This is a genomic window from Nitratidesulfovibrio sp. (genome assembly GCF_040373385.1).
Classification (GTDB): domain Bacteria; phylum Desulfobacterota; class Desulfovibrionia; order Desulfovibrionales; family Desulfovibrionaceae; genus Cupidesulfovibrio.
The window spans coordinates 1-57,671 of record NZ_JBDXXH010000003.1; the positions used below are offsets into that span (position 1 = coordinate 1).

At 67.5% G+C, this 57,671-nt stretch carries 41 protein-coding genes and 2 tRNA genes (1 of these 43 running past the window's edge); 21 read left to right on the forward strand and 22 right to left on the reverse strand.

Features of this window, described 5'->3' with window-relative positions; genetic code table 11:
* The first annotated feature begins 210 nt into the window (after nucleotides 1-210).
* The 6 genes from abc-f (at nucleotide 211) to ABWO17_RS06005 (ending at nucleotide 7,632) form a co-directional block, all read left to right on the forward strand.
* Complete coding sequence (abc-f, locus tag ABWO17_RS05980) at nucleotides 211-2,193, forward strand: ribosomal protection-like ABC-F family protein (RefSeq protein WP_353116659.1); 1,983 nt, start codon at nucleotides 211-213, stop codon at nucleotides 2,191-2,193.
* A 262-nt stretch (nucleotides 2,194-2,455) separates the two neighbouring features.
* Nucleotides 2,456-2,929, forward strand: a complete 474-nt coding sequence (locus ABWO17_RS05985; RefSeq protein ID WP_353116660.1) for a (deoxy)nucleoside triphosphate pyrophosphohydrolase — start codon at nucleotides 2,456-2,458, stop codon at nucleotides 2,927-2,929.
* 212 nt (nucleotides 2,930-3,141) lie between these two features.
* Nucleotides 3,142-3,582: a DMT family transporter gene (locus ABWO17_RS05990; RefSeq protein ID WP_353116661.1), complete on the forward strand. Its 441-nt coding sequence runs from the start codon at nucleotides 3,142-3,144 to the stop codon at nucleotides 3,580-3,582.
* Nucleotides 3,583-4,192: 610 nt separating this feature from the next.
* Nucleotides 4,193-5,242, forward strand: a complete 1,050-nt coding sequence (locus ABWO17_RS05995) for an aspartate-semialdehyde dehydrogenase (protein ID WP_353116662.1) — start codon at nucleotides 4,193-4,195, stop codon at nucleotides 5,240-5,242.
* 172 nt (nucleotides 5,243-5,414) lie between these two features.
* Nucleotides 5,415-6,356 (forward strand): aminotransferase class IV, encoded by a 942-nt coding sequence (locus ABWO17_RS06000; protein WP_353116663.1) that lies wholly within the window; start codon nucleotides 5,415-5,417, stop codon nucleotides 6,354-6,356.
* Nucleotides 6,357-6,507: 151 nt separating this feature from the next.
* A complete protein-coding gene (locus ABWO17_RS06005) occupies nucleotides 6,508-7,632 on the forward strand; it encodes a glycosyltransferase family 4 protein (RefSeq protein ID WP_353116664.1) in 1,125 nt (374 codons plus the stop codon).
* Nucleotides 7,633-8,496: 864 nt separating this feature from the next.
* Here the strand turns inward: ABWO17_RS06005 and ABWO17_RS06010 are convergent.
* Both ABWO17_RS06010 and ABWO17_RS06015 read right to left on the reverse strand, forming a co-directional pair.
* Entirely contained in the window at nucleotides 8,497-10,077 is a 1,581-nt protein-coding gene (locus tag ABWO17_RS06010; protein ID WP_353116665.1) for an ammonia-forming cytochrome c nitrite reductase subunit c552, read from the reverse strand.
* Nucleotides 10,070-10,546 carry a cytochrome c3 family protein gene (locus ABWO17_RS06015; RefSeq protein ID WP_353116666.1) on the reverse strand — a complete coding sequence of 159 codons (477 nt, stop codon included), beginning with the start codon at nucleotides 10,544-10,546 and terminating at the stop codon, nucleotides 10,070-10,072. Before ABWO17_RS06015 ends, ABWO17_RS06010 begins: the two co-directional genes overlap by 8 nt.
* Before the next feature lie 697 nt (nucleotides 10,547-11,243).
* Here ABWO17_RS06015 and ABWO17_RS06020 point away from each other — a divergent pair.
* The 3 genes from ABWO17_RS06020 (at nucleotide 11,244) to ABWO17_RS06030 (ending at nucleotide 16,645) form a co-directional block, all read left to right on the forward strand.
* Nucleotides 11,244-12,371 (forward strand): class II glutamine amidotransferase domain-containing protein, encoded by a 1,128-nt coding sequence (locus ABWO17_RS06020; protein WP_353116667.1) that lies wholly within the window; start codon nucleotides 11,244-11,246, stop codon nucleotides 12,369-12,371.
* Complete coding sequence (locus tag ABWO17_RS06025) at nucleotides 12,335-13,969, forward strand: glutamate synthase-related protein (RefSeq protein ID WP_353116668.1); 1,635 nt, start codon at nucleotides 12,335-12,337, stop codon at nucleotides 13,967-13,969. The genes ABWO17_RS06020 and ABWO17_RS06025 overlap by 37 nt, the downstream gene beginning before the upstream one ends.
* A 342-nt stretch (nucleotides 13,970-14,311) precedes the next feature.
* Nucleotides 14,312-16,645, forward strand: coding sequence for an FAD-dependent oxidoreductase (locus ABWO17_RS06030; protein ID WP_353116669.1), 2,334 nt, complete (start codon nucleotides 14,312-14,314; stop codon nucleotides 16,643-16,645).
* 223 nt (nucleotides 16,646-16,868) lie between these two features.
* Here ABWO17_RS06030 and ABWO17_RS06035 read toward each other — a convergent pair whose 3' ends face one another.
* Nucleotides 16,869-17,663, reverse strand: coding sequence for a hypothetical protein (locus tag ABWO17_RS06035; protein ID WP_353116670.1), 795 nt, complete (start codon nucleotides 17,661-17,663; stop codon nucleotides 16,869-16,871).
* Nucleotides 17,664-18,112: 449 nt separating this feature from the next.
* Between ABWO17_RS06035 and ABWO17_RS06040 the strand changes: the two genes are divergently transcribed.
* Complete coding sequence (locus ABWO17_RS06040) at nucleotides 18,113-18,454, forward strand: hypothetical protein (protein ID WP_353116671.1); 342 nt, start codon at nucleotides 18,113-18,115, stop codon at nucleotides 18,452-18,454.
* A 129-nt stretch (nucleotides 18,455-18,583) separates the two neighbouring features.
* Here ABWO17_RS06040 and ABWO17_RS06045 read toward each other — a convergent pair whose 3' ends face one another.
* Genes ABWO17_RS06045 through ABWO17_RS06060 form a run of 4 tightly spaced genes read right to left on the reverse strand, consistent with a single transcriptional unit; the run spans nucleotide 18,584 to nucleotide 21,087 of the window.
* Nucleotides 18,584-19,273: a GNA1162 family protein gene (locus ABWO17_RS06045; RefSeq protein ID WP_353116672.1), complete on the reverse strand. Its 690-nt coding sequence runs from the start codon at nucleotides 19,271-19,273 to the stop codon at nucleotides 18,584-18,586.
* Nucleotides 19,266-19,790, reverse strand: a complete 525-nt coding sequence (locus ABWO17_RS06050; protein WP_353116673.1) for a DUF4810 domain-containing protein — start codon at nucleotides 19,788-19,790, stop codon at nucleotides 19,266-19,268. Before ABWO17_RS06050 ends, ABWO17_RS06045 begins: the two co-directional genes overlap by 8 nt.
* On the reverse strand, nucleotides 19,787-20,146 hold the full coding sequence (locus tag ABWO17_RS06055; protein WP_353116674.1) for a hypothetical protein: 360 nt from the start codon (nucleotides 20,144-20,146) through the stop codon (nucleotides 19,787-19,789). Before ABWO17_RS06055 ends, ABWO17_RS06050 begins: the two co-directional genes overlap by 4 nt.
* Nucleotides 20,147-20,154: 8 nt before the next feature.
* Nucleotides 20,155-21,087, reverse strand: coding sequence for a CsgG/HfaB family protein (locus ABWO17_RS06060; protein ID WP_353116675.1), 933 nt, complete (start codon nucleotides 21,085-21,087; stop codon nucleotides 20,155-20,157).
* 339 nt (nucleotides 21,088-21,426) lie between these two features.
* On the opposite strand from ABWO17_RS06060, the gene ABWO17_RS06065 reads away from it, so the two are divergent.
* Nucleotides 21,427-23,115, forward strand: coding sequence for a glycosyltransferase (locus ABWO17_RS06065; protein ID WP_353116676.1), 1,689 nt, complete (start codon nucleotides 21,427-21,429; stop codon nucleotides 23,113-23,115).
* Nucleotides 23,116-23,217: 102 nt separating this feature from the next.
* Here ABWO17_RS06065 and ABWO17_RS06070 read toward each other — a convergent pair whose 3' ends face one another.
* From ABWO17_RS06070 to nikA, 6 genes are all read right to left on the reverse strand, one after another.
* On the reverse strand, nucleotides 23,218-24,120 hold the full coding sequence (locus ABWO17_RS06070) for a hypothetical protein (RefSeq protein WP_353116677.1): 903 nt from the start codon (nucleotides 24,118-24,120) through the stop codon (nucleotides 23,218-23,220).
* A 165-nt stretch (nucleotides 24,121-24,285) separates the two neighbouring features.
* Nucleotides 24,286-26,466: a cache domain-containing protein gene (locus ABWO17_RS06075; RefSeq protein ID WP_353116678.1), complete on the reverse strand. Its 2,181-nt coding sequence runs from the start codon at nucleotides 26,464-26,466 to the stop codon at nucleotides 24,286-24,288.
* Nucleotides 26,467-26,856: 390 nt separating this feature from the next.
* A complete protein-coding gene (locus tag ABWO17_RS06080) occupies nucleotides 26,857-27,753 on the reverse strand; it encodes an ABC transporter ATP-binding protein (protein ID WP_353116679.1) in 897 nt (298 codons plus the stop codon).
* A gap of 11 nt (nucleotides 27,754-27,764) precedes the next feature.
* Nucleotides 27,765-29,870 (reverse strand): nickel ABC transporter permease subunit NikC, encoded by a 2,106-nt coding sequence (nikC, locus tag ABWO17_RS06085; protein WP_353116680.1) that lies wholly within the window; start codon nucleotides 29,868-29,870, stop codon nucleotides 27,765-27,767.
* The gene (gene nikB / locus ABWO17_RS06090) at nucleotides 29,867-30,808 is read right to left on the reverse strand and encodes a nickel ABC transporter permease subunit NikB (protein WP_353116681.1); all 942 of its coding nucleotides are present in this window, start codon (nucleotides 30,806-30,808) and stop codon (nucleotides 29,867-29,869) included. The genes nikC and nikB overlap by 4 nt, the downstream gene beginning before the upstream one ends.
* 218 nt (nucleotides 30,809-31,026) lie before the next feature.
* Nucleotides 31,027-32,700, reverse strand: a complete 1,674-nt coding sequence (gene nikA, locus ABWO17_RS06095) for a nickel ABC transporter substrate-binding protein (RefSeq protein WP_353116682.1) — start codon at nucleotides 32,698-32,700, stop codon at nucleotides 31,027-31,029.
* Between the two features lie 568 nt (nucleotides 32,701-33,268).
* On the opposite strand from nikA, the gene ABWO17_RS06100 reads away from it, so the two are divergent.
* Complete coding sequence (locus tag ABWO17_RS06100; protein ID WP_035068085.1) at nucleotides 33,269-33,478, forward strand: TOBE domain-containing protein; 210 nt, start codon at nucleotides 33,269-33,271, stop codon at nucleotides 33,476-33,478.
* Nucleotides 33,479-33,761: 283 nt separating this feature from the next.
* Here ABWO17_RS06100 and ABWO17_RS06105 read toward each other — a convergent pair.
* The 4 genes from ABWO17_RS06105 to ABWO17_RS06120 form a co-directional block, all read right to left on the reverse strand.
* A tRNA-Phe gene (locus ABWO17_RS06105) sits at nucleotides 33,762-33,837 on the reverse strand.
* Between the two features lie 227 nt (nucleotides 33,838-34,064).
* Nucleotides 34,065-34,640, reverse strand: coding sequence for a hypothetical protein (locus ABWO17_RS06110; protein WP_353116683.1), 576 nt, complete (start codon nucleotides 34,638-34,640; stop codon nucleotides 34,065-34,067).
* Between the two features lie 6 nt (nucleotides 34,641-34,646).
* Nucleotides 34,647-35,537, reverse strand: a complete 891-nt coding sequence (locus ABWO17_RS06115; RefSeq protein WP_353116684.1) for an SDR family oxidoreductase — start codon at nucleotides 35,535-35,537, stop codon at nucleotides 34,647-34,649.
* Nucleotides 35,538-35,671: 134 nt separating this feature from the next.
* Complete coding sequence (locus ABWO17_RS06120) at nucleotides 35,672-36,280, reverse strand: HPP family protein (RefSeq protein WP_353117477.1); 609 nt, start codon at nucleotides 36,278-36,280, stop codon at nucleotides 35,672-35,674.
* A gap of 482 nt (nucleotides 36,281-36,762) precedes the next feature.
* Here ABWO17_RS06120 and ABWO17_RS06125 point away from each other — a divergent pair, with 482 nt between their 5' ends.
* The 4 genes from ABWO17_RS06125 to ABWO17_RS06140 all read left to right on the forward strand — a co-directional run bounded on the left by ABWO17_RS06125 (nucleotide 36,763) and on the right by ABWO17_RS06140 (nucleotide 41,804).
* A complete protein-coding gene (locus ABWO17_RS06125) occupies nucleotides 36,763-38,028 on the forward strand; it encodes a phenylacetate--CoA ligase family protein (protein ID WP_007526208.1) in 1,266 nt (421 codons plus the stop codon).
* Nucleotides 38,019-39,683, forward strand: coding sequence for a ChaN family lipoprotein (locus tag ABWO17_RS06130; RefSeq protein WP_353116685.1), 1,665 nt, complete (start codon nucleotides 38,019-38,021; stop codon nucleotides 39,681-39,683). Before ABWO17_RS06125 ends, ABWO17_RS06130 begins: the two co-directional genes overlap by 10 nt.
* A 251-nt stretch (nucleotides 39,684-39,934) precedes the next feature.
* Nucleotides 39,935-40,342, forward strand: a complete 408-nt coding sequence (locus ABWO17_RS06135; protein WP_353116686.1) for a type II toxin-antitoxin system HicB family antitoxin — start codon at nucleotides 39,935-39,937, stop codon at nucleotides 40,340-40,342.
* Nucleotides 40,343-40,778: 436 nt separating this feature from the next.
* Nucleotides 40,779-41,804: an Fpg/Nei family DNA glycosylase gene (locus ABWO17_RS06140; protein ID WP_353116687.1), complete on the forward strand. Its 1,026-nt coding sequence runs from the start codon at nucleotides 40,779-40,781 to the stop codon at nucleotides 41,802-41,804.
* Between the two features lie 175 nt (nucleotides 41,805-41,979).
* Here the strand turns inward: ABWO17_RS06140 and ABWO17_RS06145 are convergent, their stop codons facing one another.
* Both ABWO17_RS06145 and murA read right to left on the reverse strand, forming a co-directional pair.
* On the reverse strand, nucleotides 41,980-45,087 hold the full coding sequence (locus tag ABWO17_RS06145) for a ComEC/Rec2 family competence protein (RefSeq protein WP_353116688.1): 3,108 nt from the start codon (nucleotides 45,085-45,087) through the stop codon (nucleotides 41,980-41,982).
* 83 nt (nucleotides 45,088-45,170) lie between these two features.
* Nucleotides 45,171-46,424: a UDP-N-acetylglucosamine 1-carboxyvinyltransferase gene (murA, locus tag ABWO17_RS06150; RefSeq protein ID WP_353116689.1), complete on the reverse strand. Its 1,254-nt coding sequence runs from the start codon at nucleotides 46,422-46,424 to the stop codon at nucleotides 45,171-45,173.
* Nucleotides 46,425-46,618: 194 nt separating this feature from the next.
* Here murA and ABWO17_RS06155 point away from each other — a divergent pair.
* Nucleotides 46,619-46,694, forward strand: a tRNA-His gene (locus tag ABWO17_RS06155).
* A gap of 282 nt (nucleotides 46,695-46,976) precedes the next feature.
* On the opposite strand, the gene ABWO17_RS06160 is transcribed toward ABWO17_RS06155, so the two are convergent.
* Nucleotides 46,977-50,402 (reverse strand): ATP-binding protein, encoded by a 3,426-nt coding sequence (locus tag ABWO17_RS06160; protein ID WP_353116690.1) that lies wholly within the window; start codon nucleotides 50,400-50,402, stop codon nucleotides 46,977-46,979.
* A 143-nt stretch (nucleotides 50,403-50,545) separates the two neighbouring features.
* Nucleotides 50,546-52,291, reverse strand: coding sequence for a murein biosynthesis integral membrane protein MurJ (murJ, locus tag ABWO17_RS06165; protein WP_353116691.1), 1,746 nt, complete (start codon nucleotides 52,289-52,291; stop codon nucleotides 50,546-50,548).
* Between the two features lie 471 nt (nucleotides 52,292-52,762).
* Here murJ and ABWO17_RS06170 point away from each other — a divergent pair, with 471 nt between their 5' ends.
* The 3 genes from ABWO17_RS06170 to ABWO17_RS06180 all read left to right on the forward strand — a co-directional run bounded on the left by ABWO17_RS06170 (nucleotide 52,763) and on the right by ABWO17_RS06180 (nucleotide 56,307).
* Nucleotides 52,763-54,757 (forward strand): putative bifunctional diguanylate cyclase/phosphodiesterase, encoded by a 1,995-nt coding sequence (locus ABWO17_RS06170; protein WP_353116692.1) that lies wholly within the window; start codon nucleotides 52,763-52,765, stop codon nucleotides 54,755-54,757.
* Nucleotides 54,758-54,907: 150 nt separating this feature from the next.
* The gene (locus tag ABWO17_RS06175; protein WP_353116694.1) at nucleotides 54,908-55,384 is read left to right on the forward strand and encodes a bacteriohemerythrin; all 477 of its coding nucleotides are present in this window, start codon (nucleotides 54,908-54,910) and stop codon (nucleotides 55,382-55,384) included.
* 143 nt (nucleotides 55,385-55,527) lie between these two features.
* Nucleotides 55,528-56,307 carry an exodeoxyribonuclease III gene (locus ABWO17_RS06180; RefSeq protein ID WP_353116696.1) on the forward strand — a complete coding sequence of 260 codons (780 nt, stop codon included), beginning with the start codon at nucleotides 55,528-55,530 and terminating at the stop codon, nucleotides 56,305-56,307.
* A gap of 237 nt (nucleotides 56,308-56,544) precedes the next feature.
* Here ABWO17_RS06180 and ABWO17_RS06185 read toward each other — a convergent pair whose 3' ends face one another.
* Entirely contained in the window at nucleotides 56,545-56,736 is a 192-nt protein-coding gene (locus tag ABWO17_RS06185; protein ID WP_353116698.1) for a hypothetical protein, read from the reverse strand.
* 618 nt (nucleotides 56,737-57,354) lie between these two features.
* Between ABWO17_RS06185 and ABWO17_RS06190 the strand changes: the two genes are divergently transcribed.
* Nucleotides 57,355-57,671, forward strand: the start of a protein-coding gene (locus ABWO17_RS06190; protein WP_353116700.1) for a succinate dehydrogenase/fumarate reductase transmembrane subunit. Its footprint extends 337 nt past the window's final position; 317 of the gene's 654 nt are visible here — the first part of the coding sequence; its start codon is at nucleotides 57,355-57,357; the stop codon falls past the right edge of the window.

Sequence of the window (57,671 nt, forward strand, 5' to 3'; positions counted from 1 at the left end):
CCCGAACCCCCATCCCTCCCGCAAACTTTTTAATTGTCGAATATTTGCGAGGTTGCGGGGTTTGTTGCTATACGCCCTTGCATCTCCACTATCCTCATAATTGAAAAGCTTTGAAGGGGTGGAGGGGGTGTGGGGGAGGCGGGGAAACTTTCCCGAAAGTTTCCCCGCCTCCCCCACATTCTCTTCCTTCATGCCTTGATAGGTAGCGTCATGAACTTCACCATCCAGAGTCTCGGCAAGTCCTACAACGGGCAGGATATCCTGTCCGATTTCTCGCTCGAGGTGCAGTCGGGCGTGCGGCTGTGCGTGTGCGGCCCCAACGGCTGCGGCAAGTCCACGTTGCTGCGCATCATTGCGGGCGTGGAATCGGCGGACAGCGGCAAGGTGCTGCTGCCCAAGGGTTGCCGGCTCGGCTACGTGCAGCAGGAACTGGGCGACGACGTGCTGGACCGCCCCCTGCTGGACTGGGTGCTGGACGTGCTGCCTGCGTGGCATGACTTCTGGGCGGAGTGGGAGGCGGCGACCCATGCCGGGGACGAGGCAGCCATCCGACGGCTGGGCGCGAAGCAGGCCGAGCTTGAGCAGGTGTACGGGTACAACCCGGAACACCGGGCGCGGGCGGTGCTGTCGGGCCTTGGGTTTGCGGAACGCAAGTGGAGTCTGCCCATCCGCAAGCTGTCGGGCGGCTGGCGCGAGCGCGCCAAGCTGGCCCGCGTGCTGACGGCGGGCGCGGACGTGCTGCTGCTGGACGAACCCACCAACCACCTGGACCTGGAAGCCGTGGAATGGCTGGAAGCCTTTCTGATGGACTACAAGGGCGCGTTGGTATTCGTGGCGCACGACAGGGTGTTCATGGACAAGGTGGGCACGCACGTTTTGTACTTGGGGGCCAGCAAGCCCCTGTACCGGCGCGGCACGTTCAGCCAGTTCGTGGCCCTGCAGGATGAGGTGGAGGGCCAGCGCGAGCGCGAGGCCCAGCGGTTGCAGGAAGAGATAGCCCGCAAGATGGATTTCGTGCGGCGGTTCCGGGCCAAGGCCACCAAGGCGCGGCAGGCGGGCTCGCGCCAGAAGATGGCCAAGAAGCTGGAAAAGGAACTGGAAAACTACAGGCCGGAGCAGAAGCGGCGCGAGCTGGACTTTTCGTGGCCGGAACCGGCGCGGGCGGAAAAGACCATCCTCAGCGTGGTGGACCTGGAATACGCCTTTCCGGACGGCACGGGGCTGTGGCCCAGCCTGACCTTCAACATCTACCGGGGCCAGAAGATCGCGCTGGCCGGGCCCAACGGGTGCGGCAAGTCCACGCTGCTGAAGGTCATCGGCGGCAAGCTGGAAAAGAGCGGCGGCACGGTGGTCATGGGCACGCTGGTGCGCATGGGCTTTTTCAGCCAGCACCAGTTGGAGACGCTGAACCCCTCGGGCACGGTGCTGAGCGAAATCCGCCGCCTGTCCGACCCGCGCACCACGGAAGAAGAACTGATGAGCGTGCTCGGGCTGTTCCTGCTTGGGCAAAGCTATTTCGACCGGGTGGTGGGCGAGCTTTCCGGCGGTGAAAAAAGCCGCCTGATCCTGGCCACGCTGTTCCTGGCCCGCTGCAACTTCCTGGTACTGGACGAACCCACCAACCATCTGGACCTGGAAAGCCGCGAGGCGCTGGTGGAGGCGTTGCAGAGCTACGAGGGCACCATCCTGATGGTGGCCCACGACCGGCACCTGCTGTCCGCCGTGGCCGACGAGATATGGGCGTTGTCGCCGGGCGGCATCGCGGTGTACGAGGGCGGATTCGACGAATACGATGCGGCGCGCCGCCAGCAGGGTGATACCGGCAGTCTGGCGTCCGGCGCGGGCGAGGCCCGGCGCGATGCGCCGTCGCTTTCGCGCGACGACATGAAGCGCATCAAGCGTGAACAGGCCGAACAGCGCAACGCCCTGTACAAGGAACTGAAGCCCCGGCAGGACGCCTACGCCAAGCTGGAAAAGCAGCTCGAAATGTCGCTGGCCGAACAGGCCGAGGTGGAACAGACCCTGGCCGACCCGGCGGTGTACGCCGATGCCGCGCGGACCACGGAACTGCTGAAGCGCTTCGGCGAATTGCAGCGGCAGGGCGAGGAACTGTTCGAAAAGATGAGCGAGCTTGAGGCGGTGATTGCCGACCTGGAAACGCGGCGGGCGGCGCTTACCGTCGAGGGCACGTAAGATGAGCGCCGCAAGGTCCTTTCGCCCGTTGGCTTCCGACCCGGAGGGCGCGAAGCGTGTCCGTTGGGCGAGTTTGCGAGCCCTACGGACATCGTGCGCAGAGCGGTCAAACTTCGCTCGTCATAGCTCTGCTGTCCTTATCCGTAAGACTCGCGCTGCGCGCTCGCCTAACGGCTAAGGCTCGGTCGAATACAATAAGAGCGCGTTGCGGTCCTCATCCGTAAGGCTCGAAGACTCGCCAACGGCTAAGGCATACTCCCTCATGACAAGCTCGTTTTCCTCGCCAACGAACGAAAATCCTCTTGCGGCGGGCGGCGATCAGGACGCGACCGCGCCGTCCCCCGCCCAGCGCATCGCCGTGGTGGCGGGCATCCTGTGGGACAGCGGGCGGTTTCTGGCCGTGGAGCGTCCGGAAGGCAAGCCGCAGGCGGGCTTCTGGGAATTTCCCGGCGGCAAGATCGAGCCGGGCGAGACCCCGGCGGATGCCCTGACCCGCGAACTGCGCGAGGAACTGGGCGTGACCCCGGTGCAGGCCGCCTTCTGGCGCACCGTGCGGCACGACTACCCGCACCTGTCGGTGGAACTGCACTTCTTTCACGTGACGGGGTTCACCGGCACGGTCACCGCACTGGAGGGCCACCGCTTTGCGTGGCTGACCTGGGACGAGGCCATGCGCCTGCCGTTTCTGGAGGCGGACCTGCCGCTGGTGGCCGACCTGCGGGACGGGCCGGGGTAGGGCGGCGGGGCGGGGCAGTCCCGGAGGCAGGGCGTAAGAATCGATGTTTTTCGGGGGAGCGGGCGCACCGTTCCCCCGAAGTCCCTTTCACGGGGTTTTCTGGTAGAACATGGCCCGGCCCGGAAATGTTCGGGCGTGGCAGGACACATCGGGGGGTGGCGGCGTGCGGCGTCATCCGGATTGCTTCAGACGGGCACACGCCGGGAGGGCGTATGGGACAGATGGTGTGGATCGTGCTGGCCCTGCTGGCCGGGGCAACCCTGCCCACGCAGGCGGGCATCAACGCGGCATTGCAGGCAAGCTGGGCGCGGCATCCGGCCCTGGCCTCGCTGATTTCGTTCACCGTGGGCACGGCGGCGCTGGCGCTGTACGTGCTGGCGGCGCGCATTCCGTTTCCTTCGGTGTCCACGTCGTCGGCGTGGCAGTGGACGGGCGGTCTTTTGGGCGCGTTCTTCGTCACCGTGGTCACCTTTCTGGCCCCGCGCCTGGGGGCCACGGCCATGATCGCGCTGGTGCTGGCCGGGCAGATGGCGGCATCGGTGACCCTGGACCACTTCGGCCTGCTGGGCTACCCGGAGCGCCCGCTGGGGCTGTTGCGCTTTGCCGGGTTGGTGCTGGTGGCTGTGGGGGTGTTCTTGGTTCGCCGTTTCTAGGGGCTGTTCCAAATTGTCCTTTCGCCCGTTGGCTTCGTCAAACTTCATCTGCCATAGCTTTGCTGTCCTTATCCGTAAGACTCGCGCTGTGCGCTCGCCTAACGGCTAAGGCTCGGTCAAATACGATAAGAGCGCGATGCGGTCGCCATCCGTAATGCTCGAAGACTCGCATAACGGTTGCCGCATACTCCCTCATGGCAGGCTTGTTTTCCTTGCCAACGAACGAAAATCCTAATTTGGAACCAGCCCCCGAGCCTTGGTTGGCGCCGCGCCCGGCCCCGCGCGGTCAATTGCGTTCCGCCGCGCCTCGGCATATGGTGACCAATTCCGGCTGCGTGGCAAGTCTCGTCAGGGACATTTCCCGGCAAGAGCGGCGCGCGGCAGGTGCAAGCATTCCGGCAGGGTGATGGCAGGGGTTGCCGGGCCTTTTCCGAGGGGGAAGGCCCATGCGGCGGGTTGCTGCATCCGTTGCCGACATGGCGGGCGGTCGCCATGTACGGCGCCCCGGCGCGGGCCGCGCCAGGGTAGGGAATCCAGGGAAGTCGAGGGCCGGTGAGGGCCGGTGAGGGACGTCGGGCCGCTGCCCGACGCCAAGCGCAAGGAGTGCATCATGTCCAAGGAAAGACTTGTCGTCGCCGTGTGCGGGGCCACCGGGGCGGTGGGCCGCGAAATGCTGAACACGCTGGAACAGCGCGAATTTCCCGCGGCGGAGGTCATTCCCTTCGCCTCGGCCCGTTCCGCGGGCAACAAGGTGCCCTTCATGGGCGGCGAACTGACCGTGCGCGAACTGACCGAAGAATCCTTCCGGGGCGTGGACATCGCCCTGTTCTCGGCGGGTGGTTCCACCTCCGAGAAGTTTGCCCCCCATGCCGTGCAGGCCGGGTGCGTGGTGGTGGACAACTCCAGCGCGTGGCGTATGGACGAGCGCTGCCCGCTGGTGGTGCCCGAAGTGAACGCCCACGCCCTTGCCGCGCACAACGGCATCATCGCCAACCCCAACTGCTCGACCATCCAGATGGTGGTGGCGCTGAAGCCGCTGCACGACGCGGCCAGGATCACCCGCGTGGTGGTTTCCACCTACCAGGCCGTTTCCGGCACCGGGCAGAAGGCCATCGACGAGTTGGAAAAGCAGGTGCGGCAGATGTTCAACATGCAGGAGCCGGACGTTGCCGTGTACCCGCACCGCATCGCCTTCAACTGCCTGCCGCAGATCGACGTGTTCATGGACAACGACTACACCAAAGAAGAAATGAAGATGGTGCTGGAAACCGTGAAGATCATGGAGGACCCCTCCGTGAAGGTTACCGCCACCTGCGTGCGCGTGCCCGTCTTCTACGGCCATTCCGAGTCGGTGAACATCGAGACCGAGCGCAAGCTTTCGGCCAAGGAGGCCCGCGCCATCCTCGCGCAGGCCCCCGGCGTGCGGGTGTACGACAACCCCGCCCAGAAGATGTACCCCATGGCCATCGACGCGGCGGGCGAGGACGACACCTTCGTGGGCCGCATCCGCGAGGACGAGACCATCGCCAACGGCCTGAACATGTGGATCGTTTCCGACAACATCCGCAAGGGCGCGGCCCTGAACGCCGTGCAGATTGCCGAGGCGCTGGTGGAGCGGAACCTGTTGCAGGTTCGCGACCCGCAACTCTTCCTTCGTTAGGCCAACGTTCGACATCACGAATCCATCACGCGGCCATCCGAGCCCGGCATTGCAGGCCGGACGGATGGCCGCGCGTCCGCCCGGCGCAGAGGGTGCTTGCCCGCAGGCGCGCGTCCGCATCGCCATTCACCGCGACCTACCGCGTCCCACCGCAATAAGGAGTGATCACGCCGTGATCCCCGTGCTTGATACCGACGACTACGTTGCCCGCCTGCTGTCCCGCGAACGCCCCGGCGAAGCGGGCATCATCGCTTTCTACGAGCACCGCGTGGGCGCCATATGCCGCAACCCGCGCCTGATGCTCATGCCCCTCGACGACCATCTGGCCCATCGCGGCGACGGCATCTTCGAGAGCATGAAGTACCTGCACCGCCACATCTACCAGTTGGACGCGCACCTTGAGCGCATGCGTCGTTCCGCCGCCGGGCTGTACCTTGCACCGCCGTGTACCTGGGAGCGCCTGCGCGAGATCATCATCGAGGTGGCCCAGGCGGGCGGCGAGGCGGATGGCTCCATCCGCGTGCTGGTGGGGCGCGGCCCCGGCGGCTTCGGCATCGACCCTGCCGAATGCCCGGAACCCAGCCTGTACGTGGCCGCCTACCATTTCACCCCCAAGCCCGAGGCGTGGTTCGACAAGGGGCTGACGGCCTTCCGCAGTTCCATCCCCGCCAAGCAGGGGTACCTCGCGCGCATCAAGAACGCCAACTATCTGCCCAACGTGCTCATGACCCGCGAGGCGCACGAGCGCTCCATGGACGTGCCCTTCTCGTTCGACGACGACGGCTGCCTGGCAGAAACCGCCATCGCCAACGTGGCCCTGGTGGACGAAACCGGAACCCTGGTGGTGCCGGAGTTCACCAATGCCCTTGCGGGTACCACCGTGCTGCGCGCCGTGGAACTGGCCCAGGGCGAGGTGCCCGTCAGCTTCCGCAAGGTGCGCGAAGAAGAGCTGTACGCCGCCCGCGAAATTCTGGTGCTGGGCACCAGCTCCGACTGCGTGGCCGTGGTGGCCTACGAAGGCCGACCCGTGGCCGATGGCCGTCCCGGACCGGTTTCGCGCCGGTTGCGGGCGTTGTTGCAGGCGGATTTGATGGAGCAGGGCGTACCTTTCTAGGCCCATTCGCGCTCTGTCCTTTCGTCCTCCGGCTGACCGACCCAAAGGGCGCGAAGCGTGGCCGTTAGACGAGCTTGCGAGTCCTGTTGTTTCGGTGCGGGATGCGTATCGAAATGGTTATTTAACGATGATAGCGTATTGGATAGGATAAATGACCACCGACACCACCATGCACATCATTCTGCTGGACCTGGGGCGCGAGATGCGCGGGGGCCAGTTGCAGGTGTTCTACCTGGCCCGCGCGCTGCACCACAGTGACGGGTTTTCGGTGGTGGTGGCCTGTCCGGCGGGCGCGCCCCTGGCGCGTGAGGCGGCGGCGGCGGGCATTGCCGTGCTGCCGTTGCCGGGCCGCCGGTCGTGGAGTCCGCGCGCGCTGCTGGCCCTGCGGCGCGAGGCGCGCGGTCACGCCCGTGTGGTGCTGCACACCCACGATGCCCGCGCGGCCAGCCTGGGCGCGTTGTGCAAGGGCACGTGGGGGGCACAGGTGGTGCTGGTGCACACCCGGCGGGTGTCCTATCCGCTGGGCCGGGGCCTGAGCCGCCGCAAGTATCTGGCGGCGGACGCGGTGGCGGCGGTCAGCGCCGAGACGGGCGGCGTGCTGGCGGCTGCCGGGCTGGACCCGACGCACATCACGGTGATTCATTCCGGCATCGATCCCACCCGCTACGTTCCCCGGCGCGAGCGCGGCGACGGGCGCTTCGTGTTCGGCATGGTGGGCGCACTTACCCCGCAGAAGGGGCATACGGTGCTCATCGAGGCGTTGACGGCCTTGCAGGCGTGCGAGGCCGGGGGCGCGGAGGGTGACGTCGGCGGCAGCAAGTACGATGCCCCCCTGCCCCCGTGGGAGGTGCGTGTGGTGGGCGAAGGCCCGTTGTTCGGCACCCTGCTGGACCGCGCCGACGAACTGGGCGTCTCCTCGCGCATGGCCTTTCTGGGGCGGCAGGACAGCCGCCGCATGCTGCCTGACTGCGACGCGCTGATGGTGCCATCGGTGCACGGTGAGGGCAGCAGCGGAGTGATCAAGGAAGGCTGGGTCACCGGGGTGCCGGTGATCTGTTCCGGCCTGGCCTCCAATCTGGAACTGGTGCGCGACGGCGAGAACGGCCTGGTGGTGCCCCCCGGCGACGCCGAGGCCCTGGCCTGCGCCATGCGCCGTATCGCCACCGACGTCCCCCTGCGTGCCCGCCTTGTGGCGGGTGGCACGGCCAGCGCCGCCCACTACACCGACGTGCGCATGGCCGAAGCCTACATGGCCCTGTATCGCCGCCTGCGGTAGGGCGCTTCGCCCGTCGGCGCGGTCGGCGCGGTCGCCGGCATTTTCTTCTCGTTTCTCCCCCCTGCCTCCCTCGCCCCCTTGCCCCCCCCCTCGTCCCCCCTTGTCTCGCTGTCGCACCTGTTCTCCAGGCGCGTGCGTGTTGCCCATGGCTCCTCGCGTTTCGGGATGGGCGGCGTTGCCCGCGTCCGTTTTGCTCCATGCCTTTCGGTGCCCCTTCCGGTGGCATTCGACCGGTTTCCTGCGAGCGCGCGAGACACCATGGTGCCATGTGCCATGCGCGCTTGCCGCGCCATGGCCATTGCATGGTGCGGCGGGCATGCGAGTGAATACTTACGAAACTGGTAGGGGACGCGTCCGTAAATAAAGCGGGTTCTGTAATGGACGGCATGCATCAGTGCTACATGGGGTGCATCCGCATCGCATGGTGCGATTGGTGTCACGCAATGTCGGAAACGAGCATGCGCTGCAATGCATGGAGGACAGTTTTTCCGGCATACCTTGCGTGATGTTGCCAAAGGTAGGGTTTTCCCGCAGTGACAGGTGGCGCCGTGCGGTATAGATATGCCGTAAGTGAGCCGCTAGGGGGATTCTTCATGACTTGGGTGTTCATGATCGTGGCGCTGGCGGTGCTGGTCATCCTCATCGCCCGCGACCGGTGACGCCCCTGCGGCAGCCGTGCGCCAGCGGCGGAACGAATACGGAGGGGCAGAGCCCGAAAGAAAGGGGCCGGACGTGCAACGTCCGGCCCCTTTTCGCATGCGTTGGCCAACACGACGGGCAAGGGCCGGACGACGGTTCGTCCGGCCCTTGCGTCATTGTCATGGGCGACGGCGCGGCATGGTGTCCGTCACGCCGCGCGGGTGGTCAGCTGGCCGGTGCTGCGGCGGGCGCGGGCGCGGGCGGCGGCACCAGGCGCGTCTGGCCGTCCCATACGCGCGGCGCCTTGGGGGTGAGGGGGATGTACTTGAACCACTTGTGGGTGGCCATGTGGGCCGGGTCCATTTGCAGTTCGCGACTGTGCTTCAGGATGGGCGGCACAAGCTTCTTGATGTCGCCGTCCAGGTCTCTGGCGGTGGTGAAGGCCGCCGCGCGGATGGCCACGTCGACGGCTTTCTGGCTGTACTGCTGCGACTGGGCCAGGGTGTTCAGGGCCTTGGTGGGGTTGTGGAAGCCCACGCTGTTTTCCGCAGAGATCAGATCCCAGAAGAACTGGCCCTTGCGGCACATCTGGCGTGCCTCGATCATCAGGTCGTCGTAGTCGGCGGGCTTTGGGCCGGTGTATTCGGCGGCCATGCGGATGGCCTCGTGCGCCTTCACCGAGATGTCCTGGGCCACCATCAGCTGTTCCCACACCTTGTTCTGGGTGAACAGCACCCGCTGGCGCAGGTAGTCGGGGGTCTTGTCGGTGTGGCACTGGCGGCAGGCGCGCAGGTCCGGGTCCTTCAGCGGCGACGTCCAGTGGTGGGTGGACATCTTCTTCTTGCCGTCAAGCCGGGTGTACGACATGTGGCAGTCGGCGCAGGTTACCCCGGCGGAGCCGTGCACGCCGTTGATCCACGTTTCGTATTCAGGGTGCTGGGCCTTCAGCATGGGGGTCTTGGACACGGGGTGCACCCAGTCCACGAAGTTGCCCTCGAAGCCCTTGGTCGTCGTGTTGCCGTGGGTCTTGTAGTACTCGAACATCTCTTCGGGGTCGAAGCCGTTGGCCCACGGGAACACCGGCTTCTTGGCCGCGCCGAATTCCTTGTCCTGGAAGTAGTATTCCACGTGGCACTGCCCGCAGACCAGGGCACGCTTTTCGTTGCGGGGCAGGTTCTTGAATTCCTTGTTCTGGGTCTTCAGGTAGTCTTGCAGGGGCACGCTGTACAGGCGCAGTTCCATGGTCTGCGGCTCGTGGCAGTTGGCGCAGCCGATGGTGTGGTCGTCCACGTCCAGCTTCTGGCGGAACTCGTGAAAGTCCTTGGCCCAGAAGGCATCGCCGTTCTCCTTCACCCATTCCGTCATCTTCGGCGTCTTGCAGTTCCAGCAGGTGGAGGGCAGGCCCGCCTTTTCGCTGTAGTTGTTCAGCCGGTCGATGTGCAGGATGTCCTTCACCGCGTAGGTGTGGCCGCGCGCGGCGCGGTATTCGTAGCTGAAGGGGTACCCCAGCCACAGGTTCTTCAGGTACGGCTGGGCGTGCTTGTATCCTTCGGGCAGGGGGTTGACGTTGTCGTGCTTGTTGTATGGCACCGACCCGCCGTACTCGGTCATGATCTGCGATTCGTTGTTGCGCAGGTAGGTTTCGTAGTGCAGCGGAAATTCCGGCTTGAAGGCGGAATTCTTCAGTTCTTCTGCGGAAAGTTTGGTCTTGTAGGTGGGTGTCATGGGTTCCGAGGGCTCGGAACAGCCCGCCAGCACGGCGAGCGCCATGGCCACCAGCGCGACGAGAAGGCGACGGCTAGACATCGGCGGCACTCCTTCTGGCTATGGGCAGCTTGGGGGTATGGGGCACGTGACGGTGGCAGTCGGTGCAGTACTTCTTGGTTTCCATGGACACGGTCATGGTGGTGGCCACGTGGCAACGCCGACAGTTGACCTGCACCACGTCCCTGGTTTCTCCGCCGGGGTGGATCAGGTCGGGGATGGTGCCAAGGGTCGTCGAGTAGATGTCACGCGCGCCTTCCTTGGCCTTGAAGGGCAGCTTGGCGGCCAGGTTGTGCGGCGCATGGCATTCGTTGCAGGCAAGCTTCGCGTGCGGCGAGCGCTTGTGGGTCAGCGCCGCCTCGGCCATGGAATGGCAACTGCCGCAGAACAGGGCCTGGTCCGTGGCGGTCATGGCCAGGGCCGCGCCCACGGTAACGGCAACGCCAGCCAGCGCGGCCATGAGCATGATGCGCCATGGTCGTCCTGTGGGGTTGCTCCGCAGAGCGTGCATGGTTCCTCCTCCTGTTGGTGTGTCGTGCGTCTGCCCGCCGTGGCCCGGCCACCGGCGTGACCGGTTGCGGCATGTTCGATGTTGACCATCCGGTGGTTGGTGGCGGGTACGGCAGGGAATCCCCCCGTCATTGTATGCGTAATCAACATCCCGAGATACAATGATTATTTTTTCGGAGTTGCGAAGTCTGAACTTTTACAATTTTCTGATTATCGTACTAGAACGCTGTTTTTAAAGGATAAATGAAAATATATTGGGATGGCGTACAGCCGGGGCGCCCTTTCGATTTGGGTATCGGCGAGCGTGCGGATATACGGGATGGCCCTGCGCGCCGGGTGTTTGCCGGACGTTGTGCCCGCATCCCGTGAGAACAACAGGGAAAGAATTGGATGAATGCTCAATCCGCGTCGCGACGGTTGCAAGGGGGGCGGAGGGCTTGGGTGGTGGGGTGCCACACGGTGAGATGAAACTGTTCAGAACGGTGATAATACGTTTTTATTCACAAGGTTAAAGAATATATGATTGCGAAAATGTAATTTTAAGAGTGCTAAAATTGTAATAAAAAAACCAATATGCGCGTCATCAAACTCGCGATCTTGCCGTTTTTGGGATTTTCCGCTATCGCACGTGAACCCGCAGCGGATTGCGCATTCGTGTCATTCCGGGGCGGAGTCCACGCCATCCGGAGAACGCGTCCATGTGTCGATTGTTCGCCTTGACTTCGACAGAGCCCGTCTCCCCCATGGTGGCCATCAATGCCCTGAATGTGATGAAGGAAGGGCATGACGGCTCCGGGGTCGGGCTCTATCTATCCGGTCTGTCGGGTCCCTTTGCGGAGCACCCCGAATATCCCATCCTCTCCGGCATCTTCACCGAAAAGGGCCTGAAGCGGCTTGACGGAATCATGGACGACCTTGGGTTTCGTCCGTTCCATTCGGTGTCGATCATCAAATCCACGCCGCCCGCAGGCACGCCCAAGCGCGGCGTATACCTTGCCCGCGCCTACGAGCCGCCCAAAGCCTGGGCCGACATGCCCGAGGCCGAGCGCACCGCGCAGCTGGTGCAGACCCGCGTGGCCATCCGCCAGCAGGGCGAGGCCGAGCGCGACATGATGGCCTTTTCGTTCTGGCCGGGCGTGGTGATGATCAAGGAAGTGGGCGACCCGCTCACCGTGGGCGAGTACCTGGGCCTTGACCGGCCCGACCTGCACGCCCGCCGCATCCTGTGCCAGGGCCGCCAGAACACCAACTACGCCATCAACCTGTATGCATGTCACCCGTTCTTCATCGAGGGCGTGTGCACCATGACCAACGGGGAAAACACGGCGTTCATCCCGATCCGCGAATACCTTTCGTCGCGCAACGTGCCCGGCTACATGGGCTACCAGTCCGACTCCGAGGTGTTCACGCACATCATGCACTTCACGCATTACAAGCTGGGCCTGCCGGTAGAGGCGTACAAGCACGTCATCACCCCGCTGTCCGACGCCGAAATGGCCGGGCACCCCGACCGTGACATGCTGGCCCGCCTGAAGGTGCTGTGCCGCAAGATGATCATCGACGGCCCCAACTGCGTCATCGGCTGCCTGCCGGACGGCACCATGTTCATGGCGCAGGACCGCAAGAAGCTGCGGCCCGGCGTGGTGGGCGGCAAGCCCGGCATGTACGCCTTTTCGTCCGAGTTGTGCGGCCTTGATGCCGCCATCCCCGACCGCGACAAGACCCTCGACTTCCAGCCCATGCATCTGGACACGGCCTACGTCCGTCCCGAATGCCAAGAGGTGACCATATGCAGCCAACTGCAGGCATTACCCCGTCAACGCTGAGCGTGAAGGACCTGCCCTGGCAGGTCGAATGGAACAAGGACACCTGCACCCTGTGCGGGCGGTGTACCTCCGTGTGCCCGGTGAACGCCATCGAGCTTGCCGTGCACAGGAAGCGCGTGGTCGAAACCACCACCGGCCTCATGCAGAAGCCGAAGAACACCTATTCGGTGTTCCACGGCATCCGCCAGCGCACTGACGCGGCCTACGCCTGCATCGGTTGCGCCATGTGCACCATGGTCTGTCCCAACAACGCCATCCGGCCCATGCGCCTGGATGAAGGCACCACGCTGCGCTTCCACAACAACCGCGGGGGGCATGCCCGTACCCGTGGCGGGCGCCGCAATGCGCCGGACAGCCTGCTGGACCAGATCAAGTTCATCCGCATTTCCATGCTCACCGACCCCGCGCTGGACGCCGGGCGGCACGAGTTCGAGCTGCGCACCCTGCTGGGCCGCGTGCTGCCGCCCGAACAGGGGCTGAAGGCCTTCCAGGAAAACGGCTGGGTGCCTGCGGTGCGCGAAATCTACCCGCTGGTCATCGGCTCCATGTCCTTCGGCGCGCTTTCTCCCAACATGTGGGAAGGCTTGCAGATGGGCGTTGCCTACCTGAACGAGGAAATGGGCATGCCCGTGCGCATGTGCACCGGTGAAGGCGGCTGTCCGCCGCGCCTGTTGCGCTCGCGCTTCCTCAAGTACGTCATCCTGCAGATTGCCTCCGGCTACTTCGGGTGGGATGAAATCCTGCATGCCATCCCCCAGATGAAGGAAGACCCCTGCGCCATCGAGATCAAGTACGGCCAGGGCGCCAAGCCCGGCGACGGCGGTCTGCTGATGTGGCACAAGGTCAACAAGCTCATCGCCACCATTCGCGGGGTGCCGCCGGGCGTGTCCCTGCCCAGCCCCCCCACCCACCAGACCCAGTATTCCATCGAGGAATCCGTGGCCAAGATGATCCAGTCCATGAGCATGGCCTGGGGATTCCGGGTGCCCGTCTACCCCAAGATATCCGCCACCACCACCTCGCGCGCCGTGCTGAACAACCTGGTGCGCAACCCCTACGCGGCGGGCCTTGCCATCGACGGCGAGGACGGCGGCACCGGGGCGGCCTACAACGTGTCCATGAACCACATGGGCCACCCCATCGCCTCGAGCATCCGCGACTGCTACCACGACCTCGTGCAGCAGGGCTGCCAGAACGAGATCCCGCTTATCGCGGGCGGGGGCATCGGCAAGAACGGCAACCTCGCGCACAACGCCGCCGCCCTGATCATGCTGGGCGCCAGCATGGTGCAGGTGGGCAAGTACGTGATGCAGGCCGGGGCCGGGTGCGTGGGGTCGGAAATCGACCGCTGCAACATCTGCAACCTGGGCCGCTGCCCCAAGGGCATCACCTCGCAGGATCCCCGCGTGTACCGCAGGCTGGACCCGGAAAAGGTGGCCGAACGGGTGGTGGATTTCTACCTGGCCTTCGACACCGAACTGCGCAAGATCTTCGCGCCGCTGGGCCGGTCCACCTCGCTGCCCGTGGGCATGTCCGACGCGCTGGGCATTGCGAACAAGGATGCGGCGGAGCGTCTGGGCATCCAGTACGTCGTCTAGCGCGGACATTCGGGGTCTTTTGCCCTCCGGCTTCGTCAGGCGGTCTTTCCCTTCGGGTCACGTACCAAAGAGTACGCTCCCCTCGGAAAAGGCCCGCCTTCCTCGCCGGAGAACAAAATTCCTCCGAATGCCTGAGAACGGCGGCGCGTGAGGAGGAGGAAGCTCCTCCGGATGCCGGAGAGGTGCAGCGCGTGCTGAAGGACATCGCCGTAAGACGAAATCCTTTCGGATGCACGGGCCAGGTCGAGAAAAGATTCCGCGCGGCGGGCCTGAACAAGGGCTTCGCGCGCGGCGAATGAAGATAACGCCGAAAAGGCAACCATACAGCAGCGGAGTGACGCCATGTCCCCCAGCGAAGTGGTCCGCGTAAGCGGCATCGAAGACGGAAAGCGCATCGAATCGCGCATTCTCGAAGAGCGCCTGCAAGGCGTTGTGCGCGACGGCGCGCGCAACGTGGAAGTGGATGCCTGCGGTCAGCACGGCATCGGCGGGCGTTTGTGGATATCGGAACAGGAACCCGTGCACGTCACCGTGCGCGGGTCGTCGGGCCAGCGGCTGGGTTCGCTGGGCAGCACCGGCACCACGGTGGAAGTGTTCGGCCCCGCGTCGGACGACGTGGGCTGGCTGAACGCGGGCGCCAACATCGTCGTGCACGGCAACGCCGGCAACGGCGCGTGCAACGGCATGGCCCAGGGGCGCGTGTACGTTGCGGGCAACATCGGCTCGCGCGGCATGACCATGACCAAGCAGAACCCGCGCTTTTCCGCGCCGGAACTGTGGGTGCTGGGCAGCGTGGGCGACTACTTCGCGGAATTCATGGCGGGCGGCACCGCCGTGGTCTGCGGCGTGGGCGCGCAGAACCCCGCCAACGTGCTGGGCTACCGCCCCTGCGTGGGCATGGTGGGCGGGCGCATCTACGTGCATGGCCCGCACGAGGGTTTTTCGCAGGCGGACGCCAAGCAGGTGCCCATCGACGATGCCGCCTGGGCGTGGCTGACCGAAAACCTGTCCGGGTTCCTGGCCGCCATTGGCAAGTCGGACCTTCTGGCCGGGCTTTCGGTGCGCGAGGACTGGCAGTGCATCGCCGCGCGCGGCCCCTTCGAGAAGGTGGGCAAGAAGCGCCGGGCCGTGGCCGACTTTCGCCGCAACGTGTGGGAGAAGGAACTGGGCATGGGCGGCCTTGTGGGCGACCTGACCTCGGTGGACCGCAGCCCCATTCCGCTCATCACCACCGGAGAACTGCGTCGCTTCGTGCCGGTGTGGGAAAACGGCCAGCACATGGCACCCTGCCAGTCCAGCTGTCCCACCGGCATGCCGGTGCAGGAGCGCTGGCGGCTGGTGCGCGAAGGCCTGATCGATGAAGCGGTGGACGTGGCCCTGGCCTACACCCCCTTCCCGGCCACCGTGTGCGGCTACCTGTGTCCCAACCTGTGCATGCAGGGCTGTTCGCGCAGCCTGCAACGCATGAAGCCCGTGGACATCACCCAGATCGGCAGGGCGGGCGCGGCATCGCGCGCGCCCAAGTTGCCCCCGCTGACCGGGACGAAAGTCGCCGTCGTCGGTGGCGGCGCGGCGGGCATCTCCGTCGCGTGGCAGTTGCGCATGCGCGGCGTTGCCGCCACCGTGTACGACATGGACAAGGAACTGGGCGGCAAGATCAGTTCGGCCATTCCCGGCAGCCGCATCCCGCAGGACGTGCTGGACGCGGAACTGGCCCGCGCCCGCGAGGTGCTGCCCCATGTGCATCTGCAACAGCGCCTGGGCAAGGACGAGTTTGCCCAGTTGAAGGCGGACAACGACTTCGTGGTGCTGGCCACCGGCGCCAACACCCCGCGCATGCTGCCCGTGCCCGGCAAGGAACTGGCCCGCACCGCGCTGGAATTCCTGAAGTCGGCCAAGTCCGGCACCGGCACCGTGGGCAAGCGCGTGGTCATCGTGGGCGCGGGCAACGTGGGCTGCGACGTGGCCACCGAGGCCGCGCGGCTGGGGGCGGAATCCATCACCCTCATCGACATCCAGACCCCGGCGGCCTTCGGCAAGGAAAAGGAAGAGGCGGAACACGTGGGTGCCACCTTCCGCTGGCCCTGCTTCACCAAGGAGATCACCCCCGAAGGGCTGGTGCTGACCACCGGCGAGCTGCTGCCCGCCGAAACGGTCATCTTCTCCATTGGTGACGCGCCCGGCCTCGACTACCTGCCCGAGGACATTGCCGTGGAGCGCGGCCACGTGGTGGTCAACGACATCCAGCAGACCACCGACGCGCGCGTCTTCGCCATTGGCGATGCGGTGCGCCCCGGTCTGCTCACCCAGGCCATCGGCATGGGCCGCAAGGCCGCCGAAGCCATCGTCGAGATGGCCGAAGGCAAGCGCCCCGTGTCCGACACCCGCAAGATGATCGACTATTCCCGCGTGAAGCTGGAATACTTCGACCCGCGCATCGACAACTTCCAGGACCTCGGCCAGTGCGGCGATGCCTGCGCCAGTTGCGGCGCGTGCCGCGACTGCGGCATCTGCGAGACCATCTGCCCGCAGGCGGCCATCAGCCGCCGCGAGGTGCAGGGTGGGTGCGGTTTCGAGATGGCCGTGGACGCCGACAAGTGCATCGGCTGCGGCTTCTGCGCCGGTGCCTGCCCGTGCGGCATTTGGAATCTGGTCGAAAATACTCCGATGGAGTAACCGGGCGCACGTCCCTGGCGGGTGCTGACGCAAAGAACAACGGGCGGTCCCTCCTTTCGGATGGACCGCCCTTGAATTTGCGACAAAGTTTTTTTTCGTGAAGAGTGGGGCTCTGCCCCACGCCCCGCAAGGGGGCCGCGCCCCCTTGACCCCTTATTGGGTAAAACTGTCTGGTGGGGGGGGGCGTTTCCCGGTCGGCTTTCCTGCCGGTTGGCAGTGGTTCCTACTGCAGAATGAACCCCATGGCCTTCAGGTCCTTGGCCCAGCAGCCCCACGGACCGGTCAGGAAGGTGACCTGCATGGTCTTGGGGTTGAAGCGCACCTTGGCGTCCTGGTCCAGGTGGCACTGGCGGTCGTAGTTGGTGTGGGTGATGCGCAGGGTCCACGTGCCGTCCTTGTTGGGGCAGGTTTCCTCCACGTACACCGGGTGGCCGGTGGGCATGCCGCGGCCCTTGTTGGCATCCAGTACCATGACCGAGCCGGGCGTGGGCGTACGGGTGGTGGCCCCGTTGCGCTGGGCGCAGGTGAACCACTGTACCGGGCTGGTGTCGCCCAGGCGGCAGGTGTCGATGCCGGTGCGGCAGCGGGCGTAGATCAGGCTCTGCGGCTGGCAGCGCCCGGTGACCTTCACCGTCTTGCCCTTCTTGTTCTTTTTTGTGGTGGTGGCGCCGGGGCGCAGCGAATAGCACTGGCCGCGCGTCTTTTCCTGGTTCATGGACACGCACTGGCCTTGCAGGACGCCGGTCAGCGGGTCGCACGCGGCGTCGTCCGGCGTGGTGGGCGAGTGCGGCTTGCTGGCCGTCTCGCGCATTCTGGCCACCTCGGCGTCCGTGGTGTCCTGGGCTGCGGCGTCCGGTTGGGTCTGGGCAACTGGGACGGGGGACGCGGCGTCCGGCACGGACGCGGGCTTGGCGCAGCCGGAAAGCAGCAGGGCCGTGGTCAGCAGAAGCGCCAGCAGGGGCTGTGAACCCCGTGTGGCGGCGGTGGCGGAAAGGCGAAACGGGCAAATGCCGGGCACGGTTCCTCCGGTGGGCGGGTGATGGCCGCGAATGATGAATGGGGCAAGGCGGGGGCGCGGGGGGTACCGTGCCCGATCATAGCCGCCCGTATGGTTGGCGTACATCCGTTGTCGTCGTCTATCCGCGCGGGTGCGGGCCGTCAATTGGATGATGCGGGCTGATGATGCCGGGCGTGATGCCGTCCGCGTTGGTGGCGGCATTTTTCGGGTGTTCATGCTGTCGCGGGGGGTTGCGGCGGGCTGCCGGTACGATATGCTGGGGCCAGGTACCGCAGGAACAACCGGAACGTACGGGGTGAACGATGCACGCGGCACAGGAAGCAGGCGCCCAGAAAGCATACCAACGGAAGGCATGCCCACGGACGCAACGCGCCGGTCAGGGGAATGGCCGTGCCGACCACGTGGGGCAAGGCGGCACAGCCGGCGTCATCCGCCGCGCACCCCTGGCAGTGCTTGCGCTGCTGGCGGTGCTTCTTGTTCCCGCCCGCTCCGCCATGGCTCTGGACGACATCGCCAACCTCAAGGGCATGGGCGTGGTGGCGGCGGGGCAGGTGAAACGGTTGGATTGTCCCATGTCAGGCCGGTTCGACTGCAACTCGTGGCCCACCAATTTCCTGAAGTTTGAATACGAAAACATCTGCTTCGCCACCGACCCCGGTACGTGCGGGGCCTATTGCAAGGGCATTCTGGCCACGGACAAGAGCAAGTCGGTGTATTTTTTCGAATCGCTACCGGGGGGCGACCTGGCCCAGCGTCGTGCGCGCGGGTATGAGTGCCCGCCGGGATTTTAGAGCCAGCGTGATTCGGCAACACACCCTGCGGGATTGCTCCAAATAGTCCCCGCCAGACGCACGGCACGAAAAACGGGCGGAACCGCATGCGGTCCCGCCCGTATGTTTTCATTGTCTGCGGTTCCGCGCCTACTTGTCTGCGGCCTTCTGCACGAACACCTTGTGTTCGGTGTCCTTCTCGTGCAGCCGGTGGTACGGCCCATACGGCATGGCGCTGAGGGCGATGGCGTTGGCCTGCATGGCGTAGGGCACGTAGTCGGCCATGGCGGTGTTCATGGCCGTCACCACCACCTGCACCAGCAGCCCGGCCAGCCCGCCGCCGTTGTTGTGGTTGGTCAGGTCTATGACCACCGTCCCGGAATAGTTCCACATTTTTTCGCCGGTAGTGGTGGACTTCAACTCGCACTCAACGGCCACGGTCAGGTACGAGGCCACCACGGCATACGAGGTGTCCCACTTCTTGATGCGGGTAAACAGCACCGCGTCGGCCCCGAAGTATTCCTTCAGGGTGTTCAGCGGCAGATCGTACAGCTGATGCCCGTCGGTAATGCCTTCGTGGGCCAGGATGTCTGCGGACACCTCGTACGGTAGCACGTAGTACCCGGTGTACACCAGCGGTTCCTGAATGGTGGTGGAGTAGTAGGTGGGGGCGTCCGCTGCCGTGGATTCGTTGATGGGCGGCAGCACCACGATGGAGCGCGGCTTCTGCTCGTACATCAGCGGAAAGAGTTCCGACTTGGTGGCCTGCTGCCCGATGTTGGCGCAGCCGCCCAGCAGGGCAAGGGCCAGCAGCAGCGCGGCGGCGATCAGTCTATTCATGGGCGGCCCCCTCCCCGGCGGGCAGCACGGGCGCGTCGTTTATCGCATCGGCGGGGGTGATGACGCCCCCCTTGCTGTCCGCGTCTTCTGCCGCCGGTTTCTCCGCTCCGGTTCCGGACGAGGCGTCCGCCCAGGCCAGCAGGCGCGCGGTGAACACCTTGGATTCCGGGTACAGGCGGTTTTCCGCTTCGAAGTACTTCTTCGCTTCGGCCATCTGGCCCGCCTTCAGGTGGATGTAGCCCAGTTCGGCGAAGATGCCGGGCGGCACGGGCAGGTTGCGCTGTTCGGACTTGGCCACGATGTCCTGCATGGCCTTGATGTGCTTGTCCTGCTGGTCCTGCGCGGGGTTCTTGCGGCAGGCGTAGAGGGTGGAGGAGTAGTTGTCCATGCAGTACATGGCGTTGCCGGGCTTGGCGCAGCCGGTGCACAGCACGCACAGGGCGGCGGCCAGCAGCGCCAGTTGCACGACCCGCAGGGGATTTGCCATGGAGCGAGTGGTCTCGTGCGTCATGGTCATGGGACAAGAATCTCCTTGGTCATGCCCGCGCCTACCAGCACGGTACGGTTCACCACCGCCACGCCGTCGCGTTCGACGATGACGGTGTAGCGGCCGGGGGCCACCTCGTACACGGTGTCCTTGGTCTTGGGGGTGGTGTTCCAGTCCTTGGCGCCGCTGGACTGCCCCAGGGTGAAGGGGGGCAGGTCGTTCAGGCGGGCCACGGCACCCTTGGCGTTGCCGGTGAACCAGAAATAGGCCTTGGTGTCGCCCTGCACCACGCCCTCGCGCGAGGCGCAGCCCGCGAACAGCCCGGTAAGCAGCAGCACGGCGGCCAGCGCCGCCAGCGTTGCGATGCGTATGGATGTCTTGTGCATGATGCCCCCTAGCGAACTTCGCGGATGAACAGTTTGCCGTAATCGTTGGTGGCGTCCCACGCGGCCAGCGATCCTTCCTGCAACGCGCAGGCGGAAATTTCGCTTTCCGGCGTGTCGCCCAGGGTGGCGGCCACGCGCAGCCTGCCCACCACCTTGCCGGGCAGGACGATGTCCATGTTGGTCTGGGGGTTGCGCACCTTCTGCCCTTCGGCCACCACGTCGAACAGGTCGCCCGCCTTGATGTTCTGGGTCTTGCCGCCGGAAATCAGGTACTGCCCGCCTTCCTGGGCCAGGATGTAGCCCTTCCAGGGGCGTTCCAGCAGGTTTTCGATGATGTTGGACGACACGTTGGTGATGGCCGCCTCGATGGCCTTGTCGTTCAGCGTGGTGTCGTACCCGGCGCGACTGCCCACGCCCATGATGCTGCCGGCTTCGGAATAGGCCTCGCCGCTGCCTTCCTCTGCATGGATGATCTGGCCGGTGGAAACCTCCACCAGGCGGATATGCACCTTGGCGAAGGCCACCTGGCGCTTGGAGCGGCTGAACACGCCCACGTCGCCCACGTCCTTGCGCCCGAATTCGGTGACGGAGCCCAGAATCAGGTAGTCCGCCATGTTGCGGTATTCACCCGCGCCGCCGATGCCCAGTTCCTTCTGGATCTTGTCCAGGTCGGCCCGTTCGATGAGGATGAACTTTTCGGTGGCCACCAGCTTGGAGGACAGGATGTCCACGGCCTGCTTGCCCAGGCGGTCGCGCGAATCCTTGTCCAGAAAGAAGCTCTGGCCATACTTGGTTTCATTGGTGAAACGACCGATGGCGACCTTGCGCTTCACGCCCTTCTTGTCCATGGCGGCGGCCTGCTGCACGGTGGGGCTTACCGCTGCCGGTGCACCCTCCACGCGTTCCGCCTTGGGCCGCTCGGTGGTGGCGCATCCTGTCATCAGGAGTGCTGCTGCCAGAAAGGGAATCAACCTTTTCAACACGTTGTGCCTCCCCAAAGGTTAGAACGGAAAATGAAAGTGATTGCTTACCAATAGATACACGTCTTTACAATATGCATGGGGGGTTACTGATTAGATTTGCGAATTTGTATAGCGCGGGCCGATGGGGAATCGTTCTGCGGGCATCGTTGCCCGCATGCCCGTGTGGGTGCGGCACCTTTCGACATCCCGGCACCGGAGCGTGCCGGGATGTCATGCTTTGCCCGTACCTGCCGATATGCTACGGAAAGCGCACGCCTCGCCGCGCGGGGCCGCGCCCGTACATCATCCGGAGGTTCCATGCCCGCCACCGATGCCCCCCTCGCCAAATGGATGTTCCTGCACCTGCTGCACGGCCTCAGCCAGTCCGGCTACGCCATGGCCGGGGCCAACGAACTGCTGGGCGAACTGGACAAGTTGCCGCCGCAGCAGCGCAAGGCGCGGGTGTTGTTCGGCACCGGGCTGCTGCGCCAGGCCCTGCTGCTGAATCCGCTGGATGCCGGGCTGCGCGGGCTGGTGGGCCAGCTTGGGGCCATGGCCGCGCCCTCGCCCGCCTATGTCGCCTGGCTGAAGGCGTCCGCCGCCGTGCTGGACGGCCAGCCGCAGGTGCCCGCCAACGAGGCCTTCGGCAGGGCCTGGGACCTGCCCGCCGACCCGGACGCGGTGCTGGCCGCCTGCCGCGAAGCCACGGCGCCCGGTGACGTGTTCGCCTGCCTGATGCGCCTGTGGGAAATGGGCGCGTGGGAACAGACGGCGGCGGGTATTGCGCATTTTCTCGCATCCCCTGCGGCCCCGGCGGGCGCGGGCGTACTGGCCCACGCTGCCCATGCGGCGGGCGCCTCCGCCCTGCGCGACGAATTGCTGGCCAAAGCCCTGCCGTGCCCGCTGACGATCCTGCTGCGCGCCCGGATGGCCGAGGCGGCCGATGATCTTTCCACGGCCCGCGCCCTGTACATGGAGGCGCTGGACGCCGAACCCGCCCTGCTGTTCCTGGTGCGCCACCTGGCCCAGATGGGCAGGCCGGAGGCCCCGGCATCCGTGCTGGAGGGGCGGCGCATCGGCGTGGGGTTCTACACCTGGAACAAGTTGCAGGTGACACTGGATACCCTGGCCAGCCTGCTGGATTCGGACATCGGCGGGGCGCACGTGGCGCTCATCAACAACGGGTCCACGGCGTTTTCGCGCGACGAGTTCGAGGCGGGCGTGCGCGCGGTGGCCGCCGGACGGCAGGTGGAGCTGATCCAGCTGCCCATCAACATCGGCGCGCCCGCCGCCCGCAACTGGCTGTGGCACCTCGACTCCATGCGCGACAGGGAGCTGTTCGCCTTCTTGGACGACGACGTGCTGCTGCCGCGCACTTGGCTGCGCAGCTACGTGCAGGACATGGACGAGATGCCCGGCACGGTGGTGGTGGGGCCGCAGGGGGTGAACCCCGGCAGCCTGCCCACGGTGCAGTACGTGGCCCGCTACTTCGAGAAGACCGGCAAGCACCTCATCCGGTTCACCAACAACGCGCCGCTGGTCATGGATTTCGGCCAGTACGGGCAGCGCCGCCCGTGCCTTTCGGTGATGGGCTGCTGCCACCTGCTGGACAAGGCGGCCTGCGCCCGGCTGGGCGTGCCCGACTTCGACCTGCGCTTTTCGCCTTCGCAGGTGGACGATCTGGAGCACGACATCCAGGTGTGGAAGGCCGGGGGCCGGGTGGTCTACGACGGCAGGGTGCGCGTGGTGCACCGTCAGGATGCCGGGCGCGCCGCGCCGCTGTCCGAGGCCTCGTGGGGGCACGTGTGGGGCAACCACTACAAGATGGAACGCAAGTTCACGGAACAGGAACTGGCCAGTGTGGACCGGGCCACCCGTGCCGCCGACGTGGCAGACCTGGTCGCCGCCTACGAATCGGTGGCCGGGCAACTGCCGTCCGCCGCGCGGGCGTACGTGGGGCTGTGCGTGCGCAGCCTTCAGGCGGCGGCTGGCGAGAACGTGCTGTAGGCAGGCCCCTCGTCACGTTGCAGGAATCGGAAAATGACGGCGGCGCGCTCCGGAAGGGGCGCGCCGTTCTTGCGTCGTGCGGGGGGAAGGGCGGAGTGAACCTCAGGCGTAACGGGCGCGCACAGCCCGAAACAGTTCGGGCATGCGGTCATACTGGTGCACCATGACGGCGGGCAGGCCCGCGTCGTTCAGGATGTGGCCGCATGCGTCGATGGCGGGCGGGGTGGCCTTGTAGCCCAGGGTCAGGATGGGGCCCGCGTTGTCGTGCGCGGTGACCGTGGGCAGGTGACCGCCGTGCAGCAGGTGGTTGTGCACCCCCTGGTCGTACCCGGCCATGCCGGTGGGCGGCGGGGGCGTACCACCAGATGCGGATGTCGATGCCGGTGGCGGGGGCGGCGGGGGTGGCGCAGGAGAGAACGGCAGCAGCAGTGCTGTCAGCCGTTCCAGATAGTCCAGCATGGCCGCATGGCCACCCACGGTGGTGCCGGAGCAGGAGATGCGCTGCCCGGCCAGCGCCCGCCATGCCGCATCGCCCAGATGCCCGGTGACCCAGCGGGTCATGTACGGGCAGGTGCCGATGGTCATGCGGGCGTCTTCCAGGGTCACGTTCAGGCCGTCGGCCCACGGGAAGGAGAACGGATCGCGCTGGAAGATCACGTCGCGCACGTCGGTGATCAGGACGCGGGCGTACGGGGGCTGGGCCTTTCGCAGCAGGTCCAGGTACAGGAAGTAGCGCAGGGCGTTGTAGGGCAGGTGGGCCAGCGCGGGCGGGCGCTCGAAGGGCAGGATGTCCGCGCCCATGTCGGCCATGCGGTCGGTGTCGCGGGTGGTGGGCGAGGTGAACAGCACGCACCGCCCCGCGAAGCCGGTGGCCCGCAAGGATGCGAGGAAGGGGCGCACGTCGCCCGCATGGTACCCGGCGGCCAGCCCCATGATCAGGTCAGGGCCGAGGACGGGGGCGTCCGGCAATGCGCGGTGGAGTTCGTGGGTGGGGGGCTGGGTCACGCCACAGGCTTGCCCCGCGCCGCGCCAAAAAGCAAGCGGTGCAGGGGCGTGCAGCCGGGCGGATGGTCGGGACATGCAACCAGCGGGCAACCAGCAGGCAACCAGCGGGCAGCCGCCGGGCGCGCCGGCTTCGCCGGACGGGCAGGGACCAGACGGACCCGGAGCCTACACCGGCACGGCCAGCACACCGGTAACGTCGTTCACGTAGTCCCCGGAATTCTTGTACTCGCGGTACCCGCACGAGGGGGCCGCGCCCAAGGCGTAGCGGCGTCCCCGCATATCGTGGATGCAACTGACCCCGGCCGGGTCGCTGGTGAGGGCCTGCGGCGGCAGGGCCAGCACATGGCCGGGCCGGATATCCCGGCTGGTTGAGGACACCACCGTGCCGCCCGCGTCCACGTACAGGCCAAAGGCCCCGCGCATGGGGGCCTGTGCCTCGTCGCGGGGCAGGGCGTCCACCAGCATGGCCTCGAACTGCGGTTCGGCATCGAACACGATGCCGATGCCCCCCACCGTGGTGCGTTCGTCCGTGGGGTGCATCACCGCAGCGTTGTAGATGTAGGTGGGCCGTCCGCCGTACAGGTCCGAGGGGGCAAAGGGCGACACCCGGTATTCCTGCTGGTTGCGGATGGACTGCACGGTCTGCCGCACGAAGTCCACGTCCGACAGGTCGCGCCCCAGGCAGTCCTCGTTGTCCGGGTTGGAAACGGCCACCACCACCCCGGCGGCGTTGTACACGCACAGGTCGTGGTACACGGTGTACAGTTCGTGGATGTAGCGCAGTATTTCGGTGATGCGCCGCCGGTCGGCCTCGGGCGGCATGGCCCGGCCACTGCCCGCCCGGTCCAGGATGTGGCGGAAGGCGGGCGTCAGGGCCCACCAGCGACAGTCGTTGGCCCGTTCGTACAGGTTGCGGTCCATGATGTCGCAGGCCAGGGCGGCCTTGAAGCGCAGGTCGCTCAAGAGGGACGAGGAGACCGTGGCGTACAGGTCGTCGATGGACTTGACGAACATGTCCTTGGTCTTGTGACCGATCTTGCGGATCTCGTCGAGCACCGGCAGGAATTCCTGGGCGTTGCGCTTTACCGCGATGATCTGGCCGTTGATGACCACAAGGCCCAGGTCCTGGTTCACGTCTTCCGACGTGGCGGCGATGTCCAGCAATTCGTCCGAGAAGATGCACGACGGTTCGGCGTCGTCTTCCTGCGCGCCGCCATCTCCTTGTTCGTTGGCGGGCGGGTGCAGGGATTGGGTTTGGTCCATGCCCCCGGCGGAACAGGTGCCGTTTTCGCCGTCGGCAAATGCGGCGTGCGGCGGCGTGGCCGCGCAGCCCCGCCAGCCCAGCCCCACGTAGCCCTGATACCCGTTGGTGGGGGCGCTGAAGGTCAGGTATTCGTCACTGCCGCTGCCCAGCGATGTCAGCGCGCGAGGCGCCCGTGCCCCCAGGCACGAACCCACCTGGAAATCGGCGGGCGCGCTGGAGGCGATGACCGTGCCCGCATCGTCGGTGAGGCACAGCGCCACACCCTTTCTGCCGTTGACCAGCTTGCGGAAAATGCCCTCCATCTCGTTTTCGAAACGGAAGCACAGGCACAGCACACCCAGCGGGCGGCCCGTTTCCGGGTGCAGGATGCGGTGCGAGAAGATGTGGGCCACGGGCTTGCCGGGGCGCAGGTCGGACGGGCGGAAGGTTTCCAGGTATCCGTCGGCGGCAAGGGTGGCGGCCACCAGCGGGTCGGACGAGATGCGCACCGGGGTGGCCTCGTCAAGCTGGGCGCGCACCCGGCCGTGCGTATCAAGCACCAGGATTTCGTCGTAGACGGTGTACTTGTCTCGGTAGTCGCGCAGGCGGCTGCGAACGGCGGCGCAGGCGTCGTCCGGCGCGACAGCCGCGTCGGCAGCGCCGTTACCGGTGTTTGTGTCGGAACCCGTGCCCGCGCTGGCAGCAAGACCGGCCACGCAGACCTCGTCGTCATCGCGGGCGGTGGCGGCCAGAAAGTCCACCAGCACCCCGTCGGTGGCCAGAAAGCCCACGTCCGCCGTGCGTTCGAACAGGTTGCGCACCACGATGTCCACGGCCACCTGGGCCATGCCCCCCAGTTCCAGCGCCACCTTGCGGGTGTTTTCGCGGGCCAGGCTATCGATGAGGCGTTCCTGCAATTCCTGGAACTTGCGTTGTGCCTCGTCCATGGAATCAAGCAGGGTGGCGGCAACGGACAGGCTGTTGATCTTGCCGGTCAGCGAAACGCGGGTCCACCACTTGGACAGCGAGCTCAGCGAACTGCGGTATTCGCCGATGCCGGGCATGTGGTGCAGGTACCTTCGCAACTCCACGTCTATACTCATTTTTTCGTCTCGCTGTTGGCGTATTGACGATAACGCAAAAAACCGGGCGCAAATTCTAGGGTCATATCTCGCATATTGCCATGATTGTAAATGTCATTATTCGATTGACGGTTGCCATTGTGAAGTGTGCGCTCGAACAACGCGCTGGAATCATGCGTATTTCTTGCTTCCTGAAAATGTACAAAAAAAGCCCCCAGAAGGGCTGGGGGCACGGTGAGAACGGGTAGGGTGGTGCGTGTTTCGGGCGGGGGATTCCAGCAGGGTAGTGCCAAGGCATGCCGCACTGTCACCGCCTTGGCGTGCGGGAAGCGGCGTGTGCACGGGGTTGTCCGCCTGCCCTGACTGCTGTCGGGCCATCGACCGCGCGGGAAGGGGCGGCGGGTTGTGCGGCTACAGCGGCGCGTTTGCGGGCATGGCGGGCAGGATGGCTGCGCGCAGCGCGTCATATGCAACCTGATGCGGGTCCGCGTGGTGTGCGCCCGCCGGATGCGGGGCCTGCCGCGTGCGGGACTGGGCGCGGGCGTGCATGTCCACCGGGGCCACCCGGCCTTCGGTGAGCACGGCGGCCTCGTCGCAGAACAGCGGCACCAGACGCACGTCGTGGGTCACGAACAGGTAGGCGGTGCCCGTGGCGCGGCGCAGTTCGGTCAGCAGATCCAGCACGCGGGCCTGCACCAGCATGTCCAGGCTGCTCAGGGCCTCGTCCAGCAGGATCAGCCGGGGACGGGGCGCCAGGGCGCGGGCGATGCACACCCGTTGCAATTGCCCGCCGCTCAGGCGGTGGGGCAGGCGGTCCAGCAGGGCCGGGGAAAGGTGCACCTGTTCCAGCAGTTCACCGGCACGGGCGCGGCGTTGGCGGCGATTCAGCGGGGTGAAGTTCTCCAGCGGTTCGCCGATGATGCGTTCCACGGTCAGGCGCGGGTTCACCGCGTTCACCGAGTTCTGGAAGACCACCTGCACGTGGCGGCGGTCCTTGCCAAGGCCGTGGCGCACATCCCGGCCCATAAACCGCACTACGCCGCCGTCGGGCCGTTCCAACCCCAGGGCGATGCGGCACAAGGTGCTCTTGCCCGCGCCGCTGGGCCCGACAACACCGGTGCAGCCGCCTTCGCGCACGGTCAGGTCCACGCCGCGCAGCACCTCGCGCATCTGGCCCGGGGCGAACCACCCGCCGGTGCGGTAGCTGCGGGTTACCCCGCGCAGTTCCAGCAGGGGCGGGGTCCCAAGGTTCGCCGTTGCGGACTGCCGGGCAGGTGGGGCGGCTATGGTGTCGTCGGCGTGATGCATGGCGGAGTCCTTCATGGGCGGCTTGCGGCGGCGGATGAGGTGACAAGGGGCTGCGGCGCCACACCGTCCGCGAGTGGCGGGCGCAGGCCGTACAGCCGGTGGTGGGCGGCCAGCAGGGCGCGGGTATACGGGTGGCGCGGCGCGCTGAACAGTTCGCGCACGTCGCCCTGCTCCACCACCCGGCCATGGCGCATGACGGCCATGCGGTCGGCCATGCGGGCCGCCACGCTAAGGTCGTGGGTCACCAGCAGGATGGCCATGTTGCGGGTGCGGCGCACCTGGTCCAGCAGGTCCAGCACGTGGGCCTGCGAGGGCAGGTCGAGGTCGGTGGTGGGCTCGTCGGCGATGAGCAGCGGTACATCCAGCACCAGGGCGAGGGCGATCATCACCCGCTGGAGCATGCCGCCGCTCATCTGGAAGGGGTAGTGGCGCAGGATGGCCTGCGCATCGTCAAACCCCACCTCGCGCAGGGCGGCAAGGGCTGCTGTGTGCCAGTCGGGGCGGCGGGTGCCTTTGGGGCCGTCCTTGGGAGCGGCGGGCAGATGGGCGGCCAGGGTTTCCTGGAAATGCGCGCCGATGGTGAACACCGGGTCGAAGCAACTGGCGGGATTCTGGAGCACGTAGGCTGCCCCGCGTCCGCGCAGCAGGCGCAGCCGTTCCGGCGGCGCGCCGTCCGCTGCATGCCCTTCCGGGGCCTGCCAATCCACGGTCTGCCCATTCACGCGGATGGTGCCTGCGGTACGGGCCACGCCATCGGGCAGCATGCCCAGCAGGGCCATGCAGGTCAGCGATTTGCCGCAGCCGCTTGGCCCCACCAGGCAGACCACCTGGCCGCGTTCCACCGTCAGGTCCACCGGGCCAACGAGGGGAGGCCCGAGAGCGGGGCCGGACAGGGCAGGCTTTGTCGTTCCGGTTTCGGTGTCGCGTACCGTACCGGCGGTTCGGGCGGCGCGGCGCAGTTCCAGTCCGCGTACGGCCAGTGCGGGCACGGGCGCGGGAGCGGACGCGGCGAGCGCAGGGGCCATGTCGCTCCTGTCGTCCCCCGCGCGCGCGTCAGTGCGCACTTCGTCGAGCTCCACCGGGCGGTTGCCTGCGGCATCGGGATATTCCGGGGCAGTCAGCCCGTCCCCTCCATCCGCTCCGACCGGCCCGACCATCCCATCGGTAGCATCGATTCCGTCGGGGGCATGCGCCGCGCAGGCCGCGCCCCCTTCCGTCTCGCGCGCGGCGGCGGGGTCCAGGGCGTCGCGCAGGGCATCGCCCAGCAGGTTGAAGGCCATCACCGTCACGAAGATCATCAGGCCGGGGTACAGCAACTGTTCAGGGTGTGCGCCGATGTATTCGCGCGCATCGCCGATCATTACCCCCCATTCCGGCGTCGGGGGGCGCACCCCAAGGCCCAGGAAGGACAGGCCGGAAACGTGCAGCAGCATGTGACCCACGTCCAGCCCGGCCATGACCAGCATCTGGGCCAGCACCGGGGGCAGGATGTGGCGGAGCACCAGCCGCGCCGGTCGGGTGCCCGCAGCGCGCGCGGCCAGCACGTATTCGCGCTGCTTCAGCCCCAGCACCAGCCCGCGCGCGAACCGCGCGTACCAGGCCCAGTGGGTGCAGGCCACGGCGATGATCACGTTGGTCAGCCCCGACCCCAGCACCCCCACCAGGAACAGGGCCAGGATGAAGGTGGGAAAGGTCATGAACACGTCGCAGGCGCGCATGAGCAGGCTGTCCACCCGCCCCCCCGCGTAGCCTGCCACGCAACCCGCCGTCAGCCCCACGGCCACGATGCAGGTCAGGATGGCCCCCACGGCGAACAGCGAAACCCGCGTGCCGTGGCACAACCGGGCCAGCACGCTGCGGCCCAGATGGTCCGTGCCCAGGGGTTCCTCCAGGCTGGGGGCCTCGAACTTGCGGGTAATGTCCACGTCAGCAGGATGGCGAGGAGAAAGGTACGGCGCGAACACGGCCATGGACAGGATGATGCACAAAAGGGCCAGCGCGGCAAGGGCCGTGGGCCGCGACAGCAGTTGGCGCAACAGGGTGTTGCCCGGGGCTGCGCCGGGATAGGTCGCGGGGACGACAGGGGGGGCGGCGGCGTCGAGTGCTTCCGTACTCATGCGCGGTCCTCCCCCAGGCGGATGCGCGGGTCGGCCCACGCGTACAGGATATCCACGGCCAGGTTGCACAGCACGAAGATGGCCGTCATCAGCAGCATGAAGCATTGCAGGATGGGGTAGTCGCGGTTGTACACGGCGGACACCGCGTAGCGGCCCACCCCCGGCCAGGCGAACACCGTTTCAACGATCACCGCGCCGCCCAGAAGTTCACCCACGTGCATGCCAAGCGAGGTCAGCACCGGGATCAGCGAATTCTTGAACATGTGCCGCCAGACCACGGCATGTTCGGAAATGCCGCGTGCCCGTGCATACATGATGTGCCGGGCGTGCATGTTTTCCAGCAGGCTGGTGCGGATGAGCCGGGTGTTGATGCCCATGGACATCAGCGACAGGGTGATGGCGGGCAGCACCATGTGTTCAAGCCCGCCGCGCCCCAGCGCGGGCAGCCAGCCCAGCTTGACCGCGAACAGCCACACCAGCAGGAAGCCCAGCCAGAAGTTGGGCAGGGATACGCTGGTGAAGGACAGGGCGCGGGCCGCGTTGTCCAGCGGACGGTCGCGGTGCAGGGCCGCACCGACCCCGAGGGGGACGCTGACGGCCAGGGTGAGCAGCAGGGCCGCCCCGGCCAGTTGCAGGGTGGCGGGCAGGTAGTGCAGCACCTCGCCCAGCACCGGGCGCCCCGTGACGTAGGAGTTGCCGAAGTCGCCGATGACGGCGCGGGCCAGCCAGCGGGCGTACTGTTCCCACAGGGGCAGGTCCAGTTCCAGCATGCGGCGGGCGGTGGCCAGGGCCTCGTCGGTGGGGGGGATGCGCGACAGGCGCAGGTAGGCCATGGCCGGGTCGCCCTGGGCGGCGCGCAACAGCAGGAAGACCACCACCGAGACCAGCAGCAGCAGGGGGATGAGCGCGGCGAGGCGTTTCAGGATGTAGGCGGGCATGCGTGTTTCCGGAGCTGAGGGGGCGGTGTCGGCTGTTGGATGTGTCGCCGTCCGCGCGCCCGTACCAGCCATCCGCGCCGGAAATACCGGCGCGGAGTATAAGGAAGAAAGGCATAACGGCTGATTGGAAAAGGGCCTTCGGGGCCGGACGTGTGTGTCGGCCCCCGGCGGCAGGAAATGGGGAAGGCGGCGCGTGGCCGCCCTCCCGCGTTTTGCTGCTATTTCAGGAGCATGTCCTCGAAGGGGATTTCCGTGTCCATGGCGCCGAAGTGCACCCCGTCCACGCGGGCGGTGTGTACCACCATGCTGGTCTGGTAGGTCAGCGGCAGGTACACGGCCTGGTCGTGCAGGGTGGTCAGGATGTCGCGGTACAGGTTCTGGCGCGTGGTTTCGTCGGTGGTCAGCAGCACCTTGCCGATCCTGGCGTCGATGTCGGCCTTCATGGGCAGGCCTATCTGGGCCTGGTAATCGGCGTGGGTGGGCACGCGCATGCCGCTGACGAAGGAATGCGGATCGTAGGGTGCGCCCCAGGTATCGCCGAAGACCATGCCGAAGGTGCCGTTCTTCTGGCGCTCGCCGATGGCGTCTTCTTCCTCGCCGATCAGGTTGGCCTGCATGCCCACGCGGGCCAGTTCAGATTGCAGGAATTCCGCGATGGCCTTTTGCAGGGCGTCGTTGCCCACGAAGCACAGGTCCACGGTCAGCGGCTTGCCGTCCTTCATGCGCGGGCCTTTGGGGCCCTGGGGATTGGTGCGTTTCCAGCCCGCCTCGTCCAGCAGTGCTTCCGCCTTGGCGATGTCGTGGGCGTAGGGGGGCAGCTTCAGGTCGCAGTAGGGGGACGTGGGCGGGAACAGGGCGTCGGCGCGGGCTTCCGCGTTCAGGAAGATGCCCTTGACCATGGCGTCTTTGTTGATGGTGTGCAGGATGGCCTTGCGCACGGCTATGTCGGCGGTGGGGCCGCTCTTGCTGTTCAGCGCGATGACCCGGCTGGCCTGCGGCGGCGAAAGGTAGGTGGCGTACTTGCCGCCCTTCTTCAGGGCGTCGAAGGCTTCCAGGCTGATCTGTCCGCCGCCGTGTCCGCCGCCGCCGAAGACCAGGTCAAGTTCGCCCGCCTGCAAGGCCACCAGCCGGGTATTCGGGTCCGGGATGACCCGGACCACGATGCGCTTGATGGCGGGCTTTTTGCCCCAGTAGGCGTCGTTGCGCTCGAGCACGTCGTATTCGCCCTTGCGGGTTTCCACCAGCTTCCACGGGCCGGTGCCGATGGGCGCCTTGATGCCCTCTGCGGTGTTGCCGGATGCGGGGAACGCCGAGGGCGACAGGAAGCGCACGGGCCGGATCAGCGCCAGTTCCTGCAACGCGGGGTAGTAGGCGTTCTTCAGCACCAGGCGCACGGTGCGCGCATCGGGCGTTTCCACCTTGTCGATCTGGGCCACCAGTTCCAGCCAGTCGTGCGAGGCGCGGTTGGCCAGCACCGTTTCAAGGTTCATGCGCACGGCCTTGGAATCGAAGGGCGTGCCGTCGGAAAAGGTCACGCCCTTGCGCAACGTGAAGGTGTACACCTTGCCGTCGGGCGACACGGTCCAGCTTTCGGCCAGCCAGGGTTCGATGGCGCCGCCCTTGGCGTACTTGACCAGCGATTCATACACCATGCCCTGGGCAAACATCTGGTTGGGCGAATACTTGTGCGGGTTCAGTTCACCCACGTTGGAGGGCCAGGAATAGCGCAGGGTGTCCGCCGGGGTGTCGGCGGCGTGCGCGGCAAGGGGAGCGGCAAGGCCGCCCGCCAGCGCCACGGTGAACAGCATGAGGGCGGCAAGCATGGGCCGCAGAAGCGCACGCAGCCAGTGGCGCGGGAAATGGGCGACAACACAAGGCGACCGGGTCGGCATGTCGTTCTCCGAATTTTGAATGTGTATTACGGATAAAAAAATACAAAGTGTGTTACTCCAAATGCCAGAGTGGAAAATTCATGTCAACGACACTGCGGACAGATGGCGGTTTTCTTTGGTAATGCCTTTTTATTTTTGGGTGTTGCGTCGCGCCGGTCCGCGCTGAGGGCTGCGAGCGTGATTGAATGATCGCGGGAGGGAAGTATTTGAGGGATGCGCAGGACGGTATGCCGGATGTTCGGTCGGGCCGTCCGCAGGGTTGGTGCGGTGTCGTGTGACATCCGGGGGCATGCGGGCAGGCCGGGGAGTGCGTGCATGATATTTCCACAAAATCCCGCGATGGAACTTTCTGGATTGGTCTTCATGATGTAGCATTGGCTGCGGAAAACGCAGAAGCAGTCACGAATTTTCAGGACAGGCGGCAGTCACGATAATTTTATTTTGCATGACTCTTGGCAGGTGTTATCTTGTGTGCATGAATTATCCTGCTGCGAACCGTTCACGCAGGAAATTGCATGTCCGCGCATATTCACATACAGCCATGCACAATCATGACAGGAGAACCATCATGAAAGTCAGCGCCCGCAATCTTATCCCCGGCAAGGTCAAGGAAATCACCGTTGGTGCGGTCAATTCGGAAGTGATCATCGAAGTGGCCCCCGGCATCGAAGTGGTGTCCATCATCACCAAGCGCTCGGTGGAAGACATGGGCCTCAAGAAGGGCTCGGACGTGAAGGCCATGGTCAAGGCCTCCAACGTCATGATCGTCACCGACTAGCAGGTTCGGCGCGGGGCGCATGCGGCATGGCCCGACGCCCTGATGCTTCCAGGCGATGAAGCCCCCGCTCCGGAAAGAGCGGGGGCTTTTGCATGCGTCGGGTGGCTATGGAAACGCACTGGCCATGGAGTAGAGCACAAGGCCCCCAGCGAAGTTTTTCGCCGGGGGCTTTTGATGCCAAGCGGGGTGCGCCGCCGTGTCAAACGTCGCGCGCGGGTACACGTTCGGGTCGGCAAACGCAAAAAAGGGTTGGAACGTTTGTTCCAACCCTTTGCTGTCTGCGTGGTGCCGAGGGAGAGAATTGAACTCCCGACACGGGGATTTTCAGTCCCCTGCTCTACCAACTGAGCTACCTCGGCGTCGCGGAGAACCTGAATAGGCAAAATGGATGGGCTTGGCAAGCACTTTTTGGCGCGAGGATGATTTTTCTGCCGGACGGGGGCGGGGATTGAAGTCCCTCGGGTCCGACGGCTGGGATGGGTGGCTTGGCCGGTCGGCAGGTGCTACGCGCCGGGGCGTTTCATGCGGGTTTGGGCCGCTCCGTGCTTCCCGGTGGTGGTGGGGGCTGCCGGTGTTTGCCCTTTCCCTACAGCAGCATGCGCTTGGCCTGGCGCATGGCGTTGCGGCAGTCGCACACGAAGCGGAAGGCCGCCCGGTGCCGGGGGGTGGCATCGCGCGGCAGCACGCCCGTTTCGGCCCAGGCGAACAGTTCGTCCATGGGCGCGGCCACGCTGAACCAGAAGCCCTGTTCCATGGGCACCGGGCTGTGCGCGTAGTGGCCGAACAGGATGCGGTCGTCCACGATGATGCACGGCGCGCAGGGCAGGGCGTGGGTTTCGTACACTTCCACCAGCCCTTCGTGGCGCACGGCCAGCCGCACGATGAAATCGCGCGAGGCAGCGAATTCGTGCCCCATCTGCACCGCCGTCAGGTCCGGGCGCAGGGCGTGCAGGAATTCGTCCACCCAGCCCCGGCGGGATGCGAGCGGCACGGTGATCATCTGCAGGCGGCGGAAGGTGGGCTGGGCCAGGGCGGTGTGCAGCGCCTCGGCCAGCGCGGGCATGCGCCCGAATTCGGCGTACAGGGCCATGTGCAGCACGATGCGCTGGCGGGCTTCGGCCAGCACCTGCGGCAGGCTTGCGGTATGCAGGCCGACGTACATGCGGCGTTACTCCTCGTAGATCATCCGGCGGGTCATGCCGCCGTCCACCAGCCAGTTCTGCCCGGTGACGAACCCGGCGTCCTCCCCGGCCAGAAAGGCCACCAGCGCGGCCACGTCGCGCACCGTGCCCACGCGGCCCACGGGGTGCTGGGCGCGGTCGGCTTCCGTGTGCACTGGCGTTTCGCGGTGTGCCGCCTTGCGCAGGTGGCGTACCTCTATCCAGCCCGGCGAGATGCAGTTCACCCGCACCTCTGGGCCAAGGCTCACGGCCAGCGCGTGCGTCAGGGCAACCAGACCTCCCTTGGACGCGGCGTAGGCCTCGGTATGCGGTTCCGACTGCACGGCGCGGGTGGAGGCGATGTTCACCACCACCCCGCGCGCGGCCCGCAGGTGGGGCACGGCGGCGCGCACCATGCGCATGGGGCCGGTCAGGTTCACGTCCAGCATGCGCTGCCAGTGGTCCATGTCCATGGTTGCCACGTCGGCGGGGCCGGAATGGGGATTGGCGATGCCCGCGTTGTTCACCAGCAGGTGCAGCCCGCCGAAACGGGCCACCGTGGCGGCCACGCAACGGTCCGCGTCGGCCTGTTCGGCCACGTTGCCGTGCAGGGCCAGCAGGGAAGGGGATGTCGTGGAAGCACCCGGATGTGCGGGTGACGGGGCGCCGTTGTCCGCCGCCAGTTCGGCGGCCAATGCTCCGGCCAATATTCCAGTAAGTCCGGCCAGCGCCTCGGCGTCGGCATCCATGGCGGCCACGCGCATGCCGCAGGCCAGCAGATGCTCCACGATGCCCCGGCCAATGCCTTGCGCACCGCCGGTGACCAGCGCCACGCGGCCCGCCAGGGTTGGGGCGGGGGAAGGGAAATCGGCGTTCGGACACGGGGCGGGGTGTTCCACGGGGCTCCTGCGGCGGTGGGCGGCTGGCGCGGCCATGGGGGTTGTTTCCCCGGCGGGCCGCTACGCGCCACCGGCGCCCGGCGAGTCTAGCCCGCCTGCATCGCCGTGGCAACCGTGCGGCCCGTCACCATCAGTCACCACCAGTGCCGGGGGTAGCGCCGCCCGCGCGGGATGTTGTTCACCAGCAGGGCCACCACCAGCAGGGCGGCGGCCCCGGCGGCCACGGGCACCACGGCGTACTTGTAGCCCAGGGCCTGAATCTGCGGGCTGCCGGTGACGGCGATGAGCGCGGTGGCCCCGCCCGGCGGGTGCAGGGTGTCGGTCAGGTGCATCAGGGCGATGGCGGCGGCCACGGCCACTGCCGGGGCCAGCCACGCCGTGGCCAGCACCTGCGCTTCGGCCCCCGACATCCCGACCATGCCCGGTACCCCCAGGTTCCGCGCCACGAACACCCCCACCAGCGCTGACAGAACATGGCCGCCCAGCAGATTGCGCGGCTGCGAAAAGGGCGCGCCCGGCGCACCGTAGGCCAGCACCGCCGAGGCCCCGAACGAGCCGATGAGCACAAAGCCGTCGCCCGGCGAGGCTACCCGGTCGCACAGCCATGCCACCACGCCGATGCCGCACAGCGCGCCGATGAACGACCACAGGGTTTCGGAAATGTCGGGTCTGGGCAGCAGGCCCAGCAGGCCGGGGCGGCAGTTGTCGCGGCCGCAGCCGCACATCTTGCGGAAATAGTCCATGGTGTGGTCGCAGGCAGAAGGGTGGATGAAGGCCGGGTGCACAAGGTCGATCCCTACGGGCCGGGGGGCGGAATCCGGTCGTAACGCCGCACCCGGCAGCAGTGCAGGCTACCTTGGCGCAACCGCATCCGCCGTGACCGTGGTCACATTTCCGGAAATGGCGCCGGACTGTGCCCTCATGCTGCTGTTGCGGTGGTTGCAGGCGGCGGGTGCGGTCAGCCCCCGGCAACCATTCGGGAATCCATCGATAACCTGCCGCAATGGTGGGTCTTTCACTGTCCCGGCGGAAAAGGTGGGTTTTCCACAGATTTCATCAACATGTGGAAACACTTTTATCATGTTGATATGAAAGGGAATGAAAAAATATTCTTGCCAACCTGTAGTGCGCGGGCTATGGGCGAATCCTGCACATGCATCGGGCGCCGCGTTCCTGTTCCGGGGGCCGCGCGCACCGTACGCCACGATACCAAGGAGCCCACCGCATGACCCGCAAGGACCGTACCGAAGGCATCTACAGCCGCCGCGAGGTGCTCGACGAGAGCGAACGCAGGCAATACTACCTCATCCAGCTGAAGGATCTGCTTTCCTACGCCTACCGCTATTCCGAGGACGTGAAGAAGCGCTTCGACCGCGCCCAGTTCAACGTGGAGAAGTTCAAGACCCTCACGGACCTCAAGCACATTCCCATCCTCAAGAAGAAGGAACTCATCTTCCTCCAGTCCATGGGGCCGCGCCTTGGCGGGCTGTTGACCAAGGACCTTGGCGAGTTGAAGCGCGTGTTCCTGTCGCCCGGCCCCATCTTCGACCCCGAAGACCGCGCCGACGACTACTGGGGCTACACCGAGGCCTTCTATTCCGTGGGCTTCCGCCCCGGCGACGTGGCCCAGATCACCTTCAACTACCACCTCGCCCCGGCGGGCCTGATGTTCGAGGAACCCCTGCGCAACCTGGGTTGCGCCGTGGTGCCCGCAGGCCCCGGCAACGCGGCCACGCAGCTCGAGATCATGTCCAAGCTGCGCGTGTCCGGCTATGTGGGCACGCCCAGCTACCTCCTGCACCTTGCCCAGAAGGCCGAGGAAAAGGGCATGAACCTGCGCAAGGACCTGTTCCTTGAAGTGGGCTTCGTCACCGGTGAAAAATTCTCCGAAAAGCTGCGCGCGCAGCTCGAGAAGAAGTTCGACCTCATCATGCGCCAGGGCTACGGCACGGCGGACGTGGGCTGCATCGGCTACGAATGCTTCCACAAGACCGGCCTGCACATCGCCAACCGCTGCTACGTGGAAATCTGCCATCCGGACACCGGCATTCCGCTGAAGGACGGCGAGGTGGGCGAAATCGTGGTCACGGCCTTCAACAAGACCTACCCGCTGATCCGCCTGGCCACTGGCGACCTGTCGTACATCGACCGTTCGCCCTGCCCCTGCGGCCGCACCAGCCCGCGCCTTGGCTCCATCGTGGGCCGCGTGGACACCACCGCGCGCATCAAGGGCATGTTCGTGTACCCGCACCAGGTGGAACAGGTCATGTCGCGCTTCGAGGAAATCAAGCGCTGGCAGATCGAGGTCACCAACCCCGGCGGCATCGACGAAATGACCCTGTTCATCGAGGCCAGCAACTTCAAGCGCGAGGACGAACTGCTCCACCAGTTCCGCGAGAAGATCAAGCTGCGCCCGGAACTGAAGATCCTTGCGCCCGGCACCCTGCCCCCGCAGATCCGTCCCATCGAGGACAAGCGGGTATGGGACTAGCCGGAACCCGGCATATCAGCGGACGCGGGGCGGGAAGTTTCCTGCCCTGCGTGCCGCTGCTTCTGCTCGTGCTGCTGGCGGGCGGCTGCGCTGCGGCGCGGCCGCCCGACAGCGGCGGGGGCACGAGGGGCGCGACGGTTGCCGTACCGGTGACCGCGATAGCGGCCACGACCACACCGGGGGCCGCACGCATGGGCATGCCCACTCCCCGCCTGCCCGACGGCACGCTGGTGACGGTGTCGAAGGCCGGGGAAATCCGTACCCTGGATCCGGCGGACGCCGCACGGCAGGCCCTGCGTCACGACTACATCCTGCTGGGTGAGTCGCACACCAGCGCGTGCGACCACCGGGCGCAGGCCGCGTTCATCACCGCCCTGCTGGCGGAAGGCGCGCGCCCGGCCATAGGCCTTGAGATGGTGCCCCGCGACGGGCAGCCCGCGCTGGACGAATTTTCGCGGGGGGCCACCCCGCTGGACAAGCTTTCCGATGCCCTGGACTGGCCGAAGACCTGGGGCTACGACTTCGAGCTGTACAAGCCCGTGTTTGTCGTGGCCGACTGGGCGCGCCTGCCCGTGCACGGCCTGAACGTGCCCCAGCGCGTGGTGCGCCAGGTGAGCCGGGGCGGGCTGGAATCCGTGGCCGAGGCCGACCGGGTCTGGCTGCCGCCGTCCATCATCGCGCCCGCGCCGGAGCAGCGCGCCACGCTGACCGCCATTTTCCGCGAGCACGCGGCCATGCGGACCGGGCGTGCCGGTGGTGCTGGGCAAACCGCACCGCAGGGGCAGCAGCCCCAGACCGGGCAGCCCCAGAAGGGTCAGCCGCAGATCGGGCAGATTCAGGCCGGGGAGCAGCCAGTCGCAACGCCATCCGCTGTACAGGCGGCTTCCGTCACCCCAATCACTCCAATCACCCCCGTCCCCCCCGTCCCCCCAGTTGAGTCGGAAGCCGCATCATCCGTCACGCCATCCTCTGCGCCATCGGTCACCCCCGCCAACGACGCCGAAGCCCTCGAACGGTTCCTGCTGGTGCAGTCGCTGTGGGATTCGGCCATGGCCCACCAGGCGGTGCGGGTGCGCGTGGCCCACGGTGGCCCGGTGGTCATTCTTGCGGGCGGCGGGCATGTGGAGTTCGGCTGGGGCATCGCCCGGCGCATTCGCCTGCTGGACCCGGATGCTCACGTGCTGCTGGTGATGCCGTGGCGCATCGCGCCGGATGCGGATGTCAGGCCCCCGGTGCCCGACGCCAAGGGCGCGCCCGCAAATGTTTCTGTCGCGGAATCTGCGGACACCCCGCCCGATGCGGCGCAGGCCGACATGTTCTGGGTGTGCCGGGCAGAGCCGGAACCGCCGCGCCCCATGCCCGGCATGCCAGCCGCTGCGGGCGGCCCCGCACGGCCCCGTCTGGGCCTGCTGTTGCAGCAGGAAGCGGACGGCGCGCGCGTGGAACAGGTGGAGCCGGGCTCCGTGGCCGAGCGCGCCGGGTTCCGTCCGGGCGACCTCATCCTGCGTGTGGGTGACCGCGTGGTGGACAGTATGCGCGTGCTGCACGAGGCGGGCGCGGCTGCCGTGGCCGCCGGGCAGGACGTGCGCTTTACCGTGCGCGGTCCCGGCGCTGCCGACGGCGAACGGGTGTTGACCGTACCCGGCCTGAAGTAGCAGTTTTCCGCAGCCACCCGCGCTGCCGTGCGTCCCGAGTTTTTGCCACGGACAGCGGTTGCGCAGGGGAGGGTTGCGTTGCGGAATCGGACGAATTGGAATTTGATTGGTTCGCCCCGATTGGCATGCGTCAACGGGGTGCGTCCTGCCGGAGTGGGCCCCGTTGGGCATGGGAATCCGGCGTACCCGCGCCATCATGAGCAAACGTACAAGCCACGAGCATGCGCCGGATACCCCGGCCGGAGGATGGAATGCTGTATTGCGCCGTGCTGACCCCCCTCGGCGATGACGGTTTCGCCGTGGACTTTCCCGATTTTCCCGATGCCGCCCCCGGTGACATGGGCGCTGATACCTTGTGCGAGGCCTACGGCATGGCCGAGGAAGCACTGGCCGAACACGTGCGCGGGCTGCTGGCCCGTGGCGAAACCCTGCCCGAACCCACCCCGCCGGACCGGTTGCCCACGGCCCCGCCCGCTGGCGCCGCCCTGTTCATGGTGCCCGTGCGCCTGGAACCGCGCCGGGTGGTCAAGGTAACCCTGACCATGACCGAGCAGGAAAAGGACACGCTGGATGCCGTGGCCGCCGACTGGAACATGAGCCGGTCGCAGGTGGTGGTGGCGGCGATTCGTGACCTTTGCGACCGCATGGGCTGCCCCTGACGCAGGCGGCGTCTTACGGCCGATGGCTGCGTCAGGCGGCCCTTCCGCTCCGGTCGGGTACGAGAAGAGTACGCTCCCGTCGCAAAAGGGCCGCCTTCCTTGCCCTCGACGCACAATCCGCCGTCTGCGCCGGTCGCGCCGTGGGCCGGTAAATGCAACGCCCTTGGGACAAACGCCCTCACGTCAGGGCCGCCTTCCTTGCTCTCGGCACGAAATCCACGGCAAACGCGCAGGTTGTGCCTGAGGCCGGAAAGACGATGGCAGTGGGGCAAACGCTGTCGCGCATGATACCAAGCGACGGATTGCCACCTTCCCTGTTTCCCCGCCAATTCCGCCCCGTCATGCGCGGGCCTGCTGACAGGCCGCGTCGGCGTGCCTATGGTGTGCCGATGCGGTTTGTTTTTCGTCATCGCACGTCAGTCACGTGGAGTTGCCCATGCCTGAATTGCCAGAGGTGGAAACCATTGCCTGCGGGTTGCGGCCCCAGTTGACGGGGCGGCGCATCGTGTCCGTTTCGGTGCGCAACGAGGGCACGGTGCAGGGCGATGCGGCGGCGTTCGCCCGCTGCGTGCCGGGACGCGTCATCGCCGGGGTGGGGCGGCGCGGCAAGTTGTTGCTGATGGAACTGGCCTCGCCGGATGGCCCGGATGGTACGAATGGCCCGGATGCCACAGGCGGTGGGGCGGGCGGTGCGGTTGAGCCAAGGTCCGCCGGGATGGGGGCGACTGCCCCGACAGACGCGGCGGATTTGATGGCCTGCCGTGACGCGTCGGGCAGGGTGGCCGGAGCGGGAAGTACAGGCGCGACAGGTGCAGGCGGCGTGGGTGGCAACCGTGTGCCGCATCTGCTGGGCGTGCATCTGAAAATGACCGGGCGGCTGTTCGTCTACGGGCCGGAGGTGGCGCCCAACACGCACACCCGCGTGGTGTTCGGGCTGGACGACGGCAACCGGCTGTTCTTCGACGATGCGCGCAAGTTTGGCTATGTGCGCGCCCTGTCCGACGCCGATCTGGCCACGTGGGACTTCTGGCGGTCGCTGGGGCCGGAGCCGCTGGAGATCGCCGCGCCGGATTTCGCGGTGCTGTTCCGAGGGCGGCGGGGGCGCATCAAGGCGCTGTTGCTGGATCAGACGGTCATCGCGGGCATCGGCAACATCTACGCTGATGAATCGCTGTTCCGGGCGTCCATCCGGCCCGACGCGCAGGCCGGGGAGCTTTCGCCCGATCGATTGCGCGTTCTGCATGGCCATCTGGTGGATGTGCTGCGCGAATCCATCGCCGAGTGCGGCAGTTCCATCCGCGATTACCGTGATGCCCACGGCGATGCCGGGGCCTTCCAGAACCGTTTCCGGGTGTATGGCAGGTCCGGGCAGCCGTGTGTGGCCTGCGGGCGTATACTGACCACGGGCAAGGTGGCCGGGCGCACCACGGTGTACTGCGAGCACTGCCAGAAGCCGAAATAGCCGGAAGGGGACAGGCGGGGGCCGGACAAAGGCCTTGTCGGGCATGGCAAGTGGTGGGCATCACGCGATGTGGCCGCGCAGCCACCCGGTACGGGGGAATCGAAGCCACATTTCGACCCTGCACTTTCGGCATGCGTCCCGTGCATGGCGCGGGGCAACTCGTCAATGGTGGCGGCTACTGCCCGCCGTCCGCGTCGTCGCCGTCTTTATCACGGGCAGTGGTGACGGTGGCCGGGCCGGGCCATGCGAGTTCCCCGCCGGTACCGTTGATCCAGCCTGTTCCCTTCGCCCCCTGCGCATCCCATCGGGCCAGCACCTGGCCCGATTCCGCCGTTACCAGCAGGGGGATGTTCCGTGCCGCCAGCGCGGCGCGGGTGTCCGCCACGGGAAAGCCCCAGCGGTTGCGGTAGCCCGCGCTGGCCACGGCCATGGCGGGGCGCACCGCGTCCAGCAGTTGCGGCAGCAGCTTGCGCCTGCCGCCGTGGTGGGGCAGCACCAGCACTTCCGCCGAAAGATCCGCCCCGGTTTCCAGCAGGGCGCGGATGGCCGGGTCGCCCGCATCGCCGGGAATCAGCGCCAGTCCGCGCCGCGCGCCTCGCCCGTCCTTTCCATCGTGGTCATCCCGCCGATTCTGGCCGTCAGGTGCCGTCAGCCGCAGCACCAGCGAGGCGTCGTTGCCGTCAAAGGCGGGGCCAACCGCCTGCGGCAGGGGCGGGTGCAGCACTTCCAGTTCCAGCCCGTCCGCAAGGGATATGCGCTGCCCGGCATGCCAGCGTTCCTCGTGGTGTCCGATCAGTCGGGCATGGCGCAGGATGGCGGCCAGCCGCGCGCCATCCTCGCCGCGCGGGGCATCACCGTTGCCCGCCACCCGGCGCACGGCAAAGGTGTCGATGACGTACAAAAGTCCCCGCAAATGGTCGCGGTCCGGGTGCGACCAGGCCACCGCGTCCAGCCGGGGCGGGCGGTTGTCGGTCAGGGCCGGGGCCACCACGCGGCGCCCGGTGTCCCACGAGCGCGAGGCCGTGCCCCCACCGTCCACCAGCATGCGCCCAGCGCCCCAATCCAGCGCCACGGACTGCCCCTGCCCCACGTCCAGCACGGCCAGTCGTACGGCAGGGTCCGTGGCGGCGACGAAGCGCGGCCACACCGGTCCCAGCACCAGCAGCGCCCCGGCGGCCAGCAACAGGGCGGCGCGGCGACGTGGTGCGTCCGATGCCTGCCCATTCCCATGCTCGACGCTGTCATCTGCCGCACGCCCGGACACATGCAGCACCGCCGCACCCAGCAGCACCCACAGCCCCAGCATGGCGGCGGGGTGGGGGCGCAGCAGTTGGGGGTTGCCCAGCAGGCCCGCGTTGTCCAGCCCGCGCAGCGAAACCAGCAGCAGGTCGAACGGCCAGCGGGCCACCAGCAGCAGCCATCCCGCCACATCCGGTGCCGCCGGGGCAACGGCCATGCCCGCAAGGCCCAGCGGCAGCGCCACGCCGTCGATGAGCGGCAGGAACAGCAGGTTCAGCGCGAACCACGGGCTGGACGTGCCGAAGACCCGCGCGGAAAGGGGCAGCAGAATCACCTGGATGCACAGGGTCACCCACAGGGTGCGCGCGGCGTATACGACAAGGCGGGAGCGCCATGTGCGTGAGGTCAGGGAGGTCCGCCTGGTGCGTGAGGTTTGGGCCGGATGCCGAAGAGGGCGGCCACCCGTGCCCGATGCGGCGGTGCCGACTGCGTTTCCGATGCCGTCCCGGCGGTTGCCGCCGCCTCCGTCATCCCGGTCACCGGGGGATGCCGACCCACCCAGACCACCCAGTTCGCGCAGTCGGCGGGGCAGCAGGGCGGCCAGTGGTTTGGCCAGGGCAATGCCCGCCACCGCGCAGGCGGAAAGCTGCAACGACAGGTCGTCCGCTGCGCCGGGGTCGAACAGCACGATGACGCACACCGCCCACAGCAGGCCGTCCAGCAGCACCTGAGGCCTGCCCCGCCAGTACAGCCACGCCCAGAATACCAGCATCAGTGCCGCGCGCACCAGAGAGGGCGGCGCGCCGCCCAGCCAGACATAGGCCAGCGCGGGCGGCAGCGAGCAGGCCAGGGCCAGCTTGCGGCGCGGAATGCGCAGGTACACGCCGGGGGCCATGCGTCCGGCCAGCAGGGCAAGCCCGGCACCCAGCGCCGCCGCCGCGCACAGGTGCATGCCCGAAAGGGCGATGGCGTGGATCAGCGAGGCGCGGGCCACAAGGTCCAGGTCGCGGCTGTCCAAATGAAAGCGGTCGCCCAGCACCAGCGCGGGCAGAAAGGCGCCCGCCGGGGTGGGCGGATCGGGGGCGTTGCCGGGCGCGGCGTCAGGGGTGGATTCCGGCGCGGATGTTCCCGACGCGGAAGCCCCTGTCGTGGCCCTGCGGTGGGGCTTTGCGTCCGTCCCCTTTTGTGGCGGCGACTCCGTGGTGACGGCTGCCGCCTCGTCGCCGTTTCCGGTGTCCGGCCTGCCTCCCTCGGAGCCTCCGTGCAGGGCGATGGCCCGCAACATGGCGGTGCGCAGATTCTCGCGGAACGTCCAGCCTGCGGACGGCGTGCCCTGCACGCGGGGCGCGCCCTTGGCGCGGGTGGTCCAGGCGCGGAAGCGCACATCGCGCGAGGCCCAGAACGCCGCGCTGTCGTCGCCGCCGGGGTTGGCCAGCCCGCGCATGGGGGCCACTGCGGCGGTGACGGTCAGGCGGGTGCCCGGCGCGGGCCGCAGGGGTGGGCTTTGCCACGAAAGGGCCAGCAATCCCGGCAGGGGCACGGATTCCATGTCCATGGCGGACGGCGCAGTGCCCGGCCCGGCACCCGGCATCGCCGTGGGGGCGGTGGCGGATGGTGTGGTTGTGGGCACGGCGTTGTCATCGCCGCCCGCCTGTGGGGTGTCCAACTCTGGCTGCACATCGCGCAGCAGCAGGCGGATACGTCCGTCGGTGGTGGGAGTGCACTCCGCCACCGTGCCGCTGAAGCGCACCGGGTGGCCGGTGTCGGCCCAGGCGGGCGTTTGCGGCGGCGGTCCGGGTTCGCGCAGCCACGCCGCGCCCAGTCCGGCGCAGAAGCACAGCGCGTACACGGTCACGCGGGCCAGGCCGCGCGCCCGAGCTCCCATGCCCAGCCACAGCAGCACCGCCGCCGTAACGGCCCACACGGGTTCGCCCCGTGGCGGCAGTGCGGCCAACCCTGCCAGCGCTGCCAGCAGGCAGGCCTGCCGAAACAGCAGCGGCGGCAGGGGCGGAGCGGGCAGGGGCTGCGGGGATGGCTGGTGCATGAGGTTGGCGGTGCCTGCGGGAGTGTCGGGTGCAAAAAAAGGCGGGCCGCGCCGCGTGGCGGGCCCGCCCGGAAGGCGTGCGTCTATTCCGGCATGCGCGTGATGCGTGCGCCCACGGCGTTCAGTTTATCCTCGATGCGTTCGTAGCCACGATCCAGATGGTAGATGCGCTGGACATGGGTTTCGCCATGGGCGGCCAGGCCCGCCAGCACCAGCGAGGCGCTGGCCCGCAGGTCCGACGCCATGACCGGCGCGCCGATGAGCTTCTGCACGCCGCGCACCATGGCGGAGTGGCCGGACAGCTTGACGTCCGCGCCCATGCGCACCAGTTCCGGCACGTGCATGAAGCGGTTCTCGAAGATGGTTTCCTCCACCACGCCCGCGCCGCTGGCAATGGTCATCAGCGCCATGAGCTGGGCCTGCATGTCGGTGGGAAAGCCGGGGAAGGGGCGGGTGGTCACGTCGCGGGCGCGCAGGTGCCCGTTGTGGGTCACGCGCACGTCGCGGGCGCCTTCGCGCTCGATCACAAGCCCCATGTCGCGCAGCTTGGCGATGACCGCCTCCAGTTCCTCGAAGGGGCAGTCGGTCAGCAGCAGATCGCCGCCGGTGATGCCCGCCGCCACCATGAAGGTGCCCGCCTCGATGCGGTCGGGCATGATGCGGTATTCGCACCCGCCAAGGCGCGCAACGCCCTGCACCTTGATGATGCTGGAGCCGTGCCCCTCGATCTTTGCCCCGCAGGCAATGAGAAAGTTGGTCAGGTCCACCACTTCCGGTTCGCGGGCAACGTTTTCCAGTATGGTCTCGCCCTCGGCCAGGGTGGCGGCCATGAGCAGGTTTTCGGTGCCGCCCACGGTGGGGAAGTCGAAGTGGATGTGCGCGCCGCGCAGCTTCTTGCAATGGCCCTGGATGTAGCCGGATTCGAGGTCGAAGGTGGCCCCCATCTTTTCCAGCGCGGTCAGGTGCAGGTCCACCGGGCGCGCGCCGATGGCGCAGCCGCCGGGCAGGGCCACGCGGGCCTCGCCAAGGCGCGCCAGCAGCGGGCCAAGGCACAGCACCGAGGCGCGCATGGTCTTCACCAGGTCGTAGGGGGCTTCCGGCTTCAGGTCGCACGGGGTCACGGTGACGGTGTGGCCGTCGAACTCCGCCGGGCAGCCAAGGATGCCCAGCAGCTTGTTGGTGGTGAAGATGTCGCGCAGGCGCGGCACGTTGGTGTAGGTGATGGGTTCTTCGGCCAGGATCGAGGCCATCAGGATGGGCAGGGCGGCGTTCTTGGAACCGCTGACGGCGATGGTGCCGCGCAGGGGCACGCCGCCTTGGATGACGAGCTTGTCCATGTGGTCGGGGGTATCCTTTACGGGTAGTCGCGGCGGATATGCTCCGCGCGGGTGATTGCGATGGCGGCGGGCCGACCCGGGCCGGGGGGCGGTACCTGCCCCGTGCGGTCGGAAAACACCGGATTTGGCGGCGGAAGGGGCCGATTGCCTCTTGACCGGTCCCGGTGCCGGGTGTATATGCGCTCTCTCTTACGGCGGATGTAGCTCAGTTGGCAGAGCACCTGGTTGTGGCCCAGGTGGCCGTGGGTTCAAGTCCCATCATTCGCCCCATTGATTCCGTGCCCCGCGCAAGCGGGGCTTTTCTTTTTCCGAAATCCGGCGCGGCGCCCGGTTGCGGAAGCCCGGTGCGTGCCGGTGCGGATGGGCGGAATTTCCCTTGCTCATGTCGAGCGGACCATACCCTTCCCGGCCCCGGAACGGAACCCCACCAATGGCCGCAACCGGCGGCAGGCGGTGCGGGGCGCCGTTTTCCTTCAGGAAATTTGTGGAGCATCGTCGGTCGGCATGCGGCCCCGGAGGCGCCCCGAATGTGCCCGCGCACCAGGGCCAGCGCTATCCGCCATGGGCATCCAGCAGGGTGTGGATGCTGCGGCAGGCGGTGCGCACCGCCTCGTCGAAACGCTCCACAAGGTCGTGCGCGGATGCATCCCGCGCGATGGCCGCATCCCCCATATCCGCCTCGGTCGGGGGCAGGTCGCCCGCCAGCAGCAGGCCCAGATGCTCCAGGGCGCGGGCCGCCTCGCGCACCTCGTTGGCGGATATGCTGCCCGCCGCGCCCGCCATGGCGTGGGCACGCTCCGACAGCGTGCGCCACGCGGCGGCACCGGCATCCGCCCCGATGGAATCAGACTGTTTCGTGGCGGCGGCCAGCAATCCCCGCATTTCCTCGCCCGCTCCGGAATAGGCGCCCACGAAGCTGCCCAGCACCCGCAAGTACAGCCAGGCCTTGCCGTTCATGCGGCGCACGCCGCTGGTCACGTCCAGCCCCGGCAGGGAGGGGGGCAGGTCTTCCGGCGCGGGGCGGTGGCCCGTTGCGGGCTTGCCGTTGGCGGTTTGCGGCGTGGGGAGCGCTGACGCGGAGCGTTCGGCGTGCATGTCCGGTGAGTCCGCGCCCGATTCCGTGCTGTCCGATTGCGAGGCGTCCGCAGCCGGGCGCGCGGGCAGGTGGCGGCGCAGGGTGGCCAGCAGTTCCCGGCGCTCCACGGGTTTGGGCAGCCGGGTGACGATGCCCGCCCGATGCAGGGCCTCTTCATCCTCGCCTTCCACCCGCGCGGTAAAGGCAATGACCGGGGCGCCGGGCCGCAGACGCAGGCCGCCGGAGGCATTGCGCGCGCGGATGGCCGTGGCGGTCTGGTAGCCGTCCATGCCCGGCATCTGGATGTCCAGCAGCACGGCGTCGAAGGGGGGGGCCTGTGCATCCGCCCCGTCAGTGAGACGGGGGGAACGGGCCAGCGTGTCCAGCGCCGCCTCGCCCGAGGCAACCGCCTCTACCGCCACCCCTGCGGCGTGCAGCATTTCCGTGGCCACGGCGCGGTTGATGGGGTTGTCGTCCACCAGCAGCACGCGGGCGTCATGCAGGACCGGGTCGGGCAGTACAGGCTGGTCAGGGGCGAGCAGTACAGGCGGGGCCGGGTCGGGCTGGGCCGGGGCTCTCTTGCCGGGCGGCGCATGGGCGGTGCCAGCGTTGGCATTGATGCTCCGGGGCGCGGCGGGTGCCAGCCCGGCAGCGGGCTTTGCGCCGCCCCGCGTACCCGTTCCGGCGCATTGTTCCGGTTCGGGGCTGACGGTGCGCAGGGCCGCCTCGCGCAGGGCGTTCAGCTTCACGGGTTTGATCAGCACAGCCAGCACGCCAAGGCGGGCGGCGGTTTCCGCGTCCGGCTCGCGGCCCATGGCCGCAGCCACCAGCAGCGGCGGCACGGGCACCCCTTCCTCGCGCAGGTGCATGAGAATGGTGGAGGCAGCGCATGTGCTGGGGATGTCGCCCTGCTCGCCTGCGCATTCCGGTGCGGCCAGCGGGGCGGTCGCGCCCTCGTTGGTGGCCCCGATGACCGGCAGGTACAGGCCGCAGAGCACGAAGTCCCAGGCGGCTGGCGCGAGGCAGGCGTCCTGGTCGTCGTGCGGGGCGGGCACGACATGGTCCGCCGCGTGGTCCATCATGTGGTCCACCGTGTGATCCCGCATGTGTCCGGGGGCGGCGACCTGCTCCGGGCCGTGATGCAGCGCCGCGCGCAGGGCGGCCACGTCGGGCGCCACCTGGCAGCGCACCCCCAGTTGCGCCAGCAGCCGGGCCAGCACGCGTGCACAGGTGGGGTTGCCCTCGGCCACCAGCGCCAGCTTTCCTTCCAGCGCCGGGTGGTGCGGGGCGGGCGCCTCCTGCTCGTGCGGCAGCCCGAACCGGGCGGTGAAGCGGAAGGTGCTGCCCCGGCCGGGCTCGCTTTCCACGCCCACATCGCCGCCCATGAGCTGCACCAGCGCGCGCACTATGGACAGCCCAAGCCCCGTGCCGCCGAAGCGGCGCGACACTGAAACATCGGCCTGGCTGTACGATTCGAACAGTCGCTCGCGTGCCTCCGGCGCGATGCCGATGCCGGTATCGCGCACCGAGAAGGCCAGTGCCGCGCCGCCGTTCGGGCCACGGGTCCGGACGCGGGGTGCCGCGTCTTTCTCCGGGCCTTCCGTGTCGCTTCCGGCCCCGCCCCCCGCGCCTCCCAGTATGTCCGGCCCGGTGTCGGCCAGCCCCACGCGGATGACCACCTCGCCCCGTTCGGTGAACTTGAAGGCGTTGGCGGCCAGGTTCACCAGCACCTGCCGCAGCCGCAGCGGATCACCCACCAGCACCGGAGGCACGCCGGTGTCGATGTCCACCACCAGTTCGATGTCCTTGATGGCCAGGCGGTCATGGAACAGGTCGGTGATTTCTTCCAGCAGGTCGCGGGTGCGGAAGGGGATGGATTCCAGGGTCAGCCGCCCGGCCTCCAGCTTGGAAAAGTCCAGCACGCCGTTCACCACGCCCAGCAGCGAGCGGGCCGATGAACGGACAAGGTTCAGATATTCTCGTTGCTTGGGCGAAAGATCGGTGCAAAGGGTGATATCCACCATGCCGATGACGGCATTCATGGGGGTGCGCAATTCGTGGGTGACCCCGGCCAGGAATTCGTTCTTGGCGCGGCTGGCGCGTTCCACGCGGGCCTTCGCCGTGTCCAGTGCCGTGGTGCGTTCGCGCACCGTGCGTTCCAGTTCGCCCTGCTGCACGGTCAGTTGGCGCTCGTGGCGCTCCACCTGTTCGAGCATGGTGTTGAAGGCGTCCACCAGCAGGCCTATCTCGTCATGGCCGTGCCGGGCGGCGCGCAGGGCGTAGTTGCGTTCTTCGGCCACCTTGCGGGCCACCAGGGCCAGCCCGGCCACGGGCACCACCACCGTGCGCCGCAGGATGAGGATGATCAGCACCACCAGCACGAAGCCCATCAGGGTCACGCGCACGGCGTTCTCGCGCACCATGGCGGACAGGGCGTCGTCGATGCCGCGCGGTGAGACCATCACCACCACGCTGCCGATTTCTTCGCCGTGGTGGGCCAGCACCTCGCGCTCGGTGATGAAGTCGCCCCCGGAGTCGCCGTTGATGGCGCCGCTCCACGGTACGGGGCGCCAGTCTCCGTCACGCTGCATGCCGCCGAGCAGGGTGGTCCCGTCGCGTTCGAACAGGGCCACCGCGTACACCCGCTGGTCCTCCATCTCCGCCGCGATGACGGCGGAGATGGACATGGCGTCCAGATTCCACGCGGGCACCTGCAACTGGCGGGCGGTGCGCACGGCCAGACGCCGCGCGAAGTCCTCGATCTCGCGATGCAGCTTGAGGCTGGCGGCGGTGTAGTCCGTGACCATGAACACCACCAGCATGACGGTGGTGACCAGCGTGATCAGCAGGCCGAGCCGGGTCTGGATGCCGGTGAGCAGATGGCGTGGGGCCTTTTGGGGCATGCGGCGTCCTTTGCGGCGTTCCCTGCGAAAGCCTGACGGGTGCCTTGGCGGGCTGGCTGCCGGACGTGGTCCGGCTGCGCATTTGCGCGCGGTATGGTGTCCTTTGGCCGCAAGCTGGTGCGGGCAAAGGCGACCCGGCCAGCCTAGCCTGTTTTGCCGCTTCGCACAACGCGCAGCAGCGCGCGGGCGTCATGGCTGCGGCAGCACAGTGCAAGGACCAGGTACAGCAGGGCGGCCAGGGGCACGCCCAGGGCCAGCCGTACGGCAGGGTGCAGGGTGGGCGCGGCCCACTCCGTGCCGGAACATGCCCCCGCCAGCCACCATGCGGGCAGGCAGGCGGCGCAGGCCAGTGCCGTGTGCAGCAGGGCGGCGCGGGGGTGCAGATCCACGGGGACGCCGCCCCGCCGCAAGGCCAGGACCAGGCAGGCCGCGTTGATCCATGCCGCGCAACTGGCGGCCAGCGCGGGACCGGCCACCCCCAGCGGCCCCAGCAGCAGCGCGCCAAGGCCCAGCGTGACCGCCACCGAGGCCAGCCCCGCCACCACCGGAGCCCCCGTTGCCTGGCGGGCGTTGCAGGCGGCCAGCAGTGGGCGGGTGACGGCAAAGGCCGGGATGCCCGGTGCGTAGGCCAGCAGCGCGGCCACCGTGGCGTCCACGGCATGGCGGTCAAAGGCCCCGTGCCCGAACAGCAGGGCCACCAATGGCGCGGCCACGGCGGCAAGGCCCAGGGCCGAGGGCAGGCTGATGAACAGGGACAGGCGCAGGCCGTCGCCCAGCACCCGGCGGAATGCAGCGTGCGGCGGCGCGGTGCCGGACTGTGCGGACTGGGCAGACGGGGCGGACTGGGCAGAAGGGGCGGACTGGGCCGACGGGGCAGATTGCCCTGATTGCCCAGGCTGCACCGATCTGGCGGTTTGCCCGGACTGTGTTGAAAGGGCGGAAAGGGCAGGCAGGGCGGCCGTGCCCACGGCCACGCCGAACACCCCCAGCGGAAATTCCATCAGCCGTTCCGCATAGTACAGCGCGGTGACGCTGCCTTCGGACAGGAACGAGGCCAGCAGGGTGCAGGCCAGCACGTTGAGCTGCTGGGCGGATGCACCGAACACCCCGGCGGGCAGGGCGCGGGCCGCGTCACCTGCCTGCGGGTCGCGGGTGGGCAGGGGGGCGCGCCAGCGCAGGCCCAGGCGGTGCAGGGCGGGCAGTTGCAGACCCAATTGGGCCACGCCGCCCGCCAGCACGCCGCAGGCCAGCAGGGTGGCTGCGTCGCCGAAACCGGCCAGGGCAAGCCCGCCGGTGGCCATGACCACCAGGTTGAGCACCGCCGGGGCCAGCGCGGGCGGCAGAAAGCGTCCGTGGGCGTGCAGCATGCCCGCGCACAGCGCCGCGCAGGTGGCGGCCACCCCGTAGGGCAGGCAGATGCGCAGAAGGTGCGCGGCCCGCTCCGCCACGCCCGGCGGAGCGTCCGGCAGACTGCTGCTGGGCGCGCCAAAGCCGGGGGCCAGCAGCAGGGCCAGGGGATGGGCCAGGGCCATGCCCAGCAGGCACAGCAGGGCCAGGGGTACCAGCGCGCGCAGCACCACCCCGCGCCCGAAGGCAAAGGCCCGCGCATCGCCCTCGCCCTCGCGCAGGCGCACGAAGGCGGGGGTGAACGCCAGCGACACCGCTCCCTCGCCGAGCAGGCGGCGCATGAGGTTGGGCAGGCGGAAGGCCACGAAAAAGGCGTCCGCCCCGGCACCCGCGCCCAGGATGTGCGCGGTCAGCGCATCGCGCGCGTAGCCCAGCACCCGCGACACCAGCGTGGCCCCGGCAACGGTGGCGGCATTGCGGGCCAGGGAAGCGCTGGGGGGGGGCGTGCCGATCGGGGCGGCCTGAACTGGGGGTGGCGTCATGCCGGGTCCTTGTGTGGGGTCGGGTGGAGTGGGGCGCGGCCGCCCGCGCGCAGTGTAGCGCAGCACCCCCGGCCTGGGAACCCGGCGGTCCTTGACGAAATGCGGGTGACGGAATGCGGGCGACGGAATGCGGGCGACGGAATGTGGGCGGCGGATACCGGAAAACCGTCCGGAAATTCCGGATCGCCATGCCCGGGCCGTGGACAGGGCCATGCAGTGCGGTGCGAAAGTTTGCGAAATCGGGGTGTTGTGGCGCATGGTGGATGTACCCCCGTCCGGTTGCGGGAGTTGTTATTTCCGGCGGCTTGTATTACGCCCACCTGACGGGCCGTTGCGGCCCCGCATGAGCAGACGAGCAGATGAACAGACGAGCAGATGAACAGACGAGCACGCATCCTTCGGCCGCCCGCGTGGTGGGCCGCACGCGCGTTGCACGCGCGGCAAGCTGGCAAGGCATAGGGGGTATGCCGCGTGAGCGACCAGAAGGGACAGGACTCTGCGGAGAACGTGTGGCACGCCGCAGCCACCGGGCATGGCCAGGCGCCGGACCCGGTGGATGTTCACGCCCCGCGCCCCGGCGGCACGCCGCATGATGCCGGGTCCGACACCCTGCCCGACCTGCCCCCGGCCACCGCGCCTCTTTCCGCTGTGACCCCCGACCATCCCCCCCATGCTGCCCCTCGCATTTCTCCGGACGCCGGGCCGTTCGACGATGCCCCCTCCCGCGCCCGCCATGCCGTGCCCTTTCCGCATGCCCCGTCCCCCCTGCCCGAGGGCGACACCGCGCAGAGCTTCCGCGTGCTGGCCGATCACCTGGCCGACTGGGAAAGCTGGGAGGACACCGCCGGCAAGGTGGTGTTCGTCACCCCCGCCTGCCAGCGCATCACCGGCTATTCCCTGGAGTCGTTCCGCGCCAACGCCCGGTTCATCGAGGGCATCATGCACCCCGAAGACCTGCCCCTGTGGCGCAAGCACCGCGAGATGATGGCATCCGGGGCCGAAATGGTGGAGGTGGAGGTGCGCGTGCGCACCCAGGACGGTCGCGAACGCTGGCTGGCCTGCACCAGCCGCCGCCTGCACGACGCCGACGGCGCGTCCCTGGGGGTGCGCTTCAGCGGGCGCGACGTGACCGACCGCAAGATCATGCTCACCCAGATGAAGCACCAGGCCTGGCATGACCCGCTCACCGGGTTGCCCAACCGTGCCCTGTGCCTGGACCGCATCGACCGTTCGCTGCACCGCGCCCGGCGCGGCGCGGACAACGTGTGCGCCGTGGCCTTCCTGGACCTGGACCGCTTCAAGGTGGTCAACGATTCCATGGGCAACGCCGCGGGCGACCAGGTGCTGCGCGAGGTGGCCCGGCGTCTGGCCGAGAACATCCGCACCATCGACACCGTGTCGCGCCTGGGCAGCGACGAATTCATCCTGCTGCTGGACGAGGTGCGCTCCGAAGAAGAGGCCCTGGTCACGGTGCGGCGCATCTGCACCTCGCTCGAGCCGCCGCTGGAAGTGGCGGGCCGCCAGATCCGCATTTCCGCCAGCGTGGGCGTGGTGGTGAACCGGGGCGGCGGCAACGCCGACGAAATGCTGCGCAACGCCAACATCGCCATGCACCACGTGAAGGAACACGGCGGCGACGGCATGGCGGTGTTCCAGCCTTCCATGCTCGAACAGGCCATGAACCTGATGCAGTTGGAAATCGACCTGCACCGGGCGCTGGACAACAACGAATTCTTCCTGGTCTACCAGCCCATCATGTCGCTGCACGACCGCAAGCTGACCGGGTTCGAGGCGCTGGTGCGCTGGAACCACCCGGAGCGGGGCATCGTGGGGCCGTCGGAATTCATTCCCGTCTCCGAGTCCACCGGGCAGATCCACCAGATGGGCCGCTGGGTGCTGGCCGAGGCGTGCCGCGCCCTTGCCGCCTGGCGCGAACAGCAGGCCAGCATGCGCGGCGTGGTCATGCACGTGAACCTTTCGGCGCGGCAGCTTTCGCAGCCGGGCCTGGTCGAGCAGGTGGCCGCCGTGCTGCGCGAAACCGGCCTGCCCGCACGGTGCCTGAAGCTGGAAGTGACCGAAACCATGCTGATGGAAAACCCGGACTACGCCAACCTGGTGTTGCGCAGGCTGAAGGAAATCGGCGTGCGGCTGTGCATCGACGACTTCGGCACCGGGTATTCCTCGCTCAGCTACCTGCAACAGTTCCCCATCGACACCCTGAAGGTGGACCAGAGCTTCGTGGCGCGCATGTGCCGCGAGCCGGGGCACTTCAAGATCGTGCAGGCCGTTGTGGCGCTGGCGCACAGCCTTGGCCTGGACGTGGTGGCCGAAGGCGTGGAGGAAGAGGAACAGCGCATCATGCTGTCCGAACTTTCGTGCGAGGGCGGCCAGGGCTACCTGTTCTCGCGTCCCGTGCCGGGCGAGGACGTGCCCGGCTTGTTCGTGGATCGGCCCAAGGGACACTGATTCCGGACGCGGATTCGCCAGCATCGGCCACCGAGGTCTTTCCCCCATCACCTTTCGGGGCTAACCCCCTTTCGCCAAGGCGCTTCCACGGTGTATGCTGGCCGGACGCGGGAAGGCCTGTGCCCCGCGCCACGCATCCAAGGAGCCGTCATGCGTCACGTGGAGTGGTCCAACCGGTTCAGCGTGGGCGTGCCTGAACTGGACGCCCAGCATGCCCGCATCATCGAACTGCTGAACGACATGGCCGAGGCCGCCGCCAACCCCGAGGAAGGCAGCCGCCTGCGCGCCGTGCTGTCCGGCCTGAAGGCCCATGCCGCCGCGCACTTTTCGGCGGAAGAAGCCGTGGTGCGCCAGGTGGCGCCGGAACTGTTGGCCTATCATCAGGGCGAACACCTGAAATTTCTTTCGCGGGTGCGCGAATTCACCCTGGCCCTCGATGCCGACGACCACCCGCCCATGCTGCCGTTGGAGATGTTCCACTTCCTGAAGTCGTGGTTCGAGGACCACATTCTGGGCGTGGACATGCAGTACGCGGCGCGGCTGCGGCACGGCACGAGCGAACAGGCCGAACTGGTCGGGCAGGGCGGGCAGGTCGAACTGGTCGGGCAGGGCGGCACGACGGAATAGCCCCACCCCGCCTGCCGGGCGCGGCGCGTTCACGGGCATCCGGCCACTTTGGGCGGTCGTTGCGCGTTCGTGCCGTGCCCCGCCGGACAGGCCCGTCCGCAGCATCCGTCTTGTCCGTATTCATCCGCACGCAGGGAGGTTCCGTGCTGCTCAAGCTGTATTCCTGGAACGTCAACGGCATCCGCGCGCTGAGCGGCAAGCCGGAATGGAACTGGTTCGCCGGGTGCGACGGCCACATCGTGGGCCTTCAGGAAACCAAGGCCGAGCCGGAACAGGTGCCCGCCGCCCACCGCGACCCGGAGGGCTGGAAGGCGTGGTGGCTGGCCTCGCAGGTGAAGAAGGGCTACTCCGGGGTGGCCGTGTTCAGCCGCATCGAGCCGCTGGCCGTGCATCTGGACATGCCGGACTCGCAATGGCAGGGCGAAGGCCGATGCATCCATCTGGAATTTCCGGCCTTCCACTACTTCAACATCTACTTCCCCAACGGCGGGCAGGGCGAGGAACGGCTGCGCTACAAGCTGGGCTTCTACGACGCCTTCCTGAACCACGCAGAAACGCTGCGCCGCCACAAGCCCATCGTGGTCTGCGGCGACTTCAACACCGCGCACAGGCCCATCGATCTCGCGCGCCCCAAGGACAACGAGGACATTTCCGGCTTCCTGCCCATCGAACGGGCATGGCTGGACCGCTTCACGGCGGCGGGCTACGTGGACACCTTCCGGCTGGTGCAGGGCGACACGCCCCACGCCTACTCGTGGTGGTCGTACAAGACCCGCGCCCGCGAACGGAACGTGGGCTGGCGCATCGACTATTTCTTCGTGTCCGAGGAACTGCGCGGCGCGGTGCGCGACGCGTGGATAGACATGCACGTCATGGGGTCAGACCACTGCCCGGTGGGGCTGGCGCTGGACGTGGACATGTAGCGGGCGGGAGCTGCTGCGGCGCATCCGTGGCCGGATGGCCGGAACCCGGGCATCGGGCCTGCGCGCACGCACGGGACTGCACGGCAGACGCACAGGCGCGCAACGGTACGACGCATGGCGCACCGGAACGCGCGCCTTCACCCCCACGCACGGGGGGGCGGGGTACGGTGCGGACCACACGGAAAATCAGGGGGCATGCCCGCCATGATGATGGCAGGCATGCCCCTTTGGCGTGCGCTATTTGCAAGCGGCGGGAACGGCAACCCCGCCGAGTCCGGCAAGGATGTGGTTCAGCGCTTCGCACAGGTCGGGCGACAGGTGCGTGTCGCTGTCCAGCAGTTGCACCACCTCGGTCACCGAGGCGTCCACCGGTACCGGAAAGCCCGATTCGCGGGCCAGCCGGATGAGTTCTTCGCGTATTTCGTGCATTGAGGCCCCCCTCAAAAACGATATGGCCGACGGGATGCGGACCGGAGGCAAGCCGGGCGGTGCCGGGGCACGACCGTGGTGACCGGTCATGTCCGGCGGGTCCGGTCGTGTTCCGGCTGCGCGGTCATGTTCTGGCCGCGTCGTGCCATACCCTGACTGCGCCGTCGCGGTCCGTTGGTGTCGGGAAATTTCCCCCCTATCCGCAGCCGCCGCGAAATGCAAGCGTGGCCCTTCCGCCCGGCCCCGCCCGATTCCGTCCGTTCGCCCTTGTTCCGGTCGCCACACCGTCCGGAGGGCGGCTTGCCCGTCGGTATCCGTGCAGTGTTTCCTGTTCGGCAGGAGCCCCGGACGCCCGCCCGGCGTGCGCATGCGGTTGCATTTACACCAACATGGCGCCCGCATTATTTGACATGCGCCGGAGTGTCAGCCATATTCCTGCGTCACGGGAAAAGGTATGGAATCTGGGTGGTTGGGCGTTCAATCTGCCGCATTGCGGTGGTTGCACCCCGGCTTGGCCGTGCGTGCTTCGCCGCCTGAACCGCGCGCCCGGCATCATCCCGGTTTCCCTGCTCCGCCGCCGTCATCCTCATGACCGTCTCAGGTTCGCAAGGAGGCTCAATGGAAACGGACTGCATCGGCCCGGCCCGGCCACGATCCCGTGCCGACGGCTGGCTCGACTGGGTGCAGATGGCCACGGGGGCGGCGCTGGCGCTGTTCGCCTGCATGCACATGATCTTTCTTTCCAGCGTGCTGTTCGGCGCGGGTGCCCTGAACGGGCTTTCCGCCGTCATGGACGCGCTGCATCTGGAAACCGTGGGCGGCGTGTGCATCGCCATCGTGTTCTGCGTCCACGCCACGGTGGCCGCCCGCAAGATTCCCTTCAAGGCCGCGCAGGCCGTCACCGCCTGGCGTCACGCCCGCCTGCTGCACCACCC

What these genes read in the sequence shown, in the direction of transcription:
- abc-f (WP_353116659.1), top strand. Translation starts at nt 211, where the DNA reads ATGAACTTCACCATCCAGAGTCTCGGCAAGTCCTACAACGGGCAGGAT.
- ABWO17_RS05985 (WP_353116660.1), top strand. Translation starts at nt 2,456, where the DNA reads ATGACAAGCTCGTTTTCCTCGCCAACGAACGAAAATCCTCTTGCGGCG.
- ABWO17_RS05990 (WP_353116661.1), top strand. Translation starts at nt 3,142, where the DNA reads ATGGGACAGATGGTGTGGATCGTGCTGGCCCTGCTGGCCGGGGCAACC.
- ABWO17_RS05995 (WP_353116662.1), top strand. Translation starts at nt 4,193, where the DNA reads ATGTCCAAGGAAAGACTTGTCGTCGCCGTGTGCGGGGCCACCGGGGCG.
- ABWO17_RS06005 (WP_353116664.1), top strand. Translation starts at nt 6,508, where the DNA reads ATGACCACCGACACCACCATGCACATCATTCTGCTGGACCTGGGGCGC.
- ABWO17_RS06010 (WP_353116665.1), bottom strand. Translation starts at nt 10,077, where the DNA reads ATGTCTAGCCGTCGCCTTCTCGTCGCGCTGGTGGCCATGGCGCTCGCC.
- ABWO17_RS06015 (WP_353116666.1), bottom strand. Translation starts at nt 10,546, where the DNA reads ATGCACGCTCTGCGGAGCAACCCCACAGGACGACCATGGCGCATCATG.
- ABWO17_RS06020 (WP_353116667.1), top strand. Translation starts at nt 11,244, where the DNA reads ATGTGTCGATTGTTCGCCTTGACTTCGACAGAGCCCGTCTCCCCCATG.
- ABWO17_RS06025 (WP_353116668.1), top strand. Translation starts at nt 12,335, where the DNA reads ATGCAGCCAACTGCAGGCATTACCCCGTCAACGCTGAGCGTGAAGGAC.
- ABWO17_RS06030 (WP_353116669.1), top strand. Translation starts at nt 14,312, where the DNA reads ATGTCCCCCAGCGAAGTGGTCCGCGTAAGCGGCATCGAAGACGGAAAG.
- ABWO17_RS06045 (WP_353116672.1), bottom strand. Translation starts at nt 19,273, where the DNA reads ATGAATAGACTGATCGCCGCCGCGCTGCTGCTGGCCCTTGCCCTGCTG.
- ABWO17_RS06050 (WP_353116673.1), bottom strand. Translation starts at nt 19,790, where the DNA reads ATGACCATGACGCACGAGACCACTCGCTCCATGGCAAATCCCCTGCGG.
- ABWO17_RS06055 (WP_353116674.1), bottom strand. Translation starts at nt 20,146, where the DNA reads ATGCACAAGACATCCATACGCATCGCAACGCTGGCGGCGCTGGCCGCC.
- ABWO17_RS06060 (WP_353116675.1), bottom strand. Translation starts at nt 21,087, where the DNA reads ATGACAGGATGCGCCACCACCGAGCGGCCCAAGGCGGAACGCGTGGAG.
- ABWO17_RS06065 (WP_353116676.1), top strand. Translation starts at nt 21,427, where the DNA reads ATGCCCGCCACCGATGCCCCCCTCGCCAAATGGATGTTCCTGCACCTG.
- ABWO17_RS06075 (WP_353116678.1), bottom strand. Translation starts at nt 26,466, where the DNA reads ATGAGTATAGACGTGGAGTTGCGAAGGTACCTGCACCACATGCCCGGC.
- ABWO17_RS06080 (WP_353116679.1), bottom strand. Translation starts at nt 27,753, where the DNA reads ATGCATCACGCCGACGACACCATAGCCGCCCCACCTGCCCGGCAGTCC.
- nikC (WP_353116680.1), bottom strand. Translation starts at nt 29,870, where the DNA reads ATGAGTACGGAAGCACTCGACGCCGCCGCCCCCCCTGTCGTCCCCGCG.
- nikB (WP_353116681.1), bottom strand. Translation starts at nt 30,808, where the DNA reads ATGCCCGCCTACATCCTGAAACGCCTCGCCGCGCTCATCCCCCTGCTG.
- nikA (WP_353116682.1), bottom strand. Translation starts at nt 32,700, where the DNA reads ATGCCGACCCGGTCGCCTTGTGTTGTCGCCCATTTCCCGCGCCACTGG.
- ABWO17_RS06100 (WP_035068085.1), top strand. Translation starts at nt 33,269, where the DNA reads ATGAAAGTCAGCGCCCGCAATCTTATCCCCGGCAAGGTCAAGGAAATC.
- ABWO17_RS06110 (WP_353116683.1), bottom strand. Translation starts at nt 34,640, where the DNA reads ATGTACGTCGGCCTGCATACCGCAAGCCTGCCGCAGGTGCTGGCCGAA.
- ABWO17_RS06120 (WP_353117477.1), bottom strand. Translation starts at nt 36,280, where the DNA reads ATGGACTATTTCCGCAAGATGTGCGGCTGCGGCCGCGACAACTGCCGC.
- ABWO17_RS06125 (WP_007526208.1), top strand. Translation starts at nt 36,763, where the DNA reads ATGACCCGCAAGGACCGTACCGAAGGCATCTACAGCCGCCGCGAGGTG.
- ABWO17_RS06130 (WP_353116685.1), top strand. Translation starts at nt 38,019, where the DNA reads ATGGGACTAGCCGGAACCCGGCATATCAGCGGACGCGGGGCGGGAAGT.
- ABWO17_RS06135 (WP_353116686.1), top strand. Translation starts at nt 39,935, where the DNA reads ATGCTGTATTGCGCCGTGCTGACCCCCCTCGGCGATGACGGTTTCGCC.
- ABWO17_RS06140 (WP_353116687.1), top strand. Translation starts at nt 40,779, where the DNA reads ATGCCTGAATTGCCAGAGGTGGAAACCATTGCCTGCGGGTTGCGGCCC.
- ABWO17_RS06145 (WP_353116688.1), bottom strand. Translation starts at nt 45,087, where the DNA reads ATGCACCAGCCATCCCCGCAGCCCCTGCCCGCTCCGCCCCTGCCGCCG.
- murA (WP_353116689.1), bottom strand. Translation starts at nt 46,424, where the DNA reads ATGGACAAGCTCGTCATCCAAGGCGGCGTGCCCCTGCGCGGCACCATC.
- ABWO17_RS06160 (WP_353116690.1), bottom strand. Translation starts at nt 50,402, where the DNA reads ATGCCCCAAAAGGCCCCACGCCATCTGCTCACCGGCATCCAGACCCGG.
- murJ (WP_353116691.1), bottom strand. Translation starts at nt 52,291, where the DNA reads ATGACGCCACCCCCAGTTCAGGCCGCCCCGATCGGCACGCCCCCCCCC.
- ABWO17_RS06175 (WP_353116694.1), top strand. Translation starts at nt 54,908, where the DNA reads ATGCGTCACGTGGAGTGGTCCAACCGGTTCAGCGTGGGCGTGCCTGAA.
- ABWO17_RS06185 (WP_353116698.1), bottom strand. Translation starts at nt 56,736, where the DNA reads ATGCACGAAATACGCGAAGAACTCATCCGGCTGGCCCGCGAATCGGGC.